Raw genomic sequence first — 56,214 nt, forward strand, 5'->3', positions numbered from 1 at the left:
CGAGCGCCAGGGATGGTCGCCTACGCTGGAACGCATCGAGATTGCCGAGGCGCGGAAGGCGGCCAATGCGGCCCGCATTCTCAAGCGCCCGGAGATCGTGCTCGACCTGCTGACGTCGGAGATGAGCGTCTTCGATGAACGCGATATTGCAAGGGTGCTGCATCGCTACGTCGACGATTCCGGCACCTTCCAGAACCTAATGACGCGCGTTCTCCGGAGCGCTCAGATCCTGCGGCTCGAACGCGCAGCCGTGGAATTCGAGACAGGCCGCAAGCTTCCTGATCGTTACACCACGCGGCCGATGATCCGGCTCGAGGCCGAGATGGCGAACCGCGCGATCTGGCTGTCGGAGAAAGCAACCCACGGCGTCGGGGAGAAAGTGCTGCGAAATGTGTTCGCACGCCATGATCGGCTCTCCGATGAGCAGCGGGCGGCGATCGAGCATGTGACGAAGGATGGCCGGATCGCCGCGGTCGTCGGACGCGCTGGCGCCGGCAAGACCACCATGATGAAGGCCGCGCGCGAGACCTGGGAGCTGGCTGGTTATAGGGTGATCGGCGGCACGCTGGCCGGCAAGGCGGCGGAGGGCTTGCAGAAGGAAGCCGGCATCGAAAGCCGAACGCTCGCCTCATGGGAGCTGTACTGGAAGGAGGGCAGGGAGGCGCTGACCGGCAGGACGATCATGGTCATAGACGAGGCCGGCATGGTCGCCTCGAAACAGATGGCGTATTTCGTCGAAAAGGCCGTGCGCTTCGGCGCCAAGCTGGTGCTGATCGGCGATCCAGAACAGCTGCAGCCGATCGAGGCCGGAGCGCCCCTCCGCGCCATTGTCGAGCGCATCGGCTATGCCGAGCTCGAACGGATTTATCGCCAGCGCGAGGAATGGATGCGCGCTGCCTCGCTCGATCTGGCGCGCGGCAATGTCGCGAAGGCGATCGCAGCCTATAACGGCCATGGGAAGATCGTCGGAGAAAAGCTGAAGGCGCAGGCCGTCAGCAGCCTGATCGCCGCCTGGAACCAGGAATACGACCCGGCGAAGTCGACGCTGATCCTGGCGTATCTTCGCCGCGACGTGCGCGAACTCAATCGCCTTGCCCGCGAAAAGATGGTCGAGCGTGGCGTCGTCGGCGAGGGACACACCTTCCGGACGGAAGACGGCATCCGGGCATTTGACGCCGGTGACAGGATCGTCTTCCTCAGGAACGACAGCGCGCTCGGCGTCAAGAACGGCATGCTCGCGCGCGTCGTCGAAGCGGCACCCGGGAGGATCGTTGCCGAGATCGGACACGGTGGCGATCGCCGCCATGTCACGGTCGAACAGCGCCATTACAGCAACATCGATCATGGCTATGCGACGACCATTCACAAGGCGCAGGGCGCCACTGTCGACAGGGTCAAGGTGCTGGCGTCGCTGTCGCTCGATCGTCACCTGACCTATGTGGCGATGACCCGTCACCGCGAGGATCTCGCGCTCTATTACGGCACGCGTTCCTTCGAAAAAGCTGGCGGGCTCGGGCACATCCTGTCGCGGAAGAATGCGAAGGAAACCACGCTCGACTACGAGCGTGGCACGCTCTACCGCCAAGCGCTGCGCTTTGCCGAGAACCGCGGCCTGCACATCGTTCGTGTCGCCCGGACACTGGTCCGCGATCGGCTCGACTGGACGCTGCGCCAGGCAGAGCGTCTCGCCGGCGCGGCCCGGCGGCTGAGGGTCGCCGGCGTTTGCCTTGGTCTTCACGACACCAGACAGGCCCGGACATTCAACGAGGCAGAACCGATGGTCGCCGGCATCAAGCAATTCGCCAAATCAATTCCCGACGCCGTCGCGGAAAAGATTCATAGCGACCCCGCGGTGAAGAAGCAGTGGGAGGAGGTCTCGACCCGGTTCCGTTATGTCTTCGCGGATCCTGAGACGGCCTTCCGCTCGTTGAATTTCGATGCGGTGCTGGCGAACCGCGATGCCGCGCAAAAGACGCTGGACAGGCTCGTCAGCGAACCCGCATCGTTCGGTCCCCTGATGGGCGGCACAGGTATGTTCGCAGGCAAGACACAGCGCGAGGAACGGCGCGTGGCCGAGCTAAATGTCCCGGCGCTGAAACGCGACATCGAACGCTATCTCGATCTTCGCCAGACAGCCGGTAAGAAGATCGCGGCCGAGGAGCAGACGGTGCGCCGGCGCGTTTCGATCGACATACCGGCGCTCTCGCCAGATGCATACCGGGTCCTCGAAAAAGTCCGCGACGCGATCGACCGCAACGACCTGCCAGCCGCACTCGGTTATGCCGTCAGCAACCGCGAGATCAAGACGGAGATCGACGTCTTCAACAAGGCCGTTGCCGAACGTTTTGGCGGACGAAGGCTACTGGTGAACGAGGCGCGCGCGCCGTCCGGAAAGCTGTTCGACAAGACGGCGGAAGGCATGGCGCCGGCGGGGAAACAGAAGCTCGCCGAAGCCTGGCCGGTCATGCGCGCCGCCCAGCAGCTCGCCGCCCATGAGCGCACTTCGGAAGTGCTGAAGCAAAGCGATGCTCTGCGCCTGACTCAGCGCCAAAGCCCGGTGATGAAGCAATGAGCCGCGTTGCCGCGATCCGATCTGCTGGCGCCGCGATAGCGGGCATTGCCGCTGTCGCGGCGGCGGGCTGGCTGGGAGGTTATCGCATCAACACCACGCCTAGTTATCCGCTCGGTCTGTGGCGCATCGAGGCGCTCGAGCGTCCCGCAGCGATCGGCGATCTCGTCTTCATCTGTCCGCCGCTCACGCCGGCCATCGTGATGGCATTCGAGCGCGGCTATATCCGCCGTGGGCTTTGTCCTGGCCAGCTCAGTCCGCTCATAAAAACGGTAGTGGCGGCAGAGGGGCAATCGGTCGACATAGGCGTGCATGTGTCGGTCGAAGGGCGGCAACTTGCGCATTCAGAAATTCATCGCGTTGACGCCGCGGGCAGCGCCCTTGTCGCCTGGCATGGTGGAACCGTTCCGCCCGGTTATCTCTATCTCCACTCCGATTTCGCCGGCTCATATGACTCGCGGTATTTCGGCCCGATCCCGTCAGCCGGCCTGCTTGGCCGTGCCTTCCCGGTCCTCACCTTCGAACCTTGATGGCGTTCGGTCCTTTGGCCTTGTCGCCCTCGCCGCGCTGGCCGGAGGCATCGGATGGAGCGGTCATGTTCTCGCCCTCCCGGTTGCATTCGCATTCCCGGCGCTGTGGGCGTTCTCGCGATCGCGGCTGATCGCGGCGGCTGTCTCCGCGGCGTATTTTCTTGCTGCGTCGCGGGGCTTGCCGCAAGGTGTCGCCAATTTCTACGCTTCCGACCTCTGGCCGGGACTCCTGCTATGGTTCGCTGCCTCGCTCGCTTTTGTCCTCGTGCATGCGGCACTGTGGACGAAACTATCGGGGAAGGGGAGGGCGGCGCGTTATCTGGCGGCGGCGGCGTTGATGGGAATGCCGCCCTTCGGCATCGTCGGATGGGCGCATCCGCTCACCGCTGCCGGCGTTCTGTTTCCCAGTTCGGGGTGGTGGGGCTTGGCGGCTGCCGCGGCCGGTCTGCTTGCCATGACGACGCGATGTTGGCCGGTAGCGGCGATCGTGCTGGCCGGTTTCTGGCTCTGGTCAGCAGCAACTTGGACGCCTCCACCCCCGCCCGCAGGATGGGCCGGCCTTGATCTCGCGCTGGGGCAAAGCCTCGGCCGCGACGCCACGCTGGAGCGGCAGCAGGAATTGCTCGGTGCTGTGAAACGGAAGGCGGGCGAGGGCGCCCGCGTCGTCGTTTTTCCCGAAAGCGCCCTGGGATTCTGGACGCCGACGGTGGAGCGTCTCTGGCGCTCGAAGCTGCACGGCACGCCCGTCACGGTGATCGCAGGCGCGGCGATCGTCGACGATGCGGGCTATGACAATGTCCTGATCGCGGTATCGGCCGAGGCCGCGACGATCCTCTACCGCGAGCGAATGCCGGTGCCGGTTTCCATGTGGCAACCTTGGCGCAGCTGGTTCGGTGAGAGCGGCGGCGCCCGGGCGCATCTCTTCGCCAACCCGGTCGTCGAGCTCGGTGGCGAAAGGATCGCCCCGTTGATCTGCTACGAGCAACTCATCCTGTGGCCCGTCCTGCAATCCGCGCAGCACTCGCCCGGAATGATCGTTGCCGTCGGTAACGGATGGTGGACGAAGGGGACGTCAATCGTTGCCATCCAGAAGGCCAGCGCCAGAGCTTGGGCGCGCCTCTTCGGCATCCCGCTCGTCACCGCCTTCAACACCTGAGAGGCAAACGCATGATCGATGCAGCCCTGATCGAGAACTGCTCCGACCCCGCGCTGAAGCCGGCGATCGTCGAGCGCTTCATCGCAGAGGCTGGATCGCCCGATCCACTGACAGTCACCGTCCGGTCCGGCGATCGCGTCGTGCTCGTGCCGAAGCCGGGGACACCGGACGACGCCATCACACTCATGCGCCAGTATGTCGGCAAGGCCGTGGTCCGCGTCGGCATCACCCAGTATCCGGCCGGTCTCGGAATCGCGGATCCCTCCGAGCTGAAGCCGGACCTGATCGACGCCTGCGAAAACATCCGCATGGCACGGCGCTGTTCGGCAAGGTCTATCGCATCGTCACGAAATGGTATGGCAACGCCGTCGATGAGGCATTCGACGACGCGATCTACGCCTGGAAGACCGGGTATTTCGAGGGCAGGACGGTGTTCATCGAGCCGGATCCGGGCGATGTGCCCGTCGCGGCCCCGGAAGTTGAGGAACAGGGGAGCGATCGGGAAGGGGGTTCGGCCGCGCCCACTGACGAGGCGACGAAAATGCCGGAGCAGGCCGGCGATCCCAACGCCGCCGGAATCCGCATCGACCTTTCGGGGATCGGCGGCGTGGGTCAGTAAAGGTTGATCGCCTGTTCGAGATGACGGACGACGCATCCTCCTGACGCCGGGCTGCCTTCCGCATTGATCAGATGGCCGCAAATGAGCGTTTGGTGGCGTGAGTATTAGCAGCGCTTCAGACAAGATTCAGACCGCCCATTCAATTTCGCTAAATTTCGGCTAAAGCTTTGATCTGGCGATGGGGATCGTTCCACGTTATAGAGGCATCGGGGCAGTACGCGCTGTCCCGGGGTGTAGAAACCCCTTGTCCATCGGTTGGTGTCGGCCGTGACGGCACCGAGATCCTCTGGCCATTGGCCGGGGGCCTGTGACGTATGTCCAGGCGCCTCGGTGCTAAAGGTCACGGGACCGTGTGGACACGGTTTTCTACCCCCCGGCTTGGGGTCAAGGGATGTATCTTGGCGGGGGCGCACCGCGGACACACCATCCGGGGTCGATCTACATGAGTGGAAAACAAGGTTCCTTAAGCACGCACAAACAATTGCTGAGCCCGGTTGTCGGCCTCACCGAGACCCTGCCGAAGACGGATCTGGAGCAGATTGCCGTAGAGGCTATAAGGAGGCACCGACAACTCCGCGACGAGGCGGAGGCGCTGGAAGCCTCCTATAGCGCACAGCCTTCGAAGTCGGTGGACACCGTTGGCGCGTCGCGTCTGGCCTGGGTAAGCGCGATGATCTACATGCACGCGCAGCAGACGCTCCTGTCGACCGTGCTGGATGTGCTCGGCTATATACCGGATGTGCCGGACGACGAACCGGGTCGACAGGTCATATCAGCTTGAGCTTTGTGGCGAGGGCCGTTGCCTGCGCCAGGCTGGCCGCATCGAGCGCTTTGCGGGCGTTGTTGAGATGAAAGTTGACCGTGGCGTAGGACATTCCCTCGATCGTCGCGATCGCTCTCATAGACTTGCCCTCGGCGGACCATTTGAGGCACAACGCCTGCTTGGCCGTCAGTTCGATAGAGCGCGCGGCAGTTGGCGTGGCGTCATAGTGTTCCAAGCTGGCATGCAGCAGCGCGACGGCGTTGACAGCGCCGAGCTGATCGATATCCGTTTCGAGTGACAGCGACGGCTTGTTCGATGCAAGCGTTAGCATCGACATATGCCCGAAGGCGGTCCTGATCGGCACGCTGACCCCCGATCGTATGCCGAAGTCTCCGGCCTCCCTGTAAAAGGCTCTCACAGCTTTGGAGCGAACCTCCTTTGGGTTTCCCGCGGCCCAGCTGAACGCCTGCATCTTCGCCCGCGCCGCCGCCACCACCGGATCGACACGCATATAGTCACGGGAGAGGTAGCGCGTCTGCCACGCGGCCGGATAGTTGGAAACCGCATAGGTGCGGACCGGTTGCACATTGAGGTAGGCATAACATTCGAATCCGAGTTCCCGAACCAGTCCAGGCAGGGCCTCCTTCAAAGAAGCCTCGGTTGAGGCGATCGACGAGAGGTCGATCAGTTTCTGAAACCAAGTCTGCATTCGGGATCCTCAGCTAACCCGGTCTAGCCTCACCACAGTATAGGAAATTCAAATTGCCCAGAAAGGCGGCTTAGTTAATGACCTTTGTGGTCCAGCTTAAAGGGTTCACTCCAGAGATCGTGGTTAAAAATTGCAAGTGAGTTTTCAAATACCTGTCTCTGACTTCTCGCTTAAATAGGCCGTTTCGGAAGGCTCCCCCTTATGCCGGAGCATAAGTCGCTCTTAGACAACTATACCAAGGGTGAACCCCACGATCATCAGCAGCGCAAAAAGAACGAGGCACACCGCGAAGGCAAACAGCATTGCCCACAGCTCTTTTTTGGCATTGGTCCGAACACTATGGCGAATAGACGCTGGCCGAGCGATGGCGTTGCCGGCTCGCACCACCCGGACGAATTTTCGGCAGAAAGACGGAGAACGACGATGCTTCGGAGGCGACGACCGTTCATCGTTATCGACATAGAAAATCCACAATGGATCCATGCTGATCCTGCCTTCTCAGGGTATTGACGTTAAGGACGCCGCCTAGTCAGGGATCACAGCGATCGCTTCCACCTCGATTAGGTATTCTGGGAACGCGAGCGTCTCGACGCCGACAAGCACGTCCGTCGGGTGATGGTCTCCAAAAACCGCTCGCCGGCCTGGATCTATCAAGGGCAGGTATTCAGACTTGAACTGCGCAACGTAGATGCCGAGCCGCGTAACGTCCTGTGGCTGGGCGCCCGCTGCGCTCAAGGCAACGCCCAAGTTTGCGAAAGCCTGGGCTGCTTGTTTCGCCATGTCGCCCGGACCTACGAGGTGGCCATTTCGGTCTTCCGGATATTGACCGGCGATGAAAACCATCCGGCTCCCGCGCGCGACAATCACATGGGTATAATTGTTGGGAGCGTCTATCCCTTCCGGATTTATGCACAGATGCGCCATTTCCACCTCCTCATGAAGATTTGTTCGATCGTTCCGCGTTGGCTGCTATGACCTGCCGCCAGACGATGAATTCCTCGACGATCTGCCGGTATCTTTTCCCGTCGAAGCTGGCGAAATGCCCCGCATGACAGGTTTGAACGGGCAGGTCGCGTATGCGCTCGCAGGACGCGAGATACTGGTCCTCATCGGCGCTGTACCAGCTGGTGCGGCCGATGCCGCGCGACCCGTTGTGCACCACGTCGCCGCTGAACAGGATACGGTCGCGGTGGTCGTAGAGCATGATCGAGCCTGGCGAGTGGCCGGGCACGTGGAGCACCTCAAGAGCGCGATCGCCCAAATCAATGACGGCCCCGTCCTCCAGCAACCGCGTCGGCGCGGCAGGTCTGATCGCGTGATTCCGGACCTCGAGCGGATCAATCGAGACGGCAATCATCTCCGGCACCGCATAAGGGTCGTAGATCGTGTTCGCCGGCGTGGGATCGGCCAGAACGGATGCCTCGGCGGAATGAACGCAGCGGCATTCGAATTCATGGTTGCAACCGATATGGTCGCAGTGACTGTGGCTGGAAACCACGTCGACATTGCGGCTGACTTCCTCGCCGAGGAAGCTGCGCAACGACACATAGCCGAACCCTGTATCGAACAGCAGGTTGCGGTCGCGCCCGCGCACCAGCCACATGTTGCAGCCGTGGCCTTCGCTGATGAACGTCTCGCGAATCTTCCAGATATTCTCGTCAACGCGCTCCGAGTGGTACCACTGCTCGCTCGTGAATTCGGAGAAGCTTCGAAACATCAGGTGCCGCCTCCAATGTTGGTTTCTTACCTAAACCTGCGAGATGAACTTGGTGGACAAGTATGCGTCGATGCCTTCCGTGCCGCCTTCCGAACCAACGCCGGAATCCTTGACGCCACCAAAGGGTGTCTCCGGTAGGCTGAGCCCTAGATGATTGATCGACACCATCCCGCTTTCCAACGCAGCCCCGAGCGCAGCCGCGATCTTGCCGGACTGCGTGTAGGCATAGGCCGCGAGGCCATAGGGAAGGCGATTTGCCTCCGCGACCGCATCATCGAACGTTCGAAAAGGTCTGACCAAGGCGATCGGGCCGAAAGGCTCCTCATTCATGGCGAGCGCGTCGATCGACGCATTCGCGATCACGGTCGGCTCGTAGAAGTAGCCCTGGTTGCCGATCCGCTTGCCGCCGGTTCTGATTTCGCCGCCCGTTTTCACGGCATCGGAGACATAGGCGTCGATGGCTTCCAGGCGGCGCTTGTTCGCCAGCGGACCCATCCTCGTACCGGCGGCCAGTCCGTCGCCGACCTCGATGGAAGCTGCCTTTTCGACAAACCTCTCGACGAAGGTTTCGAAAATCGATTCCTGGATCAGGAACCGGGTGGGCGAGATGCACACCTGGCCGGCATTCTTGAACTTCTGAGTAGATAGCCCGGTCACTGCCGCATCGAGGTCTGCGTCCGAAAACACGATTGCCGGCGCGTGCCCGCCGAGTTCCATGGTTGCGCGCTTCATATGGAGCCCCGCCAGCGAGGCAAGCTGCTTTCCGACAGCCGTGGAGCCAGTGAACGAGACCTTCCGGATGACCGGATGTGAAATGAGATACTCCGAGATCTCCGACGGTTCGCCGAACACAAGGTTCACGACGCCTCGGGGGACCCCGGCTTCGGCGAATGCCGACACAAGTTCCGCCGGCGATGCCGGGGTTTCCTCAGGCGCCTTGACGATGACGGAACAGCCTGCCGCCAGAGCCGCTGAAACCTTGCAGACGATCTGTAGGATGGGAAAATTCCACGGCGTGAAGGCCGCCACGGGTCCGACCGGCTCGCGAACAGTGAACTGATGAATACCCTCACCGCGCGCAGGGATGACGCGTCCATAGCTGCGCGTCGCCTCCTCGGCAAACCAGTTATTGGTCTCCGCGGTCGCCCGCACCTCGTTTAGGGCTTCGTAGAGCGGCTTTCCCTGCTCGATCGAGATCAGACGCGCGATCCTGTCCTCGCGTTCGCGCAGAATGGCAGAGGCACGACGCATGATTTGCGCGCGGTCCAGCGCGGGGACCTTTCGCCACACGGAGAAGCCGCGCTGGGCGGCGGAGACAGCTTCCCCAAGATCGACCTCGCTTGCCTTCGCGACCGTTCCGATCACTTCCTCCGTCGCCGGGTTGATCACCGCGATCATCTCGCCGGCCGATCCACCGCGCCAGCTGCCATCGATGTACAACAGCGTGTCCTGGTACATGAGAACTCCCTTTTCCCAGCGCCGCGTCTTTCAGCTGCGCTGCCCCTCTTTATCAGGCGCGCGAGATGCCTTTTATGAGATCCGCGCCCTTTTCAGCGATCATGAGTGTCGATGCGTATGTGTTGGCGGACGGCATTGCGGGCATTACCGAAGCATCCGCTATGCGCAGGCCGGTAAGGCCGTGCACCCGGAGATCAGGAGCGACAACTGCCAGTGGATTGCTCCGCGGCCCCATCGCGCACGCGCCCATGAAATGGTATCCGGTGTTGCCGGTGCGTCGCGCAAACTCCAGCAAGGCCTCGTCGCTCTGGACCGAGGCTCCGGGTTCTTCTTCACGCTCCGCAAAGCGCGCGAGCGGCGCGGCGGCCATGAAGCGGCGCGCCAGCCGAAGCGCCTTGACGACGACCGCCTGATCAGTCGACGCCGAGAGATAGTTCGGCTGGATCACCGGCAACGCGATCGGGTCGGGCGAGGTGATCGATATGTGCCCGACGCTTTCCGGCCGATGCTGGCTGAACCCGCATGTCACTGCCGGGAAGTTGTCCAGCACGTAGACGTGGTTCGGCTTGTAGCTGCCCGGCGTGAAAATGTACTGGATGTCCGGCCTTTCGACTGAAGCATCCGACTTGCAGAATGCATAGGCGACCGACGGGCTCAGCGAGAGGATGTTAGACGCTCCCGCCAACCATTTGATGATCTCAACGCCGAGCCGCCAGCCTTTCGCCTGCTGGTTGAGGGAGATCACTCCATCCTTCATGCGCTGATTGATGTGGATGAAGTAGTGGTCGCGGAAATTGCGGCCGACGCCAGGCAGATGATGCCGCGTTTCCACCCCAGCTTTCGACAAGGTGGCTCCATCGCCGATGCCGGAAACTTGCATGAGGCGCGTGGTGTTGATGGTCCCGGCGCACAGGATGACCTCACCACGGCAACGCGCAAGAACACGGTCTGATGGATTGCCGGCCCTGAAGTACCAGACGCCGGAAACCCGGCCGTTCTCGATGAGAAGGTCGAAGACTTGTGCGAACGGCCGGATGCTGACGTTGGAACGCTTCAGCGCCGGGTGAAGGAAGCCGGTCGCGGCTGATACGCGAAAGCGGCCTTCGATCATGCGCTGGAAATAGCCGACACCTTCCTGGGTTGTGCCGTTATAATCTGGATTGCGCGCGAGGCCCGTCGACTGCACGCTCTCGATGAACGCTTCGCAAAGCTCATCCTTCCACTCGGGATCGCTGACCGCGATTCTCCCGTTCCGGCCGTGATAGCGGTCCTCGCCAGGACCGATACGCCGCTCGGAGCGCCGGAAGTACGGGAGCACGTCCTCATAGCCCCAACCCGGATTGCCCATCCGGGCCCATTCGTCGAAGTCTTCCGCCTGCCCGCGATTGTAGACGAGGCCGTTGAGCGAACTCGAACCCCCATACACCCGCCCCTGCGGAAGCGTGATCGCCCGCCCGCTGCTGCCTGGACCCGGTTCGGATTTGAACGGCCAGATCAGCTTCGGATTGGTGAGCGTCTTCACGTATCCCGCAGGGATATGGAGGAACGGGTTCCGGTCCGGTCCGCCGGCTTCCAGCACGAGGATGCTCGACTTGCCATCGGCGCTGAGACGATTGGCGATAACGGAGCCGGCGCTGCCGGCGCCGACGACGATGTAATCGTACGTTTCCGCGTGAATCTCAGCCATTGCGTTCATCTCGGATATGTCTTGGAATGCTGACGAACGATGGGCGGCCTAGTCCGGCAGCAGCGTCACGGCGCCCGGCTGCGGAACTACGGCGACAACCCCGTTGATCGGAAATTCGTCTTTCGATCCGGGCGTATTGGGAAGGTGGACCTGGAACGGGATACCTCCGTCAAGGATCACATACGCGACCGAGCGGGACCCGAGGTAAACCAGACGCTCGACCTCGCCCCTTAGACCTTGCCCGTGGTCGCCGGTCCGCTGGGACAGCGTCAGGTGTTCGGGACGCATGAATACCCGGCAGTGTTCTCCCGGGCGCGCCTCAGGATGCGGCGGAGCTTCAAACCTGATCATTCCGGCCGGTCCGCAATCGAGGAACCAGCCCTTCGCACCGTCGTGAGTCAACTGCCCTTCGATGCGGTTGCAACGCCCCATGAAGTCGGCGACGAACAGGGATTCCGGGCTGCTGTACACCTGCTTGGGTGTACCGATCTGCTCGACCTTTCCGCCGTTCATGATGACAATGCGATCCGACATGGCGAGCGCCTCCTCCTGGTCGTGCGTCACCAGGACCGTCGCGATACCGAGCCGAAGCTGGAGTTCGCGAACCTCCTCCTGCATGCGGCCGCGCAGCTTGGCGTCGAGGTTGGAGAAAGCCTCGTCGAGCAGGAGCATCGAAGCGCCGCTCGCAAGGACGCGCGCAATGGCTACCCGCTGCTGCTGGCCGCCGGAGAGTTCGTTCGGCCGGCGGTCCTCGAAGCCTTCGAGCTTGACGAGGCTCAGCGCCCACCGCACCTTTTCCGCGACCGCGCCGCTTTTTTCGCCGCGCATTTTCGGGCCGAATCCGACATTGCCGCGAACAGTCATATGCGGGAAAAGCGCGTAGCTCTGGAACAGCAGCCCGACGTCGCGTCGGTATGCAGGCACGTTGGTGATGTCATTTCCGCCCAGGATAATGCGTCCTTCGGTGGGCGCGATGAAGCCTGCGATCATTCGAAGCGTGGTCGTCTTCCCACAGCCAGACGGGCCAAGAAGCGAAACGAACTCGCCCGGCCAGACTTCCAGGGAAACGCGTTCCACAGCATTCATCTGGCCGAATGCTTTGGAGATATCTTTGAGTTCCAGCACGGGCTTTTTGCCAGCTTGGGTGCTTTCTTGGCTTGGTGGCTTCATCTCAACAACGCTCATTTGGACACTGCCACCACTCGACCGAGTGCTTGCAGGCGATTGATCATCAACAGCACGGACAGGGTAATCAACAGGACGCAGGTGGCGAGGGCCGCGGCGCCCGGGTCGATATAGTATTCGATGTATTGATACAGCCACAGAGGGAATGGATTCATCTCGCCCGAGAACAAGAAATACGTGACCGTGAAATTGGAGAATGACGTGAGCCAGGCGAAGATGGCACCGGCAAGCACACCGCCTTGAATGCTTGGCAGGGTGATGAAGAGAAACGTCTTGACCCGATTTGCTCCGAGATTCATCGCCGCATCCTCAAGACTCCTGTCAAGCGTCTCGAGACTTGCGGTCACTGTGACAACGACACAGGGCAGGCTGATGATCAGGTGCCCGAGCAACAATCGCATCCACGTGGGGACGCCGCCGACGGCGCTAAACCACAGAACCAGCCCGATGCCGGTCACGATTTGCGGAAAGAGCAGCGGAAGAAGGAAAAGCTGCCGCAATATGTTCGTCCCGGGTATCTTCGCCCGTTGCAGCGCATAGGCGCCTAGCGTACCGGCAATGACCGCGCCGATGGTGCTCGCCACGCCGAGCCACAGGCTGGTGTAGACCGCGTTAAGAAGTTCGGGCTTCATGTCGGGCGCATTTCGGACAAGGTCCATCAGTGCCCCGTACCATTTCAGCGAAAAGCCCTCGGGCGGGAAACGAACGATCTGCCCGCTGTTGAACGAGGAGAGGACGATGACGGCCAAGGGACCTTCAAGATAAATGAAGAATAGCGTGACATAGGTCAGGAGCAGGCCTCTACGCGTGACATGGAGCTTCATGTGGTGCGCCTCCCCCTTGAAAGAACCCATCCGTAACCCGCCAGCAGAACGAGGACGAGCCCCACCAGGACGACGGATTGCGCTGAGCCTTGCGGCCAATTGAGCGTCGTCAGCATCGTCTGCTGCATGAGGGTCGTCATGACGCTTACGTTTCCGCCGCCGAGCACCAGGGGCGCTACGAATGCGCTGCTCGAAAGCGCGAACACTAGCAGCGTGCCAGCGATTATTCCGGGCCGGCTCAGCGGCAAGGTGACATGAAAAAAGGTGCGGGCGGGCGAAGCGCCGAGATTCATCGCTGCATCGTTGAGGGCGGGGTTGATCCTCTCCAGAACCGCCGCCAGCGGCAGGATCATGAAGGGGATGTTTTCGTGGATCAGTTCCAGCACCACCGCCAGTTCCGTATACATAAGCCGGGCGGGCCCAGACGAGAGCCCGGAAGCCATCAGCAAGCTGTTGACCGGTCCGTTCGGCCCCAAAATTACCATCCAGCCGTATGCTCGGATGAGGACATCTGTCAGCATGGGAGTAACCAGGAGGAACATAAGCAGGCCGCGGTATCGGCCCGCTTGAGATATGGCCACAGCGACCGGATAGCCGACAAATAGGCAGACCACCGTGACGACCAAACTGATTCTGAGGGTCGTGACCAGACCCTTGAACTGCGCGGGGTCGGTGAAGACGTAGTAATAGTTCTCCAAAGTCCATGCTGGCACCATGCCCAGCATAGGGTCCCAGTCGTTGAAACTGTAGCGGACCAACATGACGAAAGCGCCGACCAGCGGTAGAAGTACCAATATGCCCGGAGCGAACAGGGCGGGCGCAAACCAGTCTGTTTGAAGATGCTTTTTCAAGTGCTTTACACCCACCCCGATTGCGACTGCCGAACTCAACTAAAGAAGATCTTATTCCAGTTCTCGATGATCTCCGGGCGCTTGTTCACCAGCTCGAGACGTGACACCTGGATGGCCTTCTCAAACTGTTCCGGCGTGTGGAGAACGTAAGGCGCGGCGGCCTCCGAGACGACTGTCTTTTTGTTGGTTGGCCCGTACCAGGCCGCCGCCGCGTAGCCGGCCTGCGCTTCTGGCGAAAGCGTCTGATTGATGAAGGCATGAGCCAAGTCGCTGTTCGCCTTCGACCCCTTCACTAGCACGGCAGCGCCCGTGATCGCGAAAACGCCTTCCTTCAGGCCGGTGGCAACGCCGATGTCCGAAGCTTCGGACATATACGGCTTGAAGTAAGTCGGGATATCGACCGCCGCGGTGGCTTGGCCCGCCTGCAGGACCTGCGCATCAAGCGCCCGGTTTTCGATGAACGAGAAGACCTGGGGCTTCAGTTCGGCCAGCTTCGGCCATGCGGGAGCGAGGTTGTCCAGGCTTCCGCCGCCCAGCTGGGCGGCCATGAGCACGAGCAGCAGCGCTTGGGTATCGGTAATCGCGGGGACAAGAAGCTTGCCCTTGTATTCTGTAGACCAGAGGTCCTCCCAAGACGAGGGTGCCGGGGTCTTGTTGTTGTGCAAGATCGTTGTGATGTAGGTCCAGAACCCGAGGCCGTATCCGCCATCAAGGACGAAGGATGGATAGAGGTCGGCAGCATTCGGCACCTTGGACAGGTCGATCTTGTCGAGTAGCCCCTGCCGGTTGAGCGCAAAGACGCCTACATCATCGAGCAGCACGACGTCCATCTGAGGGTCGCTTTTTTGCGCAACGACCTTGGCGATGGACGCGGAGGTAACCCCCTCCTCAACGACGACCTTGGCTCCTGTAGCCTTCATGAATGGGTCGACGACGTATTTGCGCAGTGCAAGCCCGTCGCTGCCGCCCCAGAACTGGACGCGCAAGGTATGGCCTTCGAACGTCGCTGCCTGCGCCTTGAAGGTGCCGGCGGCGGCCGCGGCAGCGGTAGCCGCAAGAAAGGTCCGTCTGGAAATCATCGTTCGCTCCTCTGGTTAGCCTTGTAGCTTTTTGCTAGCTATCTGCTTATCAGACATGTTGTGGATTTGTAAAGCTCCCGCACTGCCCAGACTTTAAAATTTGCTGGCACAGCCTCCATGCACCGTAGCCTTTTTCCAAACTGCAGAGGCGCAACAAACACCGCACAAGCCCGCAATTCTGCTAGTCATCCAACAGCGTTTTACCGAGGCAGCATGGATAGGCGTGTGCTCCCGCAGGATCGTATCTACGATTCATGGGACCGTAAAACGCAGTCATCGGAAGTTGCCGCTTTACATTGTAGCAACATGTCTGATAAGCAGACGTAACACTGCAACGAGCGAACGCTCATGTTTCGACGCGGCGTGACATCGGGGTGTAGTCCGATCTAGTCTCGATCGGCAAAACTCGCGATGCTGGACCTGCGCGAAAATTTGCAAGGAGGACACCTTTGGGTCGATCAAATCAGTCGAAGCCTTTTTCGGAGGCGGGACGCGGCGACACCGCCGCGCCCGAGCCGACGCGCTTCAAGCCGCCATCCCGCATGTCGATGAGCCAGAACGTGCTCGACCAGATCCTTTCGGAGATCAGGGAGGGCCGGATCAAACCGGGTGAGCGCCTGCCTTCGGAGCGCTTGATGATGGAGGCGTTTTCCGTCGGCCGATCGACGGTGCGGGAGGCGGTTCGCGGGCTGGTCACGCTCGGGCTTGTCACTAACCGGCAAGGCGTTGGCGCGGTCGTGAGCGCGCAGGTCTCCAGCCCGTTTGCGTCCATCCGGCGCAATGTTGACGTCGAGCAGTTGAACCGGCGTGCGCTGCTCGATCTTCTCGATGTCCGAGAAGCGCTCGAAACGAAAGCGGCGGAGTTTGCAGCGCGCCGCGCTACTGCCGACGATCTGGCGGAGCTGCAGAAGCAGCACAAGGCCGTGGAGCGTGAAGTGAAGGCCGGCCATGTGTATTTTCAGCAGAATGCGTTGTTCCACAAGGCGATCGCGACGGCCGCGCACAATCCTGTTCTGGCTGAATCGATCAATCTCGTCGTCGTTCAAGTGCGCGAGTTCCGAGAGAAGATCATGCGCGAGACGCCGCTCATGCCGCAGCGTGACGTCAAGGAACATCTGGCTATCCTGTCAGCAATCGAAAGCCGTGACCCGGACGCAGCGCGTGACGCGATGGCCTCCCACATCCGCAGCTCCGCCCGCGTGATCGAGAGTCACGGCGACCCCGACCGAAACTAAGGCATCAAAGGCAGTTGGCGTCATCGCGCCCTTAACGGGCGAACGATCTCGCTCGCGCATTTTTTAGGTAGGAAGCTAGCGAAATGACACTTCGGGGCCAAAGAAACTGGCGGCTGCGATGCCAGACGTGCGGCACGGAATATGACTTCGGCCCAATGGTGCACGGTTGCCCGGAGTGTGCGACACGCGGAAAGATCGGGCTGCTCGAGTTGACGCGGTCCTCCGCGCTGAATCCAGAGGATTTCTCGGCACGCAGCGGACGCGGACTGGATCGTTGGCTCGACGTGCTTCCCGTCCAGGACAAGGATGCGTTTCTGTCGCTTGGCGCGGGTGGAACGGCCCTTATTCCCTCCCGGATCATTGGCAAACGGCTCGGTATCCCGCATCTCTACTTCAAACTTGAGCAGCAGAATCCGACGGCGTCGTTCAAGGATCGGTTCGTGGCAATGTCGGCTAATGCCGCGCGGTCGTTCGGCTTTCGCAAGATCGTCGTCTCATCGACAGGAAACCTTGCCGTTGCCGTCGCGGCCTATGCCGCCGCGCTTGAAATGGAAAGCATGGTCATCGTCCCGCATGGAACGCCGGCTGGGATTCTCGCGGAGGCAAGTTTTTATAACGCCCGGATTGCTGTCACGGACCGTGAGCTCAGGTTTTCGGCGCTTGAAACCGCCGCGAGACGTCCGGATTGGTTCCCGATCGGACTGTTCCTGGCCAAGCCCGTCCAGAACGCCTTTGGTGTGGAGGGCTACCGGACATTCGCCTACGAGGTCGTCGAGGAACTCGGAGAGGCCCCCGGCGCGATGTTGTTCCCCTGCGCGCGCGGAAACGGTCTCTACGGCGGGTTCAAGGGCTTTCTGGATTGCCGGGACGCCGGTCTCATCAAAACTCTCCCGCGACTGGTCGCTGCCCAGCCCGACAAGGCGAATTCCATAGAAGTTTCCCTTCAGCGCGGGTCCGACATTGCGGTCGAGTTGCCTCCTTTTCAAAGCGTGGCAAAATCGACATCCGAGGCGGTGAGCAGCGACGACGCACTCGACGCCATCCGGAAATCAGGCGGATACGGATTGTCCGCAAGCGAGGAGGAAATCCAGGACGCTGTGGCTTCGCTTGCGGAGGAAGGTCTGAATGTCGAAACCAGCTCGGCCCTTACTGTCGCGTGCCTGCCCAAGCTCATGAAAGTGGAGGGCTTCGACCGCGAGCGCCCTGTTGTCTGCGTTCTAACGGCAGGAGGACAGCGGTGGATGGATCCGGCGAAAAAGGCGTTGTCACGCATATGCGAAGCCGCGACGATCCCGGATTTCGAACGACTGCTCGACAGGATTTAAGGATCAGCGTCATGAGATCATGGAAGGACGCGGCGTGAGCGAATTCGAATTCGAAGTCGGCGAGTATGAAGCTCGTCTTGCGGCGGCTCAGAAGCTGATGCACCGCGAGCGGCTCGACGCTATTCTCATCACCAGCGAAGACCATTTCAGGTACTTCACCGGGTTTCACAGTCCGACCTGGGTCAATCTGACGAGACCACGCTACGCCGTGCTGCCGTCGCGTGGCGACATCATCCTCATCGTGCCGACCAGCAACACGGAGATGACGCGACGCACCTCCTGGGTGCGTGACGTTCGTATGTGGGTTTCGCCACGACCCGAAGATGACGGGATTTCGCTGGTTCGCGACGCGATCCGCAGCGTGTCCGGCCGCCATGGCCGCGTGGGCGCCGAACTTGGCCCCGAGAGCCGCCTGACGATGCCGGCCGGCGACTTCCTGCGGCTTGGACGTGAGTTGTCGCCGACCGAACTGGTCGACGGGTACCCGCTGCTTCGCGAGCTCATGATGCGCAAATCGGCTGCTGAGATCGATAAGGTCAATGTCATCGGCTACATCGCGTCCGACGCCTATGAGGCGCTGCCGGCGCGCATTCGGGCGGGCATGAGCATTCGCGAAGCCTGCAACACGTTCCGCCATGAACTGCTGGAGCGTGGCGCCGAGGCTTCGCCTTACGTGATCGGCGTGGCGGACCGCTTCGGCTATCCCTGCTTCAATCTCGAGCCATCGAGCCGGAAGCTCTCCGAGGGCGACGTGCTGGTCATCGACACCGGCAGCACCCGTCACGGATATTTCTGCGACTTCAACCGTGAGTTCTCCCTCGGGCCGCTCCACGAAAAGCTTCGGCAGATCTACGACATCGTCTGGGAGGCGACGGAGGTCGGCATCGCAGCCACCGAACCCGGACGAACCATGGGCGAGATCTGGCACGACATGTCTTCTGCGATGCATCGGGCTTCCGAGGCAGTCGGGCTGCCGTTTGAACCCTTCGGGCTCGGGCGCATGGGGCATGGCCTCGGGCTACGCATGTGTGAAACCCCGTCGATCGCACCCGGAGTGGAAACAGTGGTCGAAACCGGGATGGTCCTGACGATCGAGCCCAGCATGACCTACCAGATAGATGTCGATGGCGAGATGCGCAGCCACGTCTGCGTCCATGAAGAGAACGTCGCCGTTACTGCGGATGGGATCAGGCTGCTAAACCGCCGCGCGCCTCGCGAGATGCCGGTGATCGGTTGAGCGCGGCTTGGCGTACAGGTTCGCACGCCACCAGCGATACTGTTGCAGATACAAGGCAGGATTGAACATGCCGGTGAATGCAAATTCCAACTCGCTCGACACATTGGCGGGCCACGTCGATCAGTACCGCCTTTGGCAGCGGCACCTCGATATGGCACGGATCGGCGCGACGCCGCTTGGCGGCGTCCACCGGCTGCCATTCAGCAAGGAAGATATCCAATCGCGAAGGCTGTTCCTGTCATGGGCCGACGCTCGCGGCTTCGCCTCGATGATGGATGACTTCGGCAACCTCTTCGTGCGACGCGAAGGCTCAGAAAGCGGTCTGGCTCCCGTCGTCAGCGGCTCCCACAGCGACACGCAGCCGAATGGTGGACGGTTCGACGGCATCTACGGTGTGCTGGCGGCATTCGAGGCACTTGAAGCGATCGACGACGCAGGGATCGTGACAAGACGTCCGATCGAAGTAGTTATTTGGACCGCCGAGGAAGCCGACGCCCAGTTCGGAGTCGGCTGCCTCGGTTCGCAGGCCCACGCGGATCCCGACAAGCTGCCGCAGCTGATGGCGATCAGGAACAATCAGGACATTTCGGTCGGGACCTCGCTTGCGGAGTTTCTCGACGACCATCCTCGCGTCTCACACCGCCAATTCCGCTCGCCCATCGCCTACTATGTCGAAGCTCACATCGAACAAGGTCCGGAACTTGAGGCGCAAGGCAAGACCATCGGCATCGTCACCGCGATACAGGGTCACCGGAGCTTCAAGGTCCAGATCGTCGGGGAAGCCAGCCACGCCGGCGCCACACCCGAGCGGCTGCGGAAAGACGCGCTCGTTGCCGCGATGGAGATTTTCAGCGAGTTGCGGAAGGTCTTTCACGATCCTCAAGATATCGTTCGCTTCACTGTGGGCGAGATGGACGTGGCTCCGGGCGCGATGGCGGTCGTTCCCGGCTCGGTGACGTTCACGATCGACTTCCGGCATCCCGATCCGGACATCCTTCGAACGCTTGGCGATCAGATCGCCGTTGTAGCGCGGGAAAAAGCCGGCAGATGCGAGGCAAGCGTCAGCGAGCTGCGGCATTCGAGCCCGGTTCAGTTCACGGGCCCCGTGCCGGACGCCATCCTCAAAGCTGTGGAAAGCCTCAACTATTCGCGCATGTTCTTGCCGTCGGGCGCAGGTCACGATGCGCGCTACATCGCAGAGCTGGCGCCGGCCGGGATGATCTTCATCCCCTGCTGGCGCGGCATAAGCCACAACGAAGCGGAGAGCGCCGAACTTCGCGACATGGTCGCGGGAGTCAATGTGCTCGCCAATACGCTCGTCCAGCTCGCCAATCTTTAGGGTGTTGTTCACCAGATTTGCGGAGAGATCATGCCCGGTCTGTACGAAACACGATTAATCGAACTCGGCATGACAATGCCGGAGGCCCCCATTGCTGCCGCGAATTACATCCCGTTCAAGCTTTGCGGTAATGTTCTCTATCTTGCCGGGCAGGTGCCGCGCCTGAATGGCAAGAGCGCGTATCTCGGAATCCTTGGCAGGGACATCGGCCTCGAAGATGCCCAGAAAGCAGCCAGGATTTGCGGCCTGAACGTCCTGTCGCAGATCAAGGCAGCGCTAGGAGACCTGGATAGGGTTTCTTCCGTCATACGCCTCGTCGGCTATGTCGCGTCGACGCCCGACTTCAGGGAGCTGCATCTGGTGATGAACGGCGCCTCCGACCTGATGGTCGAGATTTTCGGCGAGGCCGGGAAGCACGCCCGAACCTCCGTCGGCGTAGCCGCCCTTCCGCAAGGCGTTCCGGTCGAAGTCGAAGCCACGATCGAAATCAGACACAGCCGAAGCTTTCGACGCATCAGCGCTTGAAACCTTAATCGCGCAGCAATTGCCGTAGCTGGTTGAGCCTTCCGCGGCTGCTGCCCTTCGATACCCCACCAATTGCCGCCAGCGATGAAGGCGGGTCGGCACGCTCCTTGTTGTGCTTGCGGGCGATCGCGAGAAAACTCCTCACAATCGGGTTGCTCATCGAAGCGCGCGGCGCCTTGATCGCGATCTCTGTTTCCTTCCTGATCTCCACAGGCCGTATCGCGCGGATCGTACCCGTCGCCTCCCAGGGCTTAGCCATGTGGGATGGCAAGAAGCCAACATGACGTCCGGCAAGAACCAGGAACAGGATGCCTTCGGTCTGGTGCGACGTCGCCCTCGGCTTCAGGTCTAGCTCGCTGACGAGTATCGTCTCGGCTGCCGAATAGCTGTGTTGCACCAGCATGCACTGCGACAGGAGATCGTTGGAGATGGCATCGTCCTCGACACCGAACAACTCGTGCTCGCGGCCGCAATAGAGGTAGCTTGTTTCCTTGAGGACCGGCATCGAGATGATCTTGGCGGAGCGGTCGGCGACCATCGACACGCCAATATGCAGCCGTCGTTCCTGCACGGCGCGGTCGATCTCGCTGCCCGAGCCGATGACCAGTTTCAGCGTCAATCCGGGATGCGACTGGACATAATCGGACAGTATGCGGTGGAGCAGCAAATTCTCGTTGGTAACAAGATTCTCGATAAAGCCGATGTAGACGGTTCCGACGAGTTCGGAATGGAACGAATTGACCCGCGAGCGAAACTCTTCCAGCGCCTCGAGCAGCTGCGTCGTCGAATCGTAGACAACCTCTCCCTCCGGCGTGAGTGCGAAACCGCTGCGGCCTCGCTCGCAAAGCCTCACTCCGAGGCGTATTTCGAGGTCGCTCACATGCTTGCTGATCGCCGACTTGGTGAGTCCGAGCTCGACTTCGGCAGGGGAGAAGCCCCCGCAGTCCACCACCGTGCGGAAAACCCTAAGCAACTTGAGCTCGAAGTCAGTGAACTGGTTTGCGAATATGCGATGAGGCCAGCTCAAATCAAACCTCCAGAATCATTGTGCGATCGCGTCAGGGGATGACAACGGACGCACTAATCAGCTTATCTGATGATCAGACTATCTGTAAAGTGATGATAAGCCTTGCCGAACCAGCGCGCTTATCCAGCCGATCGCACTTCGGCGGGGCGTGCTTGGTTGCTCAATTTGGAAAGTCGGATTGCCAACTGTCGTCTGACGTTTGCGGTTGCGAGCCGGTAGAAGGTCATCGAGGCACCTTTGATAGGTGCACTTTCTCATGATCGCGGAGCGCCAGAATGACTATAGCGGTAACAAAAGGCCCACTCTTTGATCCGCAGGATCTGGAACGACAGCTCGTCGCCAGGGAAAATGCCGGCGACGTCGATGGCATGACCGCCCTGTTCGAGCCAGATGCTGTCATCGAACTCAATGACGGCATGAACGACGGTCAGCTCCTGAGAGGCACGGCGGCCATCCGGGAGTTCTTCAAGAAATTGCAGGTGACCGGTATCGGCCCCGAGGGACGTCGGTTCCGGATGGGAGAACAGAGGCCGGCGCTGATATCGGGCGATCTCGCGCTCACCTCGACTCGCAGCGTCGACGGCGACATCACTTCCGAGGTGGCACGCCGGCAACCCGATGGCTCCTGGCTCTGGGTGATCGACAGATACTCGGTAAACTGGTGATCCACCGCCCCGAATGCGACGCTCTCGCCAGACGACCTGGCGAGAGCTTCCGAACGATCGATACTCTTCCCGGACGTTTTGGCGTCCCGGGTAACAAGCGAGCTACCGATGATCCTTCGCTCATGGCATGGCACGGTGCCGTCTCGACACGGTGACGCATTCGCTGAATATTTTCAGCGCGAAGTCATCGAAGAGGTCGTCAAGATCCCGGGCAATCTCGGCGTTTTTTTCCGTTATGAGCATCAGGCCGGTTTCACGCACGTATTTTTGATCACCTATTGGGACAGTTGGAGTTCCGTGTGCCGCTTCGCCGGGCCCCACCCGCATATCGCGGTCACTTATCCGGATGACTCCAAATTCGAGCTGATCTCCGATCCGATCGTCCTGCACCAGGCGTGCTCGACGATCGAACCGTGGTACGGGCAATCCTGATCTCCGCCAGCCGCTAGCTTTCGAAAGATCGGTCTAGAACCGGTTCGAGAACTCGGCGATTTGCGCCAACGCCTCGGAAGTCTCCGGCGCTTCGAGCGCTCCGTGATAAACATGGGGCAGGCCCTCGGCGACCTCCAGAATTACCTCGACGCCAGCCTGCGCCGCTGCCTCGGACAGACGTTCGGAATCGCTCAGCAGGACTTCCGCGCCCCCTACCTGGATGAGCATGGGCGGCAATCCGCCATGCGGAGCGAACAGCGGAGACGCCGACGGGCTACGCGGATCGACGCCGTTCATGTAGGTTTTCGCCAAATCGAGCACCATGTCGCGGGTGAAGACGATGTCCATATCGGCAAGCGTGCTCATGGAAGCGCCGGATGCAGTGAGGTCGAGAAGCGGAGAGAGGAGCAGCGTTGCCGCGGGCAGCTGCTCATCATCGTCGCGCAGTCTGTGCAGAAGCGCCAGGGCGAGCGCAGAGCCGACGGAGTCTCCCGCCAGCAGCACGTCCTTCGGATTGACGCTGGTGGACCTGACGAGCCATCGCCAAGCCGTCAAAGTGTCGTCGAAAGCAGCCGGAAACGCGTGTTCGGGGGTGAGCCGGTACTCTGGAAACATCACGCGCCGTGTCGTGACCCGGCCGATATGCGCGACGAGCGGCCCATGGCTCCGTAGTGATCCAAGGTAGTAGCCGCCGCCGTGCAGGTAGAAAAGAACCTTCGACGAGCCAGTGACTTCAGGCATTGAAAGCCAGTAGGCGGGTACCCCGTCTGCATCCAGTATCTCGACCGCCACATCATCGGCGAGCGGGCGCAGTTGCCCGACCGGCGCGAAACTGTCACGCGCGACGGGAAGCGGCCGGGGCGGCGTGGCCGCACGCTGGACCCGTCGCTTCTTCAGGAATTCGATGACGTCCTGCATTTCCCGGCTTGGCATAATGCAACCTCCTTACGACCACAAAGTCGAAACAGCGCGAGAGCGCTTTTCTCAGACGCGTGGACCGGCCTTGCCGATCACCGCCAGTTCCTCGACCAGCCGGTCGATGTCGCGCGGCGTGTTGTAGAGATGCGGGGAGACGCGGAAGTAATCGCGGCGCGGGGATACGAAGATCTGCTTCTCGACGAGCTTGCGAACAACTGATTTGGACTCGATGTGCCGGAACTTGCCACTGACGATCGAGCTGCGCGCCTCGGGAGCAAGCGGCGTTGCGAGGTGAATATCGAGATCGGAAATTCCCTTTACAAGTTGATCCGCTAGCGCCAAATTTCGGCGCATGATGTTGGATACGCCTATCTCCTGCAGGTAGTCGATACTTTTCGCGAGCGCGGCGGCGCACCCGTAAGCCATGGTTGAGAATTCGAACCGGCGCGCGTCATTGTGGTATACGCAACGCTGCGCCTGCAAATTGTAGATCTCCGAATGGAATCTCCAGCCGGTGATGCCGGGATCCAGTGTCTGCTGACGGCGGGGGGATATGTACGCTAGGCCGACGCCGAACGGTCCACAGAGCCATTTGTAGGATGTCGTGACGAGGGCATCGATCGCGACCTCGCTGACATCGAGCGGAACGGCACCCAGAGACTGTGACGCATCCACCAGAAAGAATGCGCCGACGCGTGCTGCCGCATCCGAAATGCGCTTCAGGTCGAAACGCTGGCCGGTGGAATATTCCACATGGGAGATGGAAACAACCGATGTCCTGTCGTCGATCGCGGCAATCAGTTGGTCCTCGTCGACCACGTCGTCAGTGCTGGCGACGTAATGCATTTCCGCTCCGGTGTGCCGCGCCACCCGGGCCCATGGATATGACGTGCTGGGGAACACGATGTCCGTGGTCACGATCCGCGTTCCGGCTTTCGGCATGACCGCCCAGGCGATGGACGAGACGAACTCGCTGGCGGACGAAGCAACCGCTACATCGGTCGATGTCGCTCCGATAAAGCGGGCAAACGCGCCGCGTACCTCGTCGAAGACGAGATCTTCCGCGACCTCGTCGAAGTTCAGCGAGCCGTTTTCGGCGATGTCGCGCTGCCAAGCTTCGACAGTATCGGAGGCCGAACGCGGCATCAGGGCGACGTTTGCCGCGTTGAGATAGGTCAGCTTGGCGGTGGCTGGGAAATCGGTATCGATGGACATCTAGATGGGACCGCTGGTTGGAGTTGTCGGCGAAGCGTTCGGCTCCACAGACAGTGCCATTCTTGCCAGCCGGTTTAATTCCGCTTTTTGGAAAGTGGGGTTGCTGACGATCCGTAGGCCTGCGCGACTGAGCTTTGCGTTGCTCGAATACAAACAGGCGCCAGCGGATGCTGGCGCCTGTTAGTCCATAAATTACGAGCTTGAGGTTGGCTTTGCGCCCTATTCACCGAATATGTCGTAGTCGAAATACTTGTCGTTGATGGCCTTGTAGGTTCCATCTTTGCGCGCCTCCGCCAGCGCCTTGTTCAGCGCCTCGCGGATGTCCTTGTCCTCTTTCCTCAATCCGATGCCGATACCCTCGCCGAAGCAATCCGGGTCGGTCACCGTCTCGCCTTGGAAGGCAAAACCTTTGCCGCGCTCGGTCTTCAACAGGCCAAAGTCCAGCTGGATCTTGTCCGAGAAGATCGCGTCCAGCCGGCCCGAGCTGACGTCCAAGAACATCTCCTCCGAGTTCTGGTACACCTGAAGCGCGGCATCGGGGTAGGTCTTCTCCAGGTAACACTGGGACACTCCGGGAACCGTGCCGATCCTGAGCCCAGCCAGCGCGTTGTCGGAGAAATCTATCTTCTTCGATACCGAAGCGACGAAGGAGGCGGTGGTCCGATAGTAGGGATCGGTGAAGTCGATCTGTTTCTTGCGATCCTCGGTAATTGACATGGACGCGAAGATACCGGTGAATTTCTTTACCAGCAGGCCGGGGATCATCCCGTCCCAGTTCTGCGAGACGAAGACGCAGGTGCGGTTTATCTTCTGGCAAAGCGCCTGACCGAGATCGATTTCGAAGCCCGCCAGCGAACCGTCCGCCGCGCGGAAGTTGAACGGCGGATACGCCCCTTCCGTAGCAAACGTGATGTCTTCGGCTGCCGCAGCGACCGGCGCGAATGCAATGCCCAGAACGGCGATCGCGCCAAACAGTTTGTTCCTCATATCTGTCCCCTCTTTCACTGACTGCTCGCCTTCCCTGCCGGAGCAACGGCGTCGGTCTGATCTTTGTTGCGGCCCAGACGTTAGTTCGGCCGACGTCACGTGCGTTGACTAAATACGAAAGCCAGGTTTCCAAACGCGGAAACCAACCGGGAAGGCACTGTGTTAGGGCCCGACGCACCGAGCGAATGTGCTTCGGCCGAGGAGATTGGGTTGACGAAAATTGTGCCACTTGAACGAATTCTGGAAGCGCTGCCGGACATAGATGTCGTCTCTGAAATCGAGCGCGGCTTCGTTGCCTATTCGCAGGGAAAGGTCGATGTTCCCCCCGTCGGCGAACTCCTCTTCCCGGAAGCGAACGGCGAGCTTCACATCAAATACGGAACCGTTCGCGGCGACGACATCTTCGTGGTAAAGCTCGCGACCGGGTTCTTCGACAATCCGAAATCCGGGCTGCCTCCCTTCTCCGGCTGTATGCTGGTGCTCTCTGCCAAAACCGGTCAGGTCAATTGCGTCCTTCTCGAAGAAGGGGAGTTGACCAACCATCGGACAGCGGCGGCCGGCGCCGTAGTGGCCCGTCACATGCAACCGTCGGGTCTGACTACGATCGGCATCTGCGGTTCCGGCGTGCAGGCGCGTCTGCAGGCCGACTATCTTCGTCAGGTCACCAACTGCCGGGAGCTTGTGCTTTGGGGCCGCGACGGCGAACATGCGGCGGCGGCGGCGCGCGACATCTCACGGCTGGGATTCGATGCGCGCGTTGTGTCGAGTCCGGCCGAAGTCGCGTCATGCGCCCAGCTGATCGTGACCACTACGTCGTCGCATGAGCCGTTCCTACTGGCCGGCGACGTGAAGCCGGGCACTCACATCACCGCCATGGGTTCGGACACGCCGGGGAAGCGGGAGCTCGACCCATTGCTCCTGAAAAAGGCGGACATGGTGGTCGCAGATAGTGTCGAGCAATGTCTACTGCGCGGCGAGATCAGCGCGGCTGTCGCCGCGGGGTTACTGGACGTGGAGCACGTCATCGAGTTGGGAAATCTCATTTCGGGCAGCGCCGGCGGGCACTCCCGCGACGTCATCACCATCGCCGATCTGACCGGCGTCGCAGTCCAGGACATCATGATCGCCAAGGCAGTCGTCGCCCGCCTCGTCTGAGTATCAGCCTTGCCGCGCAAGCGCGCCGAGGACGTTGACGACAATGCGCGCGGCGACGAGCGCGGACAGCCCGTCGACATCAGCCGGCGGATAGAATTCGACGAGATTGAAACCCACCAGTTTCCCTCGCCGTGCGATACCCGCGATCAGATCGATCGTTTGTGTATAGGTAAGTCCGCCCGGTGTGCGGGCGAGGACGCCCGGGAAGACTGCCGGATCGATGCTGTCGCAATCGAGCGTGATCCCGACACGTGCTCCGTCCGGAATGTATTCCAGAGCAACCGCGATGCCCATGGCATGAACCTCACGCGAGGTCACCAGGCGGCTACCATAGCGCAGCGCATCTTCGACGTCGCTGGCCCGAGCGCTACCGACGCTTCGCGCGCCTACCTGCACGATGCCTGCTACATGCGGCATTTCACTGGCGCGACGCATCGGGCTCGAAGCGCCGAAGTGCTCGCCGTAGATCTCGTCGCGCCAATCGATGTGGGCATCGATCTGCACTACCCAGATCGGACCGTCATCCTCGAAGCCCTGCAGAAACGGAATCGTGACCGAGCAGTCGCCGCCAATCATGACCGGCACGGCATCGCGCTGAACGACCGACTTCGTTTTCGTCTTGATCGCCGAGCGGTTTGCCGCGTTCCAGTACATGGTCGACGGGACGTCGCCGGCATCGATGCAGCATCCGGACCGACCGTCGAAGACGGGCCCTCCGAGATCGAAATCCCAATTGTCCAAATCTGGGGCGGCGTCTCTGCTGGCCGCACGAATGGCCTCGGCTGCGAGTGCATATCCGCTCGTATCGACGCCCGGGTAACTGCTTCCGTGTCCAACACCGAACAACACGATCTTCGCTTCGCGCTCGTCTGCGAATGCTTCAGGCAAACCGAGAAACGCCGATGGCAAACTCATGAGGTAGCTCCAGACGCAAGGCCTCTGTTTGTCCGCTGTCGTGCGCTCAGAGCCGCACCGGGCGGCCAATCACGAAGAGCCAGTCGTTCGGCGAGGATTTCGCACGCGCTCGCATTGCCATGACAATGCCATCACACCGTGCATGAACGATCTCTGCCTCTTCGGCAGGCCTGTCAGGCCTATGCATCCGCGCGACAGGGCTCCCGCCCTGCACGAAGCCCCCCAGCTCGACCACCGGCTCGAACACCCCTTCGCACGGAGCCACCACATAGGATTCCTCTTCGCGCACATCGACCAGTGTCGGCTCGATGGCGAGTGGCGGCGGCATTTCCGGCCTGACAATACCGGTATACGCCAGCAATCGGCGCACACCCTGGCGGCAGATGTCGAGGGTTTCGATGCCCAGCGCCGCGGAGCCGCCATACTCGCCGCTGATGCCGATGACGCCCTGTCTCAGCATGGCCGCGTCGATGCCCACTTCCACGCCCATCGTCTTGAAGCCGAACAGCATGCAGTGTCGCGCGCCGAACGCCGCCGCGAGATCCATTCGCTTTTGATCCTCGGCGGCGTCGCCGGTAACGACGAAAAGGGTCGACGGCAGGAAGTCCAGTATTTCGCCGCCGCCATGAAAATCGGCGGTATAGTCCGCGCGGGCAAGCAGTTCCGTTTCGATGAAATGGGCCAGCCGGCTCGTGAACGTGCCGTCGATAGTGCCCGGGAATGCACGGTTGAGATTGCCGCCATCTTGGGGCGTGTTGCGCTTCCCCGCCAAGAAGGCGAGTCCGTTCGCAGTCGGCATGATGATGATGTGTCCGTTGACATGGCGCAGGTCTAGCGTGCGGCCGAGTTCCGCCAGCGCGACCGGTCCCTCGTATTCATCCCCATGCACGCCTCCGGTCAGGACCAATGTCGGGCCGGCGCCCGAACGCAGCGATATAATCGGCATCTCCACTTGTTGAGACCCGCTGCCCTCGGCGAGATTCAGAGGCATGGTAACCGTGCCGAACTGCCGGCCCTCCGCGTCCAGATCGATGTCGAGCTGTGTGCTCATCACACCCTACTCCCATGCGTGCCTAATCGCATCGAACGTCTCCCCGGCGAGCTCTCGGACAAGCAGCACATCACGCATGGACCCTGGACAGATGACGGTGCCATTTGCCTTCCCAGAACCGGAAACCGCGGGTGATCGCGTAGACGATGAGCATGTAGAGCCCTGCCGCGATGATGAACCCATCGAACGCGAGGTAGTACTTGTTGTTGAAATGCTTCGCAGCGCCGAGAATATCGACGATCGTGATCGTGCTCGCGATCACCGTCGCATGCGCCGAGAAGATCACCTCGTTGGCATAGGCGGGCAGCGCGCTTCTGAACGCGTTCGGAAGCGTGATGCGTCGGAAAAGCTTGGCCTCCGACATGCCGCATGCCTTGGCCGCCTCGATCTCTCCTCGCGGCACCGCTTCTATCGCTCCCCTGAAAACTTCGGTGATGTAAGCCCCGCTGCACAGGATCATGCAGATGAACGCGCACCACCACGGCTCTCGTAGAACGGTCCAGAGAAACGAGTCTCTCACAAAGGCGAACTGCGCCGCGCCGTAGTAGAGCATGTACACCTGGACCAGAAGTGGCGTGCCGCGAAACAGGTAGGTATAGGCAAGCACGCATGTGTTGAAGATAGGCGTGCGCGCCGCTCTGACGGCAGCAAGCGGGATGGCGAGAAGACTGGCAAGGCACAAGGACCCGACCAGCAGGAGGATCGTGTTGCGAAGACCGAGGAGGAAGAGGTCCACATGCTTTGCTGCGAGCATGAAATCGAAGGGCGACCAAGTCTCACTGATTTCCTTGAGTGCTGCGGTAAGGTCGGCGAAGCTCATCGCACTCAGGCTCGCTGCAGATGCGCGCTGTAGCGTCGGTCGAGCCAACGAAGCCCGACATCCGACACCGCGGTCATCACCAGATACGCTATCAGCACGACGAACATGAAGGTGAACGGCTGATGCGTGGTCTTGCCGGCGGCGTAGCCGTTATAGACAAGATCTTCGAGCCCCATGACCGACACGAGTGCGGTCGTCTTCATGAGGCTCAGCCAGATGTTCGTAAAGCTCGGCAGCGCGTAGCGGACCAGTTGCGGCCAGATGATGCGCTGAAACAAGACAAAGCCGCTCATCCCGATGGCGATCCCTGCCTCGATCTGACCCCGCGGTATTGCCAGAAAGGCTCCGCGAAAGGTTTCTGTCATGTAGGATCCAAAGATGAATCCGATCGCCAGGAAACCGGCAGTGAACGCGTCCAGTTCGACATAGTCCCACAAGCCTGTGGCGTTGCCGATCCGGTTCAACGCCATCTGCCCACCGAAGTATAGCAACAGCATGAGAACGAGATCAGGCACGCCCCGAACAAGCGTCGTGTATAGCTCTGCGATCCGCCGAGTTCTCCGTGAGCCCGAAAGCTTCGCCCATGCGCCAAGCAAGCCCAGAAGGACAGCCACCATGATTGATACAAGGCTGAGGGCGATCGTCACCTTGAGGCCAGCGAGAAGGAATGGCGAGAACTGCAGAACTGCTTCCATGAGGGTATGGTCCGGTCAGTCGCCGTAGATGTCGTATGCGAAGTATTTCTTCGCGATCTTTTCATATGTTCCGTCCTCCCGAACCGCGACAATCGCCTTGTTGAACGCCTCACGGAGTTCGGCATCCTCCTTCCGGAGCCCTATCCCGGCGCCCTCCCCGAAACATTCGCGGTCGCTGATGACCTCCGACGCGATCGCCATGTTCTTGCCGGCATCTGTCCTAAGCAGACCGAAATCGGTTGCGACTGCGTCCGCGAAGACGGTATCCAGCCGGCCGGACGTCAGGTCGAGATAAAGCGCGTCGGCGTTCGGGTACGTGACGATCTTCGCATTGGGATAGGTCTTTTCGAGGTAGCAGAGATAGCTGCTCGCCGAGAGCGTGCCGACCGTCTTCCCACCCAGCTTTTGTCGGAGGTGTCGACTGCGGCGCTGGTTGATGCCACGAAGACCCCACCGGATTCGTAATATTTGTTCGAGAAATCGATCTTCTTCTGGCGCTCCTCGGTGATCGACATCGAGGCGAAGATGCCATCGTATTTGCGGGCGAGAAGACCTGGGATCATGCCGTCCCATTCCTGCGCGATGAACTCGCATTGCCGACCCATCTTTGCGCATAGGGCCATGCCGAGATCGATCTCGAAACCTGCGAGCGATCCATCCGGAGCCCTTTCGTTGAACGGTGGAAAAGCGCCCTCAGTGGCGAAACGAATTGTCTGGTCGGCATAAGCGGCAGTGGCGACAAGGGCACCCAGCAGGGCAGCCATAAGTCGGATTTTCATGTGATCCTCCCTCAGTTGTCTCAGCGATGCGACCGCGCCAGAAAGCGCTGAAAGTGCAGGGACGCCGGACGCGTCATTGTTTGGTCGGGTGGCCCCTCTTCCTCAATCTGACCTTCGCGGAAGAAGATGACGCGGGTGGAAGCATCGCGCGCGAAGGCCATCTCGTGGGTCACGATAATCATCGTCCGGCCCTCTGCCGCCAGCGCGCGGATGATGGCCAGAACTTCGCCCACGAGTTCCGGGTCCAGGGCCGATGTCGGTTCGTCGAACAGAAGAACCTCGGGGTCCATCGCCAGGGCGCGCGCGATCGCCGCGCGCTGTTGCTGGCCACCCGAGAGCAGGGCTGGATAATAATTCCTTCGATCCGACAATCCGACCTTCTCAAGCAGGCGTTCGGCGTTCGCGATGGCCTGCCGGCGCTCGACGCCGAGCACCGAGATCGGTCCCTCGATGACATTCTCCATTACCGTCATATGAGACCACAGGTTGAAATTCTGGAAAACCATGGCGAGCTTCGAGCGAACGCGTTGCAGTTGCTTCGGGTCTGCCGGAAGCTGATTGCCGGACGGGCCAATCCAGGTTTTGATCGCCTCGTCATTGAGCTTGATCGTCCCGCCGGTCGGCGCTTCCAGAAAGTTTATGCACCGCAGAAACGTGCTTTTCCCCGAGCCGCTCGCGCCCAGTATCGAGATCACATCGTGCTCGTACGCATCGAGCGAGACCCCCTTCAGCACTTCCAAAGCGCCGAACGCCTTACGCAAGTCGCGGACCTGAAGCTTCAAGCCACTCTTGCGGGGATTGTCCGGTCGGATGGCTAGATCCTGATCGCCCGATATGATCCGTCTCCCCCACGAGTTCGCATCACTATTCGATGAAACGGTCACCTAGATCGTTTCCGAAACCGGCAATCGAACTTTCCAAGATATGGGGACACCGTTTTCCGGTACGGGCGTGGATTATATTTCTGATTTTTCTTTTGGTCCGGCGTTTGCGGGGCAGAAAGAGATGAAGCGTTGGCGGGCCAGCCAACGCTTCATGCGGCAGGAGAGCCTGGCGTGGACGGACCTTGCGGTCGCAATCTATCTCCGCTCCTGCCGCAGCAGTCTGACCATCCGAACGGTAGAGAGACCTTAACGGTCAAATACAATCCAGGAGCCCGGACAGCCGCCATGACCGCCAAGCCACAGTCTTATGAGCATATCATCGCCTTTGAGATCGCCAAGCACGGATTGACCCTTCACTTCCTGCCCGCCGACGTCCAGGAGACGATTGCCACCGCGGTGCGCCGCGTCCTGCGCCGCGAGGAAAGACGCAACCACAAGCACAGGCTCGGCGCGATGCTCATCGTGTGCGAGGCCACCGGCGGCTACGAGCGCCATGTACTGACGGTTGGATCGGTCGCCGTTCTAGAATTATTCAAATGGCTGCGTGACATCTACCAGGCGGAGTTCTACTCTGGTCAGCGACCACGATTCAGTCAGTCACGAGCGGGAGGTGCATGAGCGTCACCAACAAGACCAGGCCCTGAACGAAACCTCCTGAAGAACGCCGGGGGGAACTCATGAATGCGGCTGAAGCATTGATCCTCCAAAAAGGAATAGGCCCCACGACCATCGAGGAGATCACCGCCGGCGCTGACGTCGCGAAGGGCCACCTTTTATCTCCATTTTTCATCCAAGGAAGACATTCACGCAGCGCTATGGGAGCGTTTCGTTCGCAAGTTTGTCGCTGATCTGGATATAGCCGTCGCGAAAGCGCCCAGAACGAACTGGAGCGCGAGGCTCGCCGTCTGGGTGAAAGCAGCGACCTCAGGGTTCTTGGACAATGGCCCTCTGGTCGACATGCTGTAGCACGCCCATCCGGACGGAGGCCGTAATCCTATAGCCGACCATCTCAGACCCTTCTTGAAGCCGGGCTTGATGCTGGCGCTTGGTCCATTGATGACCCTGAATTTACGGTCGTCGTTTTATTTGGCGGGATTCTTGGCGTCGTCGATGACGTTCTGCTTGGCAAAAAACGAGTCAGTCGCACACAGATCACCAAGCGCTTGAAGGCCCATTTCTTCCGCAGCGTGGGCCTGCCGGAGAACTGAGAGCGCCGGTCCTCTCGAAACAGGAGCCTGGCGCACTCATCAAAAAAATGGTTCCCGGTCGAGCGAACTGGGAAGCCCCGCGTGTAAACGGCCAGTGCTGGCTTTAGCTTCCTAGTCTAGGATTCTTTCAACTCGCTACGAACAGACAGTGGATCAGGTTTGTTCACACAATCTAGATTCGATGCGACGATATGCTTGCGGCGTTACGCCGACGAGACGTCTGCTTTCTCGCACCAGGTGCGCTTGGTCGGAGTAGCCAACTTCTGCTGCCATTACCGCCGTCGACGATTGCGCCGTTCGAGAAAGCCTAAGGAAGCGCTGATGGCGCAGGATGCGCTCGAGTGTCTTCGGTCCATAACCGTAGCTTTCGTCGAAGCGGCGGCGCAGAGTGCGCTCGCTCATGGCAAGCGACCGGGCGAGCCAGGGAACGAGCGGCACGCCCGCGGGCGGCCCCGCGTTGATCAGGGCATGCGCCGCGCTCATCGCCGCATCGATCGGCCCGTCAGCCGCATGCATGGCAAGGACCGCCTCTATCGCCGAAATCGCGTTGCCGTCTTCCAGGGATTTCGTGATCCGATTGGAAAGACGTGCCGCTTTCGTACCCCAAAGATCGTGCAGGGAAGGCCGTGCACCGACAAGCTCGCTTGCGGGAATGCGCAGCCATGCCACAGCCGCCGCGGGGCGAAAGCGAAAACCGATGACGGTCGTTCCGGCCGGTATGAACTCGGTGTTGGCCTCCTTGTCCGGACCCGCGACGCGGAAGCGACCGTCGATCCATTGCAGATCAATCGTGCCGTCGGGAGCGACGATGATGGGGGGTGTCCGCTCCTGCGGGATCTCATGCAGCCACACCGCCGAGAAGAAGGGTTGCAGGCCCGCCGAAACGGGCCACTCACGGAAGCTGCCGACTGTGCCTGCCGGCGCCGGCGGTGCTGTTTGTTCGCGCCCGACGATATTGGCCGAATTCTTCAAGAAGTCGAACCCTCCCGGGCTCAAAATTACATCTGCAATATGGCGCGACCGACCGACGAGCCGTTCAACGGCGTACTAATACCCGGAGAGAGTTACCATGAAACCTAGAATTAGCGTAATCACAATCGGTGTCGACGATTTAGAAGCATCCTTGACTTTCTATCGCGACGGCCTTGGGCTGCCGACAGACGGCATCATTGGCCAGGAGTTCGAGCACGGCGCGGTGGTCTTCTTCAATCTTCAGCACGGCCTCAAGTTCGCCCTGTTTTCGCGTGCGAACATCGCCCACGACGTGGGCATAGAGAAGGCAGCACCGGGTCCCACGGAATTCACGCTTGGGCACAACGTCATCAGCGAGAGCGAAGTCGACGCGGTGATGGCTCGCGCAGCCGCCGCCGGCGCTCGCGTGATCAAGCCGGCCGGCAAGACATTCTGGGGTGGCTATGCCGGCTATTTCCAGGATCCAGACGGCCACCTCTGGGAAGTAGTCTACAACCCGGCCTTCCTGTCTGAAGACTGAGCGACCGGCTCTGCTTACCTGACATAGGAGACAATCATGACAATCCTCATCACGGGCGCGACCGGTAAGATCGCGCAGCACCTTATACCGTCGCTTCTCCAGCAAGACCAGGCCGTCCGCGCGATGGTGCATTCGCCCGAAAAGCGGGCGATGCTTGAAAGGCAGGGCGCAAAAACCGTCGTCGCCAGTTTCGACGATCCGGGGGCGCTCGACGCTGCCTATGACGGCGTCGAGACGCTGCTCTTCCTGACGCCGCCGCACGAGAACGCCAGCACCTGGGCAAGTGCAGGAATTGCGGCGGCAAAACAGGCGGGCATCAGGCGGATCGTCAGGATCTCGGCACTTCTCGCCGGACCCGACGGCCCGTCGGACAATAACAGACAACACGGCAGGACCGACGACGAGCTTCGCGCGTGCGGCATCCCGAGCGTTATCCTGCGGCCTCACTTCTTCATGCAGAATTTGCTCGCAGACGTGCCTACCCTCAATGCCAAAGACACGCTCCATGCCGCTGCCGGCGATGCAGGGCTCGCGATGATCGACACGCGCGACATTGCCGACGTTGCTCTGTGCGCCCTGCTGAGTCCGGCCTGGGACGGCAACACCTATGATCTGACGGGTCCGGCGTCGATTTCCTTCCATGAAATCGTTCGAGAGCTTTCGGAACTGCTCGGCCGCACGATACGCTACGTGCCGATCTCGCCGGATTCTCTCGCCCAAAGCGTCAGGGACATGGGCCTGGACGAATGGTTCGCCGAGGGTTTTCACGACTACCTCCTAGCCTATTCGCGTGGCTGGGGAGATTTTACCACCGACGCGGTGGAGGCGATTTCCGGCAAGCCCGCCAGAAGGTTCGGGCAGTTTGCCAAGGAGGTACTCGTTCCAAAGCTATCCGAAACCGCTCAGGCGGCATGATCATCAGCCATGATGTCGAGTTGCTGCTTCCAGATGCCAGAAACCTCGCAACATGGGGAAGAAATTGGTGGCTTTTTCAGCTCTCGCTATGGAAAGCAGATGAGGCCGCCGCACACCTTTGGAACCGGAAGTTCTTCGGGCGATATACGAGGATCCATTTGGGCCCTCGTATATGCTGGATTCGCGCAGTCGCAAAGGCATCCCAAACGGCCGAAACGGGGCGCATAATTGATGGCGCCATGCGATCAGTCGCACCAAGGATCAGCGCAGACAAGCGGGAATGATGCTGCGAAGGGCGGGAGCGTGTCGGTGTCGAAAGGAGACGGAACTGCAGGTCGCTACACGGAACGATTTGACGATATTTTTCGTAAACTGACCTGCGACGTGTGTGAAATCCTGCAGAGGGCAGCTTGATGACTGATGTGAAACCATTTGAGAAACGGCACAAGGATGGCAGCTTGTGGGTGGTAGGTCAGACCTTCAATGGACAACCGACCGGTTACTGGGAGTGGTTTCGGCGAGACGGTTCGAAGCTCAGATCCGGCTATTTTGAGCACGGTGTACAAGTTGGAGAGTGGACGACGTATGATGCTGCCGGGCGTGTCTACAAAGTGACGACATTGAAACAGATGCCGTGACGATTCGAGGGGCGGCGCTTATGCGCCGCATTTTCCGCAGTCGTCGAAGCTCTGAGTTGAGCCCGCGGGCATCATCGGGTTGTTTGTCGGCTGGGGCTACATTGACAAAAAAATCTGTCAATGCGAAAAAGGCGCATGTTTGAGCTCGAGGTCATTGACGCGCCCGCCGCAGCAGCAGTTGCGCTGGACCCGATCAAAACTCGATTGCTGGCTGAGCTTTCAGAGCCTTCGTCTGCCGCCTCGCTCGCCGAGCGGGTGGGTCTTACGCGCCAGAAGGTGAACTATCACCTTCGGGTATTGGAGCATCACAAGCTGATAGAGGCTGTCGAGGAACGGAGATGGGGCGGTCTCACCGAACGGCTGATGGTCGCCACGGCCTCGTCCTATGTCGTTTCGCCTGCAGCGCTGGGTCCGATCGGCGCCGATCCGGCCCGCAACGACGACCGCCTTTCAGCCAGCTATCTCATAGCGCTCGCGGCCCGCGTCGTGCGCGAAGTCGGCGAGCTGTGGCGCTGCGTCCGGCAAACGGACAAGGGGCTTGCCACGCTGTCGATCGACACCGTCATTCGCTTCCGCTCGCCCGCCGATCGCGCCACCTTCACAGTCGATCTCACCAATACTGTCTCGGCACTCGCAGCGCGCTATCACGACGCAAGCGCGCCCGGCGGTCGACCCCACCGGCTCGTCGTTGCCTCCTATCCCGCGCCGCCCGACGCCAAACCCTGAAAGGATAACCCTCATGCCCATCAAGAAGGACGAAACCGGCAAGCGCTGGGTCGAGATGGAGCTGATCGTGCCCGGCACGCCCGAGTTGGTGTGGCAGGCGATCGCAACTGGTCCTGGCTACACCGCCTGGTTCACGCCGACCATGATCGACGAGCGCGTCGGCGGAACGATTCGTTTCGACATCGGCGAGAACGGAGAATCCAAAGGCGAGGTGACGGCTTGGGAGCCGCCCTTCCGGTTCGGCTATGTCGAACGCGACTGGGCCGAGGGCGCGCCACCTCTCGCGACGGAAATCACAGTGACCGCCAGATCGGGTGACCGCTGCATCGTTCGCATGGTCCATTCACTGTTCGCCTCGACTGACGATTGGGACGACCAGATGGAAGGGTTCGAGGGCGGCTGGACCGGCTTCTTCGAGGTTCTCCGCCTTTATCTCTCACATTTCGCCGGCATGGAGGCGGCCGTGGCCTTCGCTACGACGCGTGTCGAAGCGCCTCATCTCGATGTCTGGAAGCAATTGATCCAGGTGCTCGGCCTCGCCGCTGCCAATGCCGGCGAGGAAAGGACGACTCCGCAAACGCCGGAGCAATTGTCCGGCACCGTCGAGCGCGTGGAGCAGGGTGAGAGGCAACGCTACGTTCTGCTCCTTCTGAACCAGCCCGCACCCGGCATCGCGCAGATCGGGACCTACGGCGTCGGCGACGCCACCATCGCCAGCATGACCTTCTATCTCTACGGCGATGACGCCAAGCAACGCGCAGCGGCGGGCGAACCAAAATGGCGCGACTGGCTTGGCGAAACGTTCAAGCGGGTTTAGGCACCGAAGCTATTGAAAATGTTTCGGCGGGACGGTTCGAAGCTCAGACCCGGCTATTTTGAGTAAGTTGGAAATTCGACCGGACAGGCAGGATGCTCGCGGCCGGACATGCCGACCAGGCATCTCAGTGGCGAAATCAGGACCGTATGCGATATGACCGCACAGGATTTCGTGCACCAACTTACCGGCTGAATGGCCGTTTTGTTCAAGACTGCCCTCATCACCACGACCATCATCACGCCATCATATCGATAAACGAAAAAAGAGGTGTTTCATGGGTGCCAAGGGCAACGACCGGCAGATCGACAACATCGAGTTCAATGTCACGGATATTGCGCGTTCGAGGGAATTCTACGGAAAGGCGTTCGGCTGGACCTTCACCGACTACGGGCCAACCTACTGCGAGTTCACCGATGGGCGCCTGACAGGTGGCCTCACCACTAGCGGATCCGTCACGCCCGGAGGGCCGCTAGTCATTCTTTATGCCGATGATCTTCCAGAAATTCAAAAGCGCCTGGAAGAAGTCGGAGCCAGGATCGTAAAACAGGTTTTCTCGTTTCCCGGCGGACAAAGGTTCCATTTCGAAGATCCGGACGGCTATGAACTTGCCGTGTGGTCGGCTGCGTAGCGCTGTCAAACAATGGCGGACTTGGTTACGACCTCGGCTTTATCTTCCTTGGCGGCGTGTTCGTCTGGGCCGGGACCGAACACTTTTCGAACTTCAAAACTGTTGCCGCTCAGTTATCTGAGCGGCAATTCCCAATGCCGACCCTGCGCCTTGCTCTCGGTTCCGCTCTGGAAATTGCGGCGGGGCTTGCTACTGGCCGCAGGAATAGGCCGGCCTTTCGCCGCGGCGGCTCTCATTGTCTTCACTCTCGCAGCGAACGTAATGGTTCTCGACTACCGACTATATCAGGGACCGGAGCGGCGAGGCATGAGCTCTGCCTTTATAATCAACGTTGCCGTTATTGGGTGGACTACTGATTGCAGCGACAGGCAAGACACCTGTGTAAGGGAAAATGGCCCACCTCGGGAGCACTCCGACCGCAGCAGTTGAACGCGCCACGGCCTGGCAAGATTTCGTACAGCTCCCGAACATAGAGGAGCGGGAGTAACTTGTAATGAAGCTGATGTGCTTGAATGGGTGGGGCGGCAAGCTTCATGAAGCGCTTGTTGCCTATATCGCCTTCGAGGCTCCGGAAGTCTTGTGTCTGCAGGAGGTCGTGCACACCCCGAAAACCGATCAAGACTGGCTGACCTATCGGGACGGCGACCACGTCCTTCCTCAGCGGGCCAACTTCTTTCGCGATGTCTCAGTGGCCTTGCCGAATCATATCGCTATTTTCTGCCCGGCGGCACAGGGCGTGCTGTGGGATGGTGACAAGTCCATTCCTTCGCAATGGGGCCTAGCGACCTTCATTCACAAGACGCTTCCTATCATCGGCCAAGCTCAAGCCTTTGTTCACAAGGGCTTCTCAGTTAACGGGTTTGGCGAGCACCCCAGATCGCGGAGTGCACATGGGATTCGTCTCTACGACTTTGACCGGCAAAGGTCCTTGAGTATCACGCATATGCATGGTTTGCGCGATTTGAGGGGGAAGATGGACACGCCGGAACGTGCAGACCAGGCTCGTCGTCTGATCCGATTGTCAGATCAGGTGTCCGAGCCAGGTGATCTCAGGATCATCTGTGGCGATTTCAACGTTGAGCCGGATAGTGCGACCCTGGCTTTTCTCGCGGATCGCGGTTTCACCGAGCTTGTGACCACGAGAGGTTTTGCTGGCACGAGGAACTCGCTGTACATGAAACCCGGCCGATTTGCAGATTACATGTTGGTCAATCGCGAAGAGACTGTCGAGCACTTCGAAGTGGTCTATCGCCCGGAAGTGTCAGACCACTGCCCGCTAATCCTCTTGCTCTAATCGGAGCGAGATCGGCAGATTTTGGCGTGGATCGCGCGCGATCGTCCGATCAGCGCCAACGTCGATGTAGTGGAGCCGGAGCCCACCGCCAGGAGGCCAGCCAAACATACCGAAAGAAAAACGAGATGCACGGCGTCGATGCCGAACCGCTAACATCCAAGCCCGCGCCTCGATGAATTCGACGAGGCGATAGCGCTCGCCAACGGCACGGCGTACAGCTTGTCCGCCTGCGTCTGTACTCGGGATCTGGCAACGGCTCACAGGGCAATATCGCGCATCCACAGCGGTAAGGTGGAGGTCAATGCGAACCCGTTCCATATCCCGCCCTCCCGCAGGGGTCGTAAACGTCGGGGCTTACGCGAAGCCAGCTAGTCTAGGGCATCGTGCCAGATCGTCCCCCGTTTGAGACGCCTTGCTGGACGGAAGACTGAGCGCGGTTGTTTGCCGTGGGCACGGTTCACGCAGAGGGGTTGCCGAGAAGCGCTATGATATCCTAGCCTTGAGTCAGCGGGCGTCGCCGCGAGATCCGAGGCTATCCGAGCCACTGATTGCGTGCAGGTGCTCGGTATGGCCAAACGTGGCGACCAGTGTCGGCTGTGCAGAAGCGCAAAGCCGGTCGTTGCAGAAAGCAAAGGAGCGCTGGTGTCCCAAGCAGAACAACTTCTCAAGCACCTTTATGATCGCTTCAATGCCCGCGACATGGACGCTGTACTTGCCACCATGCATCCAGATGTCGTTTGGGCGAATGGACTCGAAGGTGGGTATGTTCATGGACACAACGGTGTGCGCGAGTATTGGACCAAACAGTGGGCTGCGATGGATTCGCGCGCCGACCCTCTCGGCTTTTCGATCAAGGTCGATCGTTCAGCCGAAGTACTGGTGCACCTAACGGCGCGCGACCATGAGGGGAAGGTTCTCTTCGACACGAATGCCATCCATGTGTTTCGACTGCATAACGGTCTGATCAGCCGATTTGACATCCTCCAGTAGGTCTGAGGATCGCCTGAAGGCAAGGAAACGCGCGACTTCTCCATCGTCCCAAGCTTCGTTCCCTGCTTCACACCCACGAAGAGCCCTGAGTCCAATGGGCATGCCCTAGGCGTCGTGAAGACTTTCACGCGCAACTACTTGCGCGTAACCCCCTTGCCAGACACACCTTCCGTGCTACGAACCGCGCCGGGTTGTCGGGCAGGACCTCCCGCCGATATCCTCTCCACGGAGTGACCCGCTGTCCTTCGTAACTTGTTCAGATCGCATTCGGGCAGTGAGAACGGTACTCCGCCTAGCGCCTCGCTGCACTCATCCATGCCCGTGTAGGAATGCGGATGTGAGCAGCAGATTGGAGTGACTCCCCCGATCGACAGCAAGCGGTCTCGGGTGCCCCGATCCAGCATCGGCACGTAACCCACAAAACATTTCCGGCGGACGTCTTTGTGGTCAGCGCACGCTGACCGATGCCAACGACCGGCCGAAAGACCGATGCCCGATAGGTTCGTTTCGATTTTCTTGCCAATCGCTGAGAGGCAAGTGCGCACCGCACGTCTTGCATATCTGACATGCCTAACAGAACTCTCAAGGATATCGTGTGCTCTCTCCTGGGAGTGCAAAGACCGCGATGTTATTCAGTTCATCCATCCAGTGCGAGAATGAGCCAAGGCACGCCGAAGCGGTCTGTTACTTGCCCAAAGAGCTTGGCCCAATCGACTTCGCCGAGCGGCGACGTCGTATTCCCTCCCAGCGAAAGGCTGTCGAAGATGCGTTTGGCCTCATCGGCATCGTTGAGGTGAAGTGAGATGCTGAAGCCAATCATAGGGACGAACTGCTCTTCGTTCAGATCGTTGCCGCGCAGCACATTTTGACCAAATTTGATTTCGGCGAAACGGACGTACTCCGGTGGAGCAGGCACCGAGCCGGGCGGCAACTTTCTATCTTCATTGCCGCCAAAAGTGTTTATCACGGTGACTTCGCCGCCGAACAGCTCAGCATAGAATTGGAAGGCTTCGCGACACCGCCCTGGGAAAGTAAGTTGTGGTGCGAGGTTCATACAAATCTCCATTCATTGGTGTGGGTGCTGACGGTCGATCGATGCGTCGATGAATGCGCAAACACGCTAGCATTGGAATGTGTGATGGATCGTACCGCTCGGCGCTGTTTCCGCCTTGACTGAGTCGCCGGTCTCCAGGTAGCGCAAATCGTCCCACAGACGGATTCCGCGCGCAAGCAGGATCGGTCGAGCGCGACATGAAGACGGTCGACAAGTCCGTTTTTGAGGAAGTCGCGACCCAGACGGGCCCCTTCGACGAGGAACAGAAACGCGCTCGGCATCCTATCGCTCGCGCCAGGGCGGCATGTTCGCCTTTCGGGCGAGCTGGCCGACAAGCGCCGGCAGTTCGGCGAGATCGAGAAGGCGCTCGCCGAAAACAAAGACTTGGCTGGATTGCCTGGACAGCGGGCCGCCTGACCGACGTCCGGCCGGCGAACCCGCGCCGAACGCGGTTCTTTCGAAGGGAGCGCAGCTGCGAGTGCTCCCCGCCACTGATCCGGCGAGAGGAAAAAGCGCCCACGCAGCGGAGGGCTGCTCTTGGTGTAGGGGCGAGCGCCGGCAGGACTCTGGCAAGGATAACCTTGATTACGAAATCCGCCGCGACGTAGTGCGTTGGCTCGGAAAATCAGTGTGAAGCCCGTTGACTAAGCCAGATGCTTCCCAACACCACTCCGATGCCAGTGATCTGCAGCAAGGTCAATTTCTCTCCGAGAAATGCCCAGCCGAGCATTACCGCTGTCACTGGACTGAGAAAGAGTAGCGACGATGCCACAGAAGGGTTTAGGCGACCGATCCCCCTGAACCACAGCACATAAGTCAACGCTGCACCCACAAGGCCAAGCCACATCAATCCTATCAGGTTGCTCGCCGTGGGGATGGGGATCGAGTGATCGACAAACAGGACGACCGGTACCAGAAGCAGGCCGCCCGCCGTTAACTGCCATGCCGTCAGTGCAAGCGGCTTTACCGAAGGCTGCCATTTACGCGTCAGGGTCACGCCCAGCGCCATCGAGCCGGCTCCGGCTAGACCCGCCGCAACGCCGATCAGGTCGAGCGCTGCGCTTGGCGTCAAGACCAGCAAGGCGACGCCTCCCATGCCGACCAAGGCTGCAATGACGGCAACCGGTCTCAGCCGAGCGCCCAAAAGCCATGACGCTAAGAATACCACAATCAGGGGTTGGGCCGCGAGCACTGTACCCGCAACGCCCCCGGGTAGCCTGTAGGCAGCCACGAACAGCATAGTGAGAAAAAGAGAGATGTTGAGGGCGCCAAGCACGAAGGCGCGCAGCCACCATGTGCCGGCCGGTAATTGACGCACGATCACCAACAGCAGAAGCCCTGCCGGGAGTGCGCGCAGCATCGCAACCGTCGATGGCGAGAAGTCGGGGAGCATTTCTGTGGTGACGAGATAGGTGCTGCCCCAGACGATCGGCGCAATGGCTGTCAGCGCCAGGTCAGACGGTTTGGTAGTCATATGAGTTCTAGGACCTCGGTAATCGGGCGGCGCGCCTTCTGGGGCCAGTTCCCCGGCGCGATGCGGCCGACAGGTAGGAGCAAGACCGGAATTTCATCGGGGCGAAGGTTAAACTCTAGCGCCACGGCTTCCGGGTCGAAACCACCCATCGCTCCAGACGCAAGCTCAAAGGCCTCAGCGGCGTAGATTAGCGTGGCTGCACCCAGCGAAGCCGATCGTATGGCTTCATCGCGCGCCGCTCCGGGATCGCCCAAATACTTCCGTCGGGCAGCTTCCTGCCAGCCTATGGCGATCTCGGCTGCCATGTGCCCGCTTTCAACAATCGCACGCAACCGCTCGGGAACGGTAGTGTAGTCGGGGCTCTGGCCGCACACGATGAAGGTAACGGCTGCATCGCTCACCTTGACTTGCCCGTAGGCGAGTTTGCGCAATCTCGCTTTCGCTTCCGGCGTTCGAACCGCGATAAAGCGCCAATTTTGCAGGTTGAAGGCTGTAGGAGCGCGCGTGGCCAAGCGAATCAGATCTGCAATTTGCCCGTCGGCCAGAGTGTGGGAGTTGTCGAACCGGTTGACGGAAGTCCGCCTCTCTATGAGTTCGATAGCTGGATGAGGCATAAAGCAAATTCCCTGCTGAACACGTTTAGTAGAGTAGCCTCTTTACCCCACTGAGATAATGGGCAAAATAGAAACCGCTTTATTCTCCATTGGTGAATAATATGGATCATTTTACTGCGTTTCAGGTTTTCCGGCACGTTGCCGAGCTGGAAAGCTTCGCCGAGGCGGGACGAAAGCTCGTTCTCTCGCCCCCTGCCATCAGCAAGAACATCGCGGAGCTAGAGGCCCACCTTGGAGTTCGACTGATCAATCGGACAACTCGGCGTATGGCTTTAACGGAAGAGGGCAAAGTCTATCTGGAACACATCAGGCGGGGGCTCGACGCCTTAGCGGAAGGCGAGGCTGCGCTCTCCCAAACCAGATTGGAGCCGGTCGGAACCTTGCGGGTGAGCGCCCCAATGACAGTCGCGCTGACGCGCCTTTCCGAAGCGATCCCGGCATTCCTTAACCGCTATCCTCGACTCGACCTGAATCTTCATCTGGATGATCGTCGCGTGGACCTCGTGCGGGAGGGTTTTGACGTCGCCATTCGCGGCTATAGCAGCCTCGAGGATTCCAGTCTGATTGCAAGAAGGCTGGCGACGATGCCGCATGTGCTCTGCGCGGCACCGTCCTATTTTGCGATCCACGGGAAGCCGCAAACGCCGTCCGAGCTGAAAGGACTAGCACATATCCGATTTCCCTACGGGGCAAATGCGGATGTGTGGGAGTTTAGAAAGAACGGACAGAGCGAACGTGTAAATGTTGTGGCACGGTATTCTGTGTCATCCAGCCTTGCCGTGCGCGACGCATTGCGAGCAGGCTTCGGCGTCAGCCTGATCCCCCTACCTTATGTGGCGGCGGACCTGAAGGAGGGCCGGCTGGAGACCGGATTGGACGACTGGAAGACAGCGGATACCACGCACTATGCAATATATCCGTCGCGCCAGCACCTCGCTCCGAAGATACGCGTGCTCCTGGACTTCTTGGTTGATCAGTTCGCATCAACCTGAGTCGTTCCATGGGTGTGTTGACGTCGCTACTGCTTTGCGAGGCGATAATCGACGACCTATGATGTTGCAGTCACCATAGATACCGTGCGGCAAGGCAGCAAAGGGATCCCGCTCGGAAGGGCAGCTTTCTCACCCTACGTTCCCGGAAACACAATGTCCTGATCAACCAGAACGTTAAACTTGTAGCCGGGTCGGATACGCAACGTCGGTTGAACGTCGAGATTCTTGTTGATCGTGCGCTCCGCGACACGCCCAAACGTCTCCGCAAAATTCCGCCTTGCCGCATCCGAGGCGGTGTCCTGCGTCGCGAGCGTCGAACTTTCCGGCAGCGCCATGTCGATGCCCGTGCCTATGATCGCCAGCAGCACCGCCGAGCCGAACGTCCTCAGGTAGGGCCGGCTTATCTTGTCGTTGAAGCCGCCGTAGCCCTGCGCGTCGGTGCCCGCCATGCCGCCGATCTGCAGCGTCGATCCGTTCGGGAAGATAATGTCGGTCCACACGACAAGGACGCGTGACTGCCCGAAGGATACTTTGCTGTCGTAGCGGCCGAAGAGTTTTGTCCCCTGTGGGATCAGCAGGTGGTGACCGGTGGCGCTGTCGTAGACATTCTGGCTCACCTGCGCCGTGATGCGGCCGGGGAGGTCTGAGTTAATGCCAGTGATCAGCGTCGCGGGGATCACGGATCCGCGTTTCAGCTCGTTGCGGGACTGCTGCGGCACGACCCTATTGGGCAGATATCCTACCTGCTTTAGATCTGCATTGAAGAAATCCTCCTTGCTGGCTTGCGCGTTCGGATCGAGGCTCTGGCCGCTAAGCCCTGCCTTGAGCGCTGCCGAGTAGAGGTCGGTGGCGGAACCGCCAAGCAGCGTCGTCCCGCCATTCGTTGCGGACGTCGGCGCCTGGTCGCCCTCCCCGGACTTTAGCTTGTCGATGCTGAGGGAGATCGGGGAATCGTAAGCGGTGTCGTTGGCCTGCAGCCGCGCCATGCGCTGACGCTGGCGCTCCCGAAAATACTGCTCCTCCGCCTCCCGCTCGAGACGCGCTCGCCACAGTGCTTCCGGTTCGAGCTGCGGCTGAGGAGTCGGCGTAACCTCTCGGACGACCGGTTGCGGCGCAAATGGGTTTTCAGTCTCGACGGCCGCCGGCGGTGTAGGCTGGAACACCGGCGCCGGGGCTGGCTCGCCGATGATCCCGTCGGGAACCCCGCGCTTCAGCTCATCGCCGAATGTCGACGCCGGATTGCCGCCGGGACCTCCGATGTCCGGGTCTCCCCGAAAATACAATCCCCGCGAGCTCAGCCCGTAGAAGATGACGCTAAGGAAGAGCAGGACGAGAACGATCCCCACGATCACCGGCACGCGGTTTATCCGGCGAATGTTCGGCTGCTGGCTTGCTGGCGCGCCGCCAAGCTGCAGGGACTGGATCATGTTCCCTCCCCTACCCGCGCCGCATAACGGAGAGCGGGCTGGCCGGCGCAGCCCCTGTCGCCGTCGTTGTGTAGGCTCGGCCGAGATCAACGGAACCGGTCGATAGGCGTGCGAGGACCTGGCCGTCATAGGTGTCGATCACGTAAGCAAGCGCGATCAGCTTCTCACCTTTCGCGTCTTGGTCGCTGACAACCGCATAGCCCCATGTCTTCAGCGAGTCCTCGAGCGCGCCGCCGAACGACGATCCATCAGGTTTCAGGAGGATCGTGCCGGTCCCGGGTCCGACGTGCTCGGCGAGGCGGCTCACCATGTCGCCGGCGATGGCGCTGGCGGCAGGCTCCGAGATCTCCGGCGGCGCGGAACTCGCGACCAGTCCTTCGGCGTTGATTGCCTGACAAGCTGCAATCAACGAGCATGCAAGAGAAACGCCGGCGAAGCGGCGGAGGAGTTTGAGATGGCGCATCCCCTACCCTCCCCGCCTGATCGTGATTTTGTCCTGGCGCCGGCCGACGCCCGACAGGAGGACGGCGCGATCGACATGGTAGTCGACCACCATCATGTTGCCTTTCATCCGATAGTTGACGATGCGGTTCTCGCCGCCCGAGACGACCAACAGGACCGGCGCATCCTGGCCGGAAAGCGGTCGCGGAAACTGGATGTAGGTCTTCAGCCCGTCACTGTAGACGCGCGTCGGACGCCACGGAGCGCTTCCCGATACCGAGTAGGCGAAGTTCAACTGCTCGGCCGGCACCCCCGCTCCCGGAATCGTGCTCGCCTCCAGTCGCGCATTGATGTCGGCAAGTTTCGCCGAGACGTCCTCGGGATATTCGAAGCCGACCCTGGCCATGTACTGGCTCTGATGCGACTTGAGCTGGATGTGGTAGGTGCGTCGCGACGTGGTGACGACCATAGAGGTCACGAGGCCCGGTTCGGACGGCTTGACGATCAGATGGATCGCCTGGCCGCCGACAGCACCGGACGTGGCGGGCTCGACCTTCCAGCGCACCGTGTCGCCGATCAGCACGTCGCGCACGACTTCGCCCGGCTGAAGCTCGATGTCGCAGACCTGCAGCGGCGAGCACACGACGGAGGGCTGCACCTCACCAAAGAGAAAGATCACCTTGCCGTCCGGTCCCTTGGTGACCAGTCCACGGCTGCCGCGCCACTGCCCGGAGATGCCGGTGCCCTTGGTCTCGTTGGCACTCATGCCCTCGGCACGGGCTTCCTGAAGCAGGAGGGGCGATGCGGCAAAGGCTGCGGCAAGCGCCAACGGCAACAACCGGCCATGGGTAACGATGTGTGGTGCGAACATGGCAGGGCCACTCCTATAGCTGCGCGGTCCAGTCGAGGTCGCGGATGTAAAGTCCGATCGGATTGAGGCGGATGACCGCCTCGTCCTGCGGCGGCGTCAGCACGACGGTCGCAACGGCCCGGAAGCGCCGCGGCGCGCCCATCTCCTTGCCCTTGCGGTCGCGCTGATATTCCGTCCAATCGATCTGATAGCTCTGGTTCGAAAGCGGCACGATGTTGTTGACCTCGACCGCCACGGTCGCAGCTCTTGCCTTCTCGAAGGGCGAGTTTGAGCGGAACCAACTATTGATCTTCTCCGTGGCGGGATCGGAGGTGCGCAGCATTGCGTAAGCGCGGTCGATATAGCCCTTCTGGACGATGGCATCTGGGGTGACGCTTCGGAAATTGGAAACGAAGTTGCCGAGGGTCGCCCGCACGACGCGCGCATCGGCATATTCGATCTGCTGCGGGAAACCGGCGTTGACGGCTGTGCCGAGCTGGTCGACCTCGACGATGTAGGGGACGAGCTTCACCTGGCTGCTCTGATAGAGCGCATAGGACGTGCTGATCACCGCAAGCAGCATGCCGGTGACGCCGACGATGCGCCAGGCAGCGGCGGCCTTCACATAGGAGCCGTAGCGCTCGTTCCATTCCTGCCGTGCCGCGAGATAAGGGTTCTCCGGCGCCGTAGTCTTCGCCATCTGTCGTCAAACTCCTGATTACTTATCCGGCAGCGGCGGAGATGGATTGGGCCGGGATGATCGACCGCGGGCGTCGTCGAGCTTCGCATTGGCGAGGCCGAGCAGCGAGTTCGCGTAGGCTCCGGGTGCCGCGATTGCCTTGTCCTTCGCGGCGGAGCCGGCCGCCAAACCTGCGCTGCCGATACCGGATGCCATGCCGCGGAGCGACGCTCCGACGATCGAGGATCCGCCGGCGCGGGCCGCACTGGCGCTCGCGGCGCCGGTCCTCGCCGCATTCGCACCAAGGAAGGCGCCGCCGGCCGCGAAGGTCGCCGCCTGGCCGCCATGCCGGATCGCTTCCATGCCGCCGCTGACCGAGGCGCCCTGCACGACGCCCTGGATGATCGGCGGCACATATATGGCGATGATGAAGACGACGACCGAGATGCCGGCGATGGCGAGGGTGGTGATGAACTGATCGGTGGTCGCGGTCGGCGCCTCGGCCAGGCCGATGAGGACCTCGGAGCCGATCCGCGCGATCATCACCAGCGCCATCAGCTTCATACCGACCGAAAACGCGTAGATGAGATAGCGGACGGCAAAGTCCTTGGTGTAGCTCGACCCGCCAAGGCCGAGCATGATCATGCCGGCGAGCAGCCCGACATACATTTCGACCATGACGGCGACAAAGATAGCGGCGACCAGGCTGAATGAGACGACGACGACGATCATCGCGAACACCGCGGCTATCGCCAGCGCGTTGTCCTCGAACAGACCGAACTGCGCCTGTTCCGACATTTTCGATGCCACCCGAATACCGGCATTGAAGATGTCTGCCGGCGAGGCTGAGCCTCCGGATGCGCCGATCTGGAACAGGCTATCGACGATGGCCTTCGAGACCGTCGGACCCTGGTCGAGAATGAAGGCGAACAGGCCGATGAACATGATGCGCCGCACGAGCTCGGCGAACCAGCTGTCGAGCGAGGCGGCATTGATGGCGAGCCACACGGCGGCGATACCGATCTCGATGACCGCCAGAATCCAGAACAAGGAGCGGGCCGCGTCGAGAACCGTGGTTTCCCAGCCGCGCGCGGCAGTCACCACCTGGTTCTCAAGCGTCGTGAGGACGCTGCCGTCCTGCGCCAGAGCCGGCGCACTCGCCAGGATCACGACGCCGATCGTAGTGAAAGCCCATCCGGCAGCGCTGACCGATCGCCCAATCACCATCGCGGCTTCATCTCCTGACCGCCGCGGACGTCACGCTCCGGATCCCCGCCAAAGAATTCTTCCGCGCGCTGGCGGCGTTGCACATCGTCGGCAGCGGGGGCCGGGTCGGTGACGACCGGCACGGCGTCGCGCGAAAACACCATCCAGAGCGCGGCGGCGCTCAGAGAGACAACCGCGACGACAAGTACGATGATTGTTGCCCGGCTCACCAGCGCGGCTCCATTGCCTGGCCGCCGCGGACGCCCGGTTGCGCTGCGTTGAAGAAGCGCTCGCGACGAAGCTGCGCAAGATCCTTGTCGGCCTGGTCGGACTGGAACCAGGTCGCCATCATGGTCGTCTGCTGCGCGATCAGGCCACGCAGCTTCCGAAACTGCCCAACCTGCTCGGCGGCGATCTGATGGCCGACCTGCAGCGCCTTCATCTGGCCGTCGGCCGATTCCGACATTGAGCGCAGCGAACTCATGGTCGCCTCTTCAGAGGAGAACTGCTCCGCTGTCAGACCGGCGGCCTTCAGGGTGCCGGCGATCGTGTCCCGATTGGTCGTCGACCACTCTTCGTAGCTCGACGAAAAGGACTGGCCATCGGCCAGCCCGGTCTTGAACTCGCCGTAACTCTGGAACCGCTGACGCAGTACGTCATCGGCGTTCGACATCGAGAAGGCGATGCCCTCTCCCTGCGCAACGAGGCTGCGAAGGCGGTTCAAATTGTTTTCAACTTTGCTCCAGACGTGGAACGGCAGCTGGGCCGTGTTCTGCAGCATGTTTTCGTACATGCGAATCTGGTTCTGGATTTGCTCGGCCAGTTGTGCGATCTGCGTCATCTGGTTGTTGATCTGCTCGGTCGACTTACCCACGAGCGCCACGAGTTCGCCGTTGTTGAGCAGCTGCGTCCATTCTGTCGCCTGCCCTGTTACGCCTCCGGCCCGGCCCGGCGTGGGGCCGATGATACTGGCGCCGACAATCGCCATCATGGTGCTAGCCGATATGAAGGAGCGCTTGCGCATCGCTTAGTCCTCTCTGCTGTAGCCAATGGAGGGGCCAATCGCTGCCGTGCTCGGCGCGAAGCGCGGCGATGCGCTTCAGGTCGTCGCGACCGGAAGCACCTGCGAAGGCCAGTGCGACAGGGCCGAGCGCCATGTCGAAGAGGCGGCGGCCGACCGGCGACACCACATAGTATTCCCGCTTGGGAAATGCCGTCGCCACGATCTCGATCTGTCGATCGTTGAAGCCAATGCGTTCGTAGAATTCCCGCGTGCCTGGTTCTCGAGCCGCGCCGTTCGGCAGGCAGATCTTTGTCGGGCAGGATTCCTTCAGCACATCGATGATGCCCGAACGCTCGGCGTCGGAGATCGACTGCGTGGCGAGCACGACCGCGCAATTGGCCTTGCGCAGCACCTTCAACCATTCGCGGATCTTGTCGCGGAATACCGGATGGCCGAGCATGAGCCAGGCTTCATCAAGGATGATCAGGCTGGGAGCCCCAGTCAGCCGCTTCTCGATCCTCCGGAATAGGTAGGTGAGGACCGGGACGAGGCTGCGCCCGCCGAGATTCATCAGCTGCTCGATCTCGAAGGTCTGGAATAGCCCGAGCGACAATCCGTCCCGCTCGGCGTCGAGCAGCTGCCCCATCGGGCCGTCGACGGTGTAGGTGTGAAGTGCCTCCTTGATCTCGCGCATCTGGACGCCGGAGACAAAATCGGAGATCGAGCGACCGCGTGCTTCGGCCATCAGGCCGATCTGCCGGGAAATGGCGTTGCGATGATCAGGCGTGATCGACACACCCTGCAGCGCGACGAGGGTTTCGATCCACTCCGAGGCCCAGGCGCGGTCGCCGTCTGTAGCGAGATCGGCCAGAGGACAAAAGGCGAGCGCCGGGCCATGCGTCCCCTCCCCTTCCCCCACCTCGTAGTGATCGCCGCCGGCTGCGAGCGTCAGCGGCATCAGCGAGCGGCCCTTGTCGAACGCAAAGATCTGCGCGCCCGCATAGCGCCGGAACTGCGCCGCGATCAATGCGAGCAGCGTGGACTTTCCCGAGCCGGTTGGACCGAAGATGAGGGCATGACCGACATCGTCGACATGCAGGTTCAGTCGAAAAGGCGTGGAGCCTGACGCGACCTGCATCAGCGGCGGCGCGCCCGCTGGATAGAAGGGACACGGCGCTGTGGGAGCGCCCGACCACACCGAGTTCAGCGGGATGAGATCGGCGAGATTGCGCGTGCTGATCAGCGGCTCGCGGATGTTGGCGTACCAGTTGCCGGGAAGAGAGCCGAGGAAGGCTTCCGTCGCGTTGATCGTCTCGATCCTGGCGCCGAATCCTTCCGCCTGCACCAGCCGCCGCACCGCCTCCGCCTTCTCGCGCAACCGCGGCTCGCCCTCGTCGAAGAGCACGATGACCGGCGTGTAGTAGCCATAGGAGAGGAGTTGCGACGAAGCCTGCGCGATCGCGTCCTCGGTCTCTGCGACCATCATCATCGCATCCTGGTCGACCGAGCGGGATTGCGTCTGGAACAACTGGTCGACGAAGGGGCGCACCTTCTGCTGCCACTTCTTTCGGGTGCGCTCGAGTCTCGCCCGCGCTTCCTGATCGTCCAGAAACATGAAGCGGCTTGACCAGCGATAGGTGAGCGGCATCAGGTCAAGCGCGTTGAGGATGCCGGGCCAGCTCTCCGCCGGGAAGCCGTCGATCGCCACCACGGCGAGATAGCGGTTCTCGACCATGGGCGAGACACCGTGATGAAACTCGGCTGTCGTCAGCCAGTCGAGATAGAGTGGAATCTCGATCAACCGGACGGGATGGTTCTCGCCGGTGATGCAGAAGCGGATGAACTGAAATAGCTCGTCATAGCGGGCGCTGCGGAAGCCGCCTCGTTCCTCGACTTCCTGCGTCACCATCCGTCGGATGGACAGCGTATTTCCGAGATACTGTTCGACCTCACGGATTGAGCTCTGAAAGCTCTCAAGCACTGTGTCGGCGTATCGCGCGCCGCGGCTCTCGCTGTCGGAATAGACGTAGCGCGCAAGACCCGAGCGGATCTTCTCTGGCGGCCGCCAAGTGAGAATCAGAGCATGCTGACTCTCAAAGTGTCCCCTGCCCTTTTCGAAATGAGCACGCCGCTCCTCGTCGATCGCACGCGTGACCGGGTCGGGGAAATGGCAATCCTCGCGCGACGGATAGGCCGACGTCGCGACGCGCACGGCTTCGACCTGGATCATCCAGCCGGATCCGAGCCGCGAAAGGACCGCGTTGATCTGACGCGTCACCTCGTTGCGCTCCGCGTCGGTCGAGCTTTCCGAATCCGGGCCTGCGAAGTACCAGCCAGCCATGAGGCTGCCGTCCTTGAGCAGGATGACGCCGTTGGCGACCAACGCCGCATAGGGGACGAGATCGGCAAAGGAAGGACCGGAATGCCGGAATGCGCGAAGGGCGGTCATTGTGGCATCCTCACTACCGCCACGGCGTCGATGTCGGCCGGTAATAGGGCCGATAGGCGATGTGGCGAGCGTAGACGCGCCGCATCATCGGGTCCGCCTTCGCCATCATCCGAAGTGCAGCAACGACCACGATCCAGATCGCGGCGCCGAACAGAGCGGCGTACCAGGTGAGCACCACGAAGATGAGGATGGCCGCGGCCAGTCCCGTCAGCAGCACGAGTTCGCGGTCCGCGCCGAGCAGTAGGTTCGGACGCGACAGCGCCCGGTGGATGCGTGAGCGGTCGAGGCCTGAGACGTACTCAGCCATAGGCCACGTCCCCTGCCCTCGCCCGCGGCGCCTCGACGGCAACTTCGCCGATCGAGGCGCCGCTCGCGCCGAACAGGCCGACGATCTGCGTCGCGCCGAGGAGGATGCCGGCGACCAGCACGACGTACATGAGCCTTCGGGCAAAATCGTTGAGCTCGCCGCCGAAGATCAGCATGCCGCCGGCGATCGCGACGGCCGCGAGCGCGATGAAGCCGGCGACCGGCCCCGTGATGGACTGCTGGACCTGCTGGAGCGGACCTTCCCACGGCAAGCCACCGCCGCCGCCGGCGAATGCTGGCGTCGTCACCGCTAGGCAGAGGATGAGCGTCAGCATTCCGCTGGCGCCCGAGGTCGAGTGGCTACGCGGCATGGCTTTCCTCATCAAGTTGGGCCTCTTCGATCTGGGCGTAGGTTTCGGTTTGATATCGGGAGCCGTTGAAGCTCTCCACATGGACGACGTCGCGCACACGCCGACCTCGTCCCGAGCGTTCGATCGACACGATCAGATCGACCGCCTCGCCAATCACCTCGCGCAATGGCTGCTGGCTCACTTCGGCGGTGAGCTGTTCCAAGCGGCGCAACGCCGACATGGCGCTGTTGGAATGAATGGTCGTGACGCCGCCAGGATGTCCGGTGTTCCAGGCTTTGAGCAGCGTGAGCGCCGCGCCGTCGCGGACCTCGCCAACGATGATGCGGTCGGGCCTCAGCCGCATCGTGCTCTTCAGGAGCCTCGCCATATCGATCGTGTCGCTCGTATGAAGCGCGACAGCGTTCTCAGCCACGCAGCGGATTTCGGCGGTATCCTCCAGAATGACGATCCGGTCTTCGGGCGCGGCCTCGACGATCTCCGAGATGACGGCGTTGGCGAGTGTGGTCTTGCCCGATCCCGTGCCGCCAGAAATGACGATGTTGAGCCGGGATTCGATCGCGTTGCGGATGATCTCTGCCTGGCGCGCCGTCATGAATTTGGACGATACATAGTCATCGAGGGGGATCAGCCTCGATGCGCGGCGACGGATCGTGAAGGTCGGCCGAGAGACGATGGGCGGCAACAGCCCCTCAAACCGATGCCCGCCGATCGGCAGCTCGCCGCTGATGATGGGTTGTTCGTCGACTGCCTGGGATTGCAGAGCATGGGCGACGCTGCCGATCACGATCTCGGCCGCGGCGGAGGTCATCTCGCCGACGGCCGCGATTCCGTGGCCGAGCCGTTCTATGAAGAGCTTGCCGTCGGGATTGAGCATGATTTCCACCACGCTTGCATCGTCGAGCGCCACGCAGAGCGCGTCGCCGAGAGCGTCCTGCAGCTTACGGACAAGCCTGGGGTGCGAGCGCAGCTGGCCCATTCGCGCGTTCTCCATCACGCGGCGGCTTTGGTGCGCTGCAGAAGCGATGCATAGTTCGCCGGGCGCACCCGCTCGAACCATTCTCGGTCGGCCGGAAGCAGACCCGCGACTGCCATCGTGTTACCGATCGGTCGCGGCTCCCCAATGCGCTCCATCGGCCAGCCTGCACGCTTCAGGATGCGCTCAAAGCGGACATCGGTGCCGGTGACGATCTCGGTGTAACGCTGTTCCATCGACCACTCGATGATCGCTGCGAACATGGTCAGCGTGACATCGTGCAGCGACCCCCCTGCCCTCCCCGCTTCCAGCGAGGTATCGACGCAAAAGCGGGAACTCTCGACCATCCCAGCATGAGGGCGCAACAGGCCCGTCCGCTCGAGATCAGGAAAGAGGACCGACATCATGGTCGGCCCCATCGCGGGCAACAGCCTGGCGCACCCGACCACCTGGCGAGATGGTGTGACAGCCAGGATGTATGTGGGGCGGTAGGAATCGAACTCGTCGACTTCCCTACCCTGCCGAACCTCCACGTCCCATTCCAACCGGTCTCGGAAAATTCGCGCTCGCAGTTGGTGCATCGAGTCGATGAGGTCGGCGGCGCCTCTGTATCCCGCCGTCGAGATGGCTATTGCCCGCATGCGTTTCGCTCCGCTTCGATTGAAGTCGGAGGGCAAGGGGCATGATTTGGGCCGCGGTCGCGACTAGTGAAAGTATGAGTGATTCTACTGCCGGATAGATGGGTCGCGATTGTCCGGACGCGTCGGATAGCCTGTTTCGCCACACCGAACCTAATAGAATTATCAGCACGCGTGCCATGCCACGGACTTGTGTCAAAGGATCAAGCCATTGAATTGGCGCGAGAAACGCCGGAAAAAACCGGTCGGCAGGCTAGCCACTGGTCATTGCTGTTAAGACATTGTTAACCTTAACTCTCTTGTCGATGTAGAGGAATCATGCCTTAACTCCAGACGGAAATGGCGCGTCTTACGTCAATAAACCGTCTGGAATGATGATGAATCTGAGTTCCGCCGCATTGGTCGAAGAATCTGAACTCACGTCCGAACTCATCGGACGACGTGCCGAGGCCCTGTCCGCTCGTCTGCGAGCCGCTGGGGAACGAGCATTTCCGCCCACGGCCCAGAAGTTCCTCCGCTCCTTTACCTCGGGCGAAGTTGCTCAGATTGTCGGTGTTTCAGATGGCTATCTGCGGCAGCTCTCGTTGGATGGACTAGGCCCCTCTCCCGACTTGGGTACAGGTGGCCGGCGATCTTACACACTCGGGCAGGTTAACGAGCTCCGCGCATATCTCGCGG

At 60.9% G+C, this 56,214-nt stretch carries 61 protein-coding genes and 3 pseudogenes (2 of these 64 only partly in view); 26 read left to right on the plus strand and 38 right to left on the minus strand.

The window, feature by feature from the left end:
• The 5 genes and pseudogenes from traA to AO692_RS28015 all read left to right on the plus strand — a co-directional run.
• Positions 1–2,572, plus strand: the 3' portion of a protein-coding gene (traA, locus tag AO692_RS27995; RefSeq protein ID WP_054313318.1) for a Ti-type conjugative transfer relaxase TraA. The gene continues 731 nt to the left of window position 1, outside the view; only the last 2,572 of its 3,303 coding nucleotides appear in the window; the start codon falls outside the window, past its left edge; it ends in the stop codon at positions 2,570–2,572.
• Positions 2,569–3,099 (plus strand): conjugative transfer signal peptidase TraF, encoded by a 531-nt coding sequence (gene traF, locus AO692_RS28000; protein ID WP_054313319.1) that lies wholly within the window; start codon positions 2,569–2,571, stop codon positions 3,097–3,099. The genes traA and traF overlap by 4 nt, the downstream gene beginning before the upstream one ends.
• Positions 3,062–4,255 carry a conjugal transfer protein TraB gene (locus AO692_RS28005; RefSeq protein WP_244483521.1) on the plus strand — a complete coding sequence of 398 codons (1,194 nt, stop codon included), beginning with the start codon at positions 3,062–3,064 and terminating at the stop codon, positions 4,253–4,255. The genes traF and AO692_RS28005 overlap by 38 nt, the downstream gene beginning before the upstream one ends.
• Positions 4,256–4,266: 11 nt before the next feature.
• Positions 4,267–4,874, plus strand: a pseudogene (locus tag AO692_RS28010) (TraH family protein).
• Between the two features lie 442 nt (positions 4,875–5,316).
• Positions 5,317–5,655, plus strand: a complete 339-nt coding sequence (locus tag AO692_RS28015) for a transcriptional repressor TraM (RefSeq protein WP_152979996.1) — start codon at positions 5,317–5,319, stop codon at positions 5,653–5,655.
• On the opposite strand, the gene AO692_RS28020 is transcribed toward AO692_RS28015, so the two are convergent.
• The 10 genes from AO692_RS28020 to AO692_RS28060 all read right to left on the minus strand — a co-directional run bounded on the left by AO692_RS28020 (position 5,642) and on the right by AO692_RS28060 (position 15,147).
• Positions 5,642–6,286, minus strand: coding sequence for an autoinducer binding domain-containing protein (locus tag AO692_RS28020; RefSeq protein ID WP_054313386.1), 645 nt, complete (start codon positions 6,284–6,286; stop codon positions 5,642–5,644). The two genes, AO692_RS28015 and AO692_RS28020, sit on opposite strands and share 14 nt — an antisense overlap.
• Before the next feature lie 282 nt (positions 6,287–6,568).
• On the minus strand, positions 6,569–6,829 hold the full coding sequence (locus AO692_RS32990; RefSeq protein ID WP_152979997.1) for a hypothetical protein: 261 nt from the start codon (positions 6,827–6,829) through the stop codon (positions 6,569–6,571).
• Between the two features lie 42 nt (positions 6,830–6,871).
• Positions 6,872–7,270, minus strand: a complete 399-nt coding sequence (locus AO692_RS28025; RefSeq protein WP_054313321.1) for a RidA family protein — start codon at positions 7,268–7,270, stop codon at positions 6,872–6,874.
• A 10-nt stretch (positions 7,271–7,280) separates the two neighbouring features.
• Positions 7,281–8,063 (minus strand): MBL fold metallo-hydrolase, encoded by a 783-nt coding sequence (locus AO692_RS28030; RefSeq protein ID WP_054313322.1) that lies wholly within the window; start codon positions 8,061–8,063, stop codon positions 7,281–7,283.
• A 30-nt stretch (positions 8,064–8,093) separates the two neighbouring features.
• Entirely contained in the window at positions 8,094–9,521 is a 1,428-nt protein-coding gene (locus AO692_RS28035) for an NAD-dependent succinate-semialdehyde dehydrogenase (protein WP_054313323.1), read from the minus strand.
• Positions 9,522–9,573: 52 nt separating this feature from the next.
• On the minus strand, positions 9,574–11,208 hold the full coding sequence (locus tag AO692_RS28040; protein WP_244483522.1) for a GMC family oxidoreductase N-terminal domain-containing protein: 1,635 nt from the start codon (positions 11,206–11,208) through the stop codon (positions 9,574–9,576).
• Positions 11,209–11,256: 48 nt separating this feature from the next.
• Positions 11,257–12,393, minus strand: a complete 1,137-nt coding sequence (locus AO692_RS28045; protein WP_054313325.1) for an ABC transporter ATP-binding protein — start codon at positions 12,391–12,393, stop codon at positions 11,257–11,259.
• Positions 12,390–13,217, minus strand: a complete 828-nt coding sequence (locus AO692_RS28050; RefSeq protein WP_054313326.1) for an ABC transporter permease — start codon at positions 13,215–13,217, stop codon at positions 12,390–12,392. Before AO692_RS28050 ends, AO692_RS28045 begins: the two co-directional genes overlap by 4 nt.
• The gene (locus AO692_RS28055) at positions 13,214–14,068 is read right to left on the minus strand and encodes an ABC transporter permease (protein WP_152979998.1); all 855 of its coding nucleotides are present in this window, start codon (positions 14,066–14,068) and stop codon (positions 13,214–13,216) included. Before AO692_RS28055 ends, AO692_RS28050 begins: the two co-directional genes overlap by 4 nt.
• 35 nt (positions 14,069–14,103) lie before the next feature.
• Positions 14,104–15,147 carry an extracellular solute-binding protein gene (locus AO692_RS28060; protein WP_054313328.1) on the minus strand — a complete coding sequence of 348 codons (1,044 nt, stop codon included), beginning with the start codon at positions 15,145–15,147 and terminating at the stop codon, positions 14,104–14,106.
• Positions 15,148–15,707: 560 nt separating this feature from the next.
• Between AO692_RS28060 and AO692_RS28065 the strand changes: the two genes are divergently transcribed.
• From AO692_RS28065 to AO692_RS28085, 5 genes are all read left to right on the plus strand, one after another.
• Positions 15,708–16,382, plus strand: a complete 675-nt coding sequence (locus tag AO692_RS28065) for a FadR/GntR family transcriptional regulator (RefSeq protein WP_161808138.1) — start codon at positions 15,708–15,710, stop codon at positions 16,380–16,382.
• 155 nt (positions 16,383–16,537) lie between these two features.
• Positions 16,538–17,707 carry a pyridoxal-phosphate dependent enzyme gene (locus AO692_RS28070; RefSeq protein WP_054313330.1) on the plus strand — a complete coding sequence of 390 codons (1,170 nt, stop codon included), beginning with the start codon at positions 16,538–16,540 and terminating at the stop codon, positions 17,705–17,707.
• 34 nt (positions 17,708–17,741) lie between these two features.
• Positions 17,742–18,944 (plus strand): Xaa-Pro peptidase family protein, encoded by a 1,203-nt coding sequence (locus AO692_RS28075; protein WP_161808140.1) that lies wholly within the window; start codon positions 17,742–17,744, stop codon positions 18,942–18,944.
• Positions 18,945–19,011: 67 nt separating this feature from the next.
• Positions 19,012–20,283, plus strand: coding sequence for a M20 family metallo-hydrolase (locus tag AO692_RS28080; RefSeq protein WP_054313332.1), 1,272 nt, complete (start codon positions 19,012–19,014; stop codon positions 20,281–20,283).
• A 30-nt stretch (positions 20,284–20,313) separates the two neighbouring features.
• Positions 20,314–20,808: a RidA family protein gene (locus AO692_RS28085; protein ID WP_054313333.1), complete on the plus strand. Its 495-nt coding sequence runs from the start codon at positions 20,314–20,316 to the stop codon at positions 20,806–20,808.
• A gap of 4 nt (positions 20,809–20,812) precedes the next feature.
• Here AO692_RS28085 and AO692_RS28090 read toward each other — a convergent pair whose 3' ends face one another.
• Positions 20,813–21,835, minus strand: a complete 1,023-nt coding sequence (locus tag AO692_RS28090; protein WP_054313334.1) for a LysR family transcriptional regulator — start codon at positions 21,833–21,835, stop codon at positions 20,813–20,815.
• A gap of 275 nt (positions 21,836–22,110) precedes the next feature.
• On the opposite strand from AO692_RS28090, the gene AO692_RS28095 reads away from it, so the two are divergent.
• Together AO692_RS28095 and AO692_RS28100 are read left to right on the plus strand one after the other, a co-directional pair.
• Positions 22,111–22,500 carry a nuclear transport factor 2 family protein gene (locus tag AO692_RS28095; RefSeq protein ID WP_054313335.1) on the plus strand — a complete coding sequence of 130 codons (390 nt, stop codon included), beginning with the start codon at positions 22,111–22,113 and terminating at the stop codon, positions 22,498–22,500.
• Positions 22,501–22,608: 108 nt separating this feature from the next.
• Positions 22,609–22,932, plus strand: coding sequence for a hypothetical protein (locus AO692_RS28100; RefSeq protein ID WP_054313336.1), 324 nt, complete (start codon positions 22,609–22,611; stop codon positions 22,930–22,932).
• Positions 22,933–22,965: 33 nt separating this feature from the next.
• On the opposite strand, the gene AO692_RS28105 is transcribed toward AO692_RS28100, so the two are convergent.
• The 3 genes from AO692_RS28105 to AO692_RS28115 form a co-directional block, all read right to left on the minus strand.
• Positions 22,966–23,850 (minus strand): alpha/beta hydrolase, encoded by an 885-nt coding sequence (locus AO692_RS28105; protein ID WP_054313337.1) that lies wholly within the window; start codon positions 23,848–23,850, stop codon positions 22,966–22,968.
• Positions 23,851–23,916: 66 nt separating this feature from the next.
• Positions 23,917–25,065 (minus strand): aminotransferase class V-fold PLP-dependent enzyme, encoded by a 1,149-nt coding sequence (locus AO692_RS28110; protein WP_054313338.1) that lies wholly within the window; start codon positions 25,063–25,065, stop codon positions 23,917–23,919.
• Between the two features lie 219 nt (positions 25,066–25,284).
• Positions 25,285–26,052: a transporter substrate-binding domain-containing protein gene (locus tag AO692_RS28115; RefSeq protein WP_054313339.1), complete on the minus strand. Its 768-nt coding sequence runs from the start codon at positions 26,050–26,052 to the stop codon at positions 25,285–25,287.
• 210 nt (positions 26,053–26,262) lie between these two features.
• Here AO692_RS28115 and AO692_RS28120 point away from each other — a divergent pair, with 210 nt between their 5' ends.
• Entirely contained in the window at positions 26,263–27,207 is a 945-nt protein-coding gene (locus AO692_RS28120; protein WP_054313340.1) for an ornithine cyclodeaminase family protein, read from the plus strand.
• 3 nt (positions 27,208–27,210) lie between these two features.
• Here AO692_RS28120 and AO692_RS28125 read toward each other — a convergent pair whose 3' ends face one another.
• From AO692_RS28125 to AO692_RS28155, 7 genes and pseudogenes are all read right to left on the minus strand, one after another.
• A complete protein-coding gene (locus tag AO692_RS28125) occupies positions 27,211–28,122 on the minus strand; it encodes an arginase family protein (RefSeq protein WP_054313341.1) in 912 nt (303 codons plus the stop codon).
• Positions 28,123–28,168: 46 nt separating this feature from the next.
• Entirely contained in the window at positions 28,169–29,173 is a 1,005-nt protein-coding gene (locus AO692_RS28130; protein ID WP_054313342.1) for a succinylglutamate desuccinylase/aspartoacylase family protein, read from the minus strand.
• A gap of 70 nt (positions 29,174–29,243) precedes the next feature.
• Entirely contained in the window at positions 29,244–29,993 is a 750-nt protein-coding gene (locus tag AO692_RS28135) for an ABC transporter permease subunit (RefSeq protein WP_054313343.1), read from the minus strand.
• 5 nt (positions 29,994–29,998) lie between these two features.
• Positions 29,999–30,688, minus strand: a complete 690-nt coding sequence (locus tag AO692_RS28140) for an ABC transporter permease subunit (protein ID WP_054313344.1) — start codon at positions 30,686–30,688, stop codon at positions 29,999–30,001.
• Positions 30,689–30,703: 15 nt separating this feature from the next.
• The gene (locus AO692_RS33815; RefSeq protein ID WP_280138689.1) at positions 30,704–31,225 is read right to left on the minus strand and encodes a transporter substrate-binding domain-containing protein; all 522 of its coding nucleotides are present in this window, start codon (positions 31,223–31,225) and stop codon (positions 30,704–30,706) included.
• Positions 31,120–31,467: pseudogene (locus AO692_RS33905) on the minus strand (transporter substrate-binding domain-containing protein); the annotation flags it as partial. The pseudogene AO692_RS33905 and the gene AO692_RS33815, both read right to left, overlap by 106 nt.
• 20 nt (positions 31,468–31,487) lie before the next feature.
• On the minus strand, positions 31,488–32,249 hold the full coding sequence (locus tag AO692_RS28155; RefSeq protein ID WP_054313347.1) for an ATP-binding cassette domain-containing protein: 762 nt from the start codon (positions 32,247–32,249) through the stop codon (positions 31,488–31,490).
• A gap of 387 nt (positions 32,250–32,636) precedes the next feature.
• On the opposite strand from AO692_RS28155, the gene AO692_RS28165 reads away from it, so the two are divergent.
• Together AO692_RS28165 and AO692_RS33820 are read left to right on the plus strand one after the other, a co-directional pair.
• The gene (locus tag AO692_RS28165; protein ID WP_054313349.1) at positions 32,637–32,969 is read left to right on the plus strand and encodes a hypothetical protein; all 333 of its coding nucleotides are present in this window, start codon (positions 32,637–32,639) and stop codon (positions 32,967–32,969) included.
• A gap of 59 nt (positions 32,970–33,028) precedes the next feature.
• Positions 33,029–33,199 carry a TetR family transcriptional regulator gene (locus tag AO692_RS33820; RefSeq protein ID WP_244483524.1) on the plus strand — a complete coding sequence of 57 codons (171 nt, stop codon included), beginning with the start codon at positions 33,029–33,031 and terminating at the stop codon, positions 33,197–33,199.
• A 513-nt stretch (positions 33,200–33,712) separates the two neighbouring features.
• On the opposite strand, the gene AO692_RS28170 is transcribed toward AO692_RS33820, so the two are convergent.
• Positions 33,713–34,531, minus strand: coding sequence for an AraC family transcriptional regulator (locus AO692_RS28170; RefSeq protein WP_244483525.1), 819 nt, complete (start codon positions 34,529–34,531; stop codon positions 33,713–33,715).
• Between the two features lie 97 nt (positions 34,532–34,628).
• Between AO692_RS28170 and AO692_RS28175 the strand changes: the two genes are divergently transcribed.
• The 9 genes from AO692_RS28175 (at position 34,629) to AO692_RS28205 (ending at position 41,059) form a co-directional block, all read left to right on the plus strand.
• Entirely contained in the window at positions 34,629–35,051 is a 423-nt protein-coding gene (locus AO692_RS28175) for a VOC family protein (RefSeq protein WP_054313350.1), read from the plus strand.
• Positions 35,052–35,087: 36 nt separating this feature from the next.
• Complete coding sequence (locus AO692_RS28180; protein ID WP_054313351.1) at positions 35,088–35,966, plus strand: SDR family oxidoreductase; 879 nt, start codon at positions 35,088–35,090, stop codon at positions 35,964–35,966.
• Positions 35,967–36,379: 413 nt separating this feature from the next.
• Entirely contained in the window at positions 36,380–36,604 is a 225-nt protein-coding gene (locus AO692_RS32520; protein WP_082407606.1) for a hypothetical protein, read from the plus strand.
• Positions 36,605–36,739: 135 nt separating this feature from the next.
• Complete coding sequence (locus AO692_RS28185; RefSeq protein ID WP_054313352.1) at positions 36,740–37,330, plus strand: helix-turn-helix domain-containing protein; 591 nt, start codon at positions 36,740–36,742, stop codon at positions 37,328–37,330.
• Positions 37,331–37,343: 13 nt separating this feature from the next.
• Positions 37,344–38,147: an SRPBCC domain-containing protein gene (locus AO692_RS28190; protein ID WP_054313353.1), complete on the plus strand. Its 804-nt coding sequence runs from the start codon at positions 37,344–37,346 to the stop codon at positions 38,145–38,147.
• 274 nt (positions 38,148–38,421) lie between these two features.
• The gene (locus AO692_RS28195; protein ID WP_054313354.1) at positions 38,422–38,775 is read left to right on the plus strand and encodes a VOC family protein; all 354 of its coding nucleotides are present in this window, start codon (positions 38,422–38,424) and stop codon (positions 38,773–38,775) included.
• Between the two features lie 493 nt (positions 38,776–39,268).
• Entirely contained in the window at positions 39,269–40,069 is an 801-nt protein-coding gene (locus AO692_RS28200) for an endonuclease/exonuclease/phosphatase family protein (RefSeq protein WP_054313355.1), read from the plus strand.
• A gap of 219 nt (positions 40,070–40,288) precedes the next feature.
• On the plus strand, positions 40,289–40,441 hold the full coding sequence (locus tag AO692_RS32530; protein WP_244483526.1) for an aldehyde dehydrogenase family protein: 153 nt from the start codon (positions 40,289–40,291) through the stop codon (positions 40,439–40,441).
• Positions 40,442–40,636: 195 nt separating this feature from the next.
• Positions 40,637–41,059 (plus strand): nuclear transport factor 2 family protein, encoded by a 423-nt coding sequence (locus tag AO692_RS28205; RefSeq protein WP_082407608.1) that lies wholly within the window; start codon positions 40,637–40,639, stop codon positions 41,057–41,059.
• Positions 41,060–41,696: 637 nt separating this feature from the next.
• Here AO692_RS28205 and AO692_RS28210 read toward each other — a convergent pair.
• The 4 genes and pseudogenes from AO692_RS28210 to AO692_RS28220 form a co-directional block, all read right to left on the minus strand.
• Complete coding sequence (locus AO692_RS28210) at positions 41,697–42,113, minus strand: VOC family protein (protein ID WP_054313356.1); 417 nt, start codon at positions 42,111–42,113, stop codon at positions 41,697–41,699.
• Between the two features lie 66 nt (positions 42,114–42,179).
• A pseudogene (locus AO692_RS33955) lies at positions 42,180–42,355 on the minus strand (deaminase); the annotation flags it as partial.
• Positions 42,356–42,738: 383 nt separating this feature from the next.
• On the minus strand, positions 42,739–43,587 hold the full coding sequence (locus AO692_RS28215) for an EamA family transporter (RefSeq protein ID WP_054313357.1): 849 nt from the start codon (positions 43,585–43,587) through the stop codon (positions 42,739–42,741).
• Positions 43,584–44,201 (minus strand): nitroreductase family protein, encoded by a 618-nt coding sequence (locus AO692_RS28220; protein WP_054313358.1) that lies wholly within the window; start codon positions 44,199–44,201, stop codon positions 43,584–43,586. Before AO692_RS28220 ends, AO692_RS28215 begins: the two co-directional genes overlap by 4 nt.
• A 101-nt stretch (positions 44,202–44,302) precedes the next feature.
• Between AO692_RS28220 and AO692_RS28225 the strand changes: the two genes are divergently transcribed.
• Positions 44,303–45,193, plus strand: a complete 891-nt coding sequence (locus tag AO692_RS28225) for a LysR family transcriptional regulator (protein ID WP_054313359.1) — start codon at positions 44,303–44,305, stop codon at positions 45,191–45,193.
• A 134-nt stretch (positions 45,194–45,327) separates the two neighbouring features.
• Here the strand turns inward: AO692_RS28225 and trbI are convergent, their stop codons facing one another.
• Genes trbI through traI form a run of 12 tightly spaced genes read right to left on the minus strand, consistent with a single transcriptional unit; the run spans position 45,328 to position 55,539 of the window.
• Positions 45,328–46,620: an IncP-type conjugal transfer protein TrbI gene (gene trbI, locus AO692_RS28230; protein WP_054313360.1), complete on the minus strand. Its 1,293-nt coding sequence runs from the start codon at positions 46,618–46,620 to the stop codon at positions 45,328–45,330.
• A 10-nt stretch (positions 46,621–46,630) separates the two neighbouring features.
• Positions 46,631–47,083: a conjugal transfer protein TrbH gene (trbH, locus tag AO692_RS28235; RefSeq protein WP_054313361.1), complete on the minus strand. Its 453-nt coding sequence runs from the start codon at positions 47,081–47,083 to the stop codon at positions 46,631–46,633.
• 3 nt (positions 47,084–47,086) lie between these two features.
• Entirely contained in the window at positions 47,087–47,932 is an 846-nt protein-coding gene (gene trbG, locus AO692_RS28240) for a P-type conjugative transfer protein TrbG (RefSeq protein ID WP_082407611.1), read from the minus strand.
• A 13-nt stretch (positions 47,933–47,945) separates the two neighbouring features.
• Positions 47,946–48,611, minus strand: a complete 666-nt coding sequence (trbF, locus tag AO692_RS28245) for a conjugal transfer protein TrbF (protein ID WP_054313362.1) — start codon at positions 48,609–48,611, stop codon at positions 47,946–47,948.
• Positions 48,612–48,629: 18 nt separating this feature from the next.
• Entirely contained in the window at positions 48,630–49,817 is a 1,188-nt protein-coding gene (trbL, locus tag AO692_RS28250) for a P-type conjugative transfer protein TrbL (protein WP_054313363.1), read from the minus strand.
• Entirely contained in the window at positions 49,811–50,026 is a 216-nt protein-coding gene (gene trbK / locus AO692_RS32545) for an entry exclusion protein TrbK (protein ID WP_244483527.1), read from the minus strand. The genes trbL and trbK overlap by 7 nt, the downstream gene beginning before the upstream one ends.
• Positions 50,023–50,784 (minus strand): P-type conjugative transfer protein TrbJ, encoded by a 762-nt coding sequence (gene trbJ / locus AO692_RS28260; protein WP_152980001.1) that lies wholly within the window; start codon positions 50,782–50,784, stop codon positions 50,023–50,025. Before trbJ ends, trbK begins: the two co-directional genes overlap by 4 nt.
• Before the next feature lie 7 nt (positions 50,785–50,791).
• Complete coding sequence (locus tag AO692_RS28265) at positions 50,792–53,248, minus strand: conjugal transfer protein TrbE (RefSeq protein WP_054313365.1); 2,457 nt, start codon at positions 53,246–53,248, stop codon at positions 50,792–50,794.
• Between the two features lie 13 nt (positions 53,249–53,261).
• Positions 53,262–53,555: a conjugal transfer protein TrbD gene (locus AO692_RS28270; RefSeq protein WP_054313366.1), complete on the minus strand. Its 294-nt coding sequence runs from the start codon at positions 53,553–53,555 to the stop codon at positions 53,262–53,264.
• Positions 53,548–53,925: a TrbC/VirB2 family protein gene (locus AO692_RS28275; RefSeq protein ID WP_054313367.1), complete on the minus strand. Its 378-nt coding sequence runs from the start codon at positions 53,923–53,925 to the stop codon at positions 53,548–53,550. Before AO692_RS28275 ends, AO692_RS28270 begins: the two co-directional genes overlap by 8 nt.
• Positions 53,915–54,901, minus strand: a complete 987-nt coding sequence (gene trbB / locus AO692_RS28280) for a P-type conjugative transfer ATPase TrbB (RefSeq protein ID WP_054313368.1) — start codon at positions 54,899–54,901, stop codon at positions 53,915–53,917. Before trbB ends, AO692_RS28275 begins: the two co-directional genes overlap by 11 nt.
• A 14-nt stretch (positions 54,902–54,915) precedes the next feature.
• Positions 54,916–55,539 (minus strand): acyl-homoserine-lactone synthase TraI, encoded by a 624-nt coding sequence (gene traI / locus AO692_RS28285; protein WP_054313369.1) that lies wholly within the window; start codon positions 55,537–55,539, stop codon positions 54,916–54,918.
• A 374-nt stretch (positions 55,540–55,913) separates the two neighbouring features.
• On the opposite strand from traI, the gene repA reads away from it, so the two are divergent.
• Positions 55,914–56,214: the beginning of a plasmid partitioning protein RepA gene (gene repA / locus AO692_RS28290; protein WP_082407614.1), read on the plus strand. It continues 917 nt past the right edge of the window; the window shows 301 of its 1,218 coding nt (coding positions 1–301); it begins with the start codon at positions 55,914–55,916; its stop codon lies beyond the right edge, outside the window.

Origin of the sequence: Mesorhizobium sp. 1M-11 (assembly GCF_001303895.1) — a bacterium.
Lineage (GTDB): Bacteria > Pseudomonadota > Alphaproteobacteria > Rhizobiales > Rhizobiaceae > Mesorhizobium.

Coding starts and splice junctions, on each gene's coding strand:
- traF (WP_054313319.1), top strand. CDS start 2,569: ATGAGCCGCGTTGCCGCGATCCGATCTGCTGGCGCCGCGATAGCGGGC.
- AO692_RS28015 (WP_152979996.1), top strand. CDS start 5,317: ATGAGTGGAAAACAAGGTTCCTTAAGCACGCACAAACAATTGCTGAGC.
- AO692_RS32990 (WP_152979997.1), bottom strand. CDS start 6,829: ATGGATCCATTGTGGATTTTCTATGTCGATAACGATGAACGGTCGTCG.
- AO692_RS28025 (WP_054313321.1), bottom strand. CDS start 7,270: ATGGCGCATCTGTGCATAAATCCGGAAGGGATAGACGCTCCCAACAAT.
- AO692_RS28030 (WP_054313322.1), bottom strand. CDS start 8,063: ATGTTTCGAAGCTTCTCCGAATTCACGAGCGAGCAGTGGTACCACTCG.
- AO692_RS28035 (WP_054313323.1), bottom strand. CDS start 9,521: ATGTACCAGGACACGCTGTTGTACATCGATGGCAGCTGGCGCGGTGGA.
- AO692_RS28040 (WP_244483522.1), bottom strand. CDS start 11,208: ATGGCTGAGATTCACGCGGAAACGTACGATTACATCGTCGTCGGCGCC.
- AO692_RS28045 (WP_054313325.1), bottom strand. CDS start 12,393: ATGAGCGTTGTTGAGATGAAGCCACCAAGCCAAGAAAGCACCCAAGCT.
- AO692_RS28050 (WP_054313326.1), bottom strand. CDS start 13,217: ATGAAGCTCCATGTCACGCGTAGAGGCCTGCTCCTGACCTATGTCACG.
- AO692_RS28060 (WP_054313328.1), bottom strand. CDS start 15,147: ATGATTTCCAGACGGACCTTTCTTGCGGCTACCGCTGCCGCGGCCGCC.
- AO692_RS28070 (WP_054313330.1), top strand. CDS start 16,538: ATGGTGCACGGTTGCCCGGAGTGTGCGACACGCGGAAAGATCGGGCTG.
- AO692_RS28080 (WP_054313332.1), top strand. CDS start 19,012: ATGCCGGTGAATGCAAATTCCAACTCGCTCGACACATTGGCGGGCCAC.
- AO692_RS28085 (WP_054313333.1), top strand. CDS start 20,314: ATGCCCGGTCTGTACGAAACACGATTAATCGAACTCGGCATGACAATG.
- AO692_RS28095 (WP_054313335.1), top strand. CDS start 22,111: ATGACTATAGCGGTAACAAAAGGCCCACTCTTTGATCCGCAGGATCTG.
- AO692_RS28100 (WP_054313336.1), top strand. CDS start 22,609: ATGATCCTTCGCTCATGGCATGGCACGGTGCCGTCTCGACACGGTGAC.
- AO692_RS28105 (WP_054313337.1), bottom strand. CDS start 23,850: ATGCAGGACGTCATCGAATTCCTGAAGAAGCGACGGGTCCAGCGTGCG.
- AO692_RS28110 (WP_054313338.1), bottom strand. CDS start 25,065: ATGTCCATCGATACCGATTTCCCAGCCACCGCCAAGCTGACCTATCTC.
- AO692_RS28115 (WP_054313339.1), bottom strand. CDS start 26,052: ATGAGGAACAAACTGTTTGGCGCGATCGCCGTTCTGGGCATTGCATTC.
- AO692_RS28125 (WP_054313341.1), bottom strand. CDS start 28,122: ATGAGTTTGCCATCGGCGTTTCTCGGTTTGCCTGAAGCATTCGCAGAC.
- AO692_RS28130 (WP_054313342.1), bottom strand. CDS start 29,173: ATGAGCACACAGCTCGACATCGATCTGGACGCGGAGGGCCGGCAGTTC.
- AO692_RS28135 (WP_054313343.1), bottom strand. CDS start 29,993: ATGAGCTTCGCCGACCTTACCGCAGCACTCAAGGAAATCAGTGAGACT.
- AO692_RS28140 (WP_054313344.1), bottom strand. CDS start 30,688: ATGGAAGCAGTTCTGCAGTTCTCGCCATTCCTTCTCGCTGGCCTCAAG.
- AO692_RS28165 (WP_054313349.1), top strand. CDS start 32,637: ATGACCGCCAAGCCACAGTCTTATGAGCATATCATCGCCTTTGAGATC.
- AO692_RS33820 (WP_244483524.1), top strand. CDS start 33,029: ATGAATGCGGCTGAAGCATTGATCCTCCAAAAAGGAATAGGCCCCACG.
- AO692_RS28175 (WP_054313350.1), top strand. CDS start 34,629: ATGAAACCTAGAATTAGCGTAATCACAATCGGTGTCGACGATTTAGAA.
- AO692_RS28180 (WP_054313351.1), top strand. CDS start 35,088: ATGACAATCCTCATCACGGGCGCGACCGGTAAGATCGCGCAGCACCTT.
- AO692_RS32520 (WP_082407606.1), top strand. CDS start 36,380: ATGACTGATGTGAAACCATTTGAGAAACGGCACAAGGATGGCAGCTTG.
- AO692_RS28185 (WP_054313352.1), top strand. CDS start 36,740: ATGTTTGAGCTCGAGGTCATTGACGCGCCCGCCGCAGCAGCAGTTGCG.
- AO692_RS28190 (WP_054313353.1), top strand. CDS start 37,344: ATGCCCATCAAGAAGGACGAAACCGGCAAGCGCTGGGTCGAGATGGAG.
- AO692_RS28195 (WP_054313354.1), top strand. CDS start 38,422: ATGGGTGCCAAGGGCAACGACCGGCAGATCGACAACATCGAGTTCAAT.
- AO692_RS28200 (WP_054313355.1), top strand. CDS start 39,269: ATGAAGCTGATGTGCTTGAATGGGTGGGGCGGCAAGCTTCATGAAGCG.
- AO692_RS28205 (WP_082407608.1), top strand. CDS start 40,637: ATGGCCAAACGTGGCGACCAGTGTCGGCTGTGCAGAAGCGCAAAGCCG.
- AO692_RS28210 (WP_054313356.1), bottom strand. CDS start 42,113: ATGAACCTCGCACCACAACTTACTTTCCCAGGGCGGTGTCGCGAAGCC.
- AO692_RS28215 (WP_054313357.1), bottom strand. CDS start 43,587: ATGACTACCAAACCGTCTGACCTGGCGCTGACAGCCATTGCGCCGATC.
- AO692_RS28220 (WP_054313358.1), bottom strand. CDS start 44,201: ATGCCTCATCCAGCTATCGAACTCATAGAGAGGCGGACTTCCGTCAAC.
- AO692_RS28225 (WP_054313359.1), top strand. CDS start 44,303: ATGGATCATTTTACTGCGTTTCAGGTTTTCCGGCACGTTGCCGAGCTG.
- trbI (WP_054313360.1), bottom strand. CDS start 46,620: ATGATCCAGTCCCTGCAGCTTGGCGGCGCGCCAGCAAGCCAGCAGCCG.
- trbH (WP_054313361.1), bottom strand. CDS start 47,083: ATGCGCCATCTCAAACTCCTCCGCCGCTTCGCCGGCGTTTCTCTTGCA.
- trbG (WP_082407611.1), bottom strand. CDS start 47,932: ATGTTCGCACCACACATCGTTACCCATGGCCGGTTGTTGCCGTTGGCG.
- trbF (WP_054313362.1), bottom strand. CDS start 48,611: ATGGCGAAGACTACGGCGCCGGAGAACCCTTATCTCGCGGCACGGCAG.
- trbL (WP_054313363.1), bottom strand. CDS start 49,817: ATGGTGATTGGGCGATCGGTCAGCGCTGCCGGATGGGCTTTCACTACG.
- trbJ (WP_152980001.1), bottom strand. CDS start 50,784: ATGGCGATTGTCGGCGCCAGTATCATCGGCCCCACGCCGGGCCGGGCC.
- AO692_RS28265 (WP_054313365.1), bottom strand. CDS start 53,248: ATGACCGCCCTTCGCGCATTCCGGCATTCCGGTCCTTCCTTTGCCGAT.
- AO692_RS28270 (WP_054313366.1), bottom strand. CDS start 53,555: ATGGCTGAGTACGTCTCAGGCCTCGACCGCTCACGCATCCACCGGGCG.
- AO692_RS28275 (WP_054313367.1), bottom strand. CDS start 53,925: ATGCCGCGTAGCCACTCGACCTCGGGCGCCAGCGGAATGCTGACGCTC.
- trbB (WP_054313368.1), bottom strand. CDS start 54,901: ATGGGCCAGCTGCGCTCGCACCCCAGGCTTGTCCGTAAGCTGCAGGAC.
- traI (WP_054313369.1), bottom strand. CDS start 55,539: ATGCGGGCAATAGCCATCTCGACGGCGGGATACAGAGGCGCCGCCGAC.